This is a genomic window from Novosphingobium profundi (assembly GCF_018491765.1).
GTDB classification, from domain to species: Bacteria; Pseudomonadota; Alphaproteobacteria; order Sphingomonadales; family Sphingomonadaceae; genus Novosphingobium; species Novosphingobium profundi.
Window position 1 is genome coordinate 1 of the sequence record NZ_JABWCU010000019.1, and the last position, 57671, is coordinate 57671.

General features: G+C 67.7%; 42 protein-coding genes (1 of these 42 running past the window's edge). 27 read left to right on the plus strand and 15 right to left on the minus strand.

What is annotated here, in order from left to right; translation table 11 throughout:
* Positions 1-118 precede the first annotated feature (118 nt).
* The gene (locus tag HT136_RS20180; protein ID WP_214201656.1) at positions 119-1561 is read right to left on the minus strand and encodes a mannitol dehydrogenase family protein; all 1443 of its coding nucleotides are present in this window, start codon (positions 1559-1561) and stop codon (positions 119-121) included.
* The gene (gene uxaC / locus HT136_RS20185; RefSeq protein WP_214201657.1) at positions 1558-3006 is read right to left on the minus strand and encodes a glucuronate isomerase; all 1449 of its coding nucleotides are present in this window, start codon (positions 3004-3006) and stop codon (positions 1558-1560) included. Before uxaC ends, HT136_RS20180 begins: the two co-directional genes overlap by 4 nt.
* 91 nt (positions 3007-3097) lie before the next feature.
* On the opposite strand from uxaC, the gene HT136_RS20190 reads away from it, so the two are divergent.
* Entirely contained in the window at positions 3098-4630 is a 1533-nt protein-coding gene (locus HT136_RS20190) for a UxaA family hydrolase (protein ID WP_246543998.1), read from the plus strand.
* 60 nt (positions 4631-4690) lie between these two features.
* Here HT136_RS20190 and HT136_RS20195 read toward each other — a convergent pair whose 3' ends face one another.
* Complete coding sequence (locus HT136_RS20195; RefSeq protein WP_214201659.1) at positions 4691-5701, minus strand: class 1 fructose-bisphosphatase; 1011 nt, start codon at positions 5699-5701, stop codon at positions 4691-4693.
* Positions 5702-5774: 73 nt separating this feature from the next.
* The gene (locus HT136_RS20200) at positions 5775-6653 is read right to left on the minus strand and encodes a shikimate 5-dehydrogenase (protein ID WP_214201660.1); all 879 of its coding nucleotides are present in this window, start codon (positions 6651-6653) and stop codon (positions 5775-5777) included.
* Positions 6654-7110: 457 nt separating this feature from the next.
* Here HT136_RS20200 and HT136_RS20205 point away from each other — a divergent pair, with 457 nt between their 5' ends.
* Positions 7111-9921 carry a glycosyl hydrolase 115 family protein gene (locus HT136_RS20205; RefSeq protein ID WP_214201661.1) on the plus strand — a complete coding sequence of 937 codons (2811 nt, stop codon included), beginning with the start codon at positions 7111-7113 and terminating at the stop codon, positions 9919-9921.
* 60 nt (positions 9922-9981) lie between these two features.
* Here HT136_RS20205 and manD read toward each other — a convergent pair whose 3' ends face one another.
* Both manD and HT136_RS20215 read right to left on the minus strand, forming a co-directional pair.
* The gene (manD, locus tag HT136_RS20210) at positions 9982-11190 is read right to left on the minus strand and encodes a D-mannonate dehydratase ManD (protein WP_214201662.1); all 1209 of its coding nucleotides are present in this window, start codon (positions 11188-11190) and stop codon (positions 9982-9984) included.
* Positions 11191-11358: 168 nt separating this feature from the next.
* The gene (locus tag HT136_RS20215) at positions 11359-11817 is read right to left on the minus strand and encodes an MFS transporter (RefSeq protein WP_214201663.1); all 459 of its coding nucleotides are present in this window, start codon (positions 11815-11817) and stop codon (positions 11359-11361) included.
* Positions 11818-12124: 307 nt separating this feature from the next.
* Between HT136_RS20215 and HT136_RS20220 the strand changes: the two genes are divergently transcribed.
* Together HT136_RS20220 and HT136_RS20225 are read left to right on the plus strand one after the other, a co-directional pair.
* Positions 12125-14509 carry a TonB-dependent receptor gene (locus HT136_RS20220; RefSeq protein ID WP_214201664.1) on the plus strand — a complete coding sequence of 795 codons (2385 nt, stop codon included), beginning with the start codon at positions 12125-12127 and terminating at the stop codon, positions 14507-14509.
* Positions 14509-15672: a glycerophosphodiester phosphodiesterase gene (locus HT136_RS20225; protein ID WP_214201665.1), complete on the plus strand. Its 1164-nt coding sequence runs from the start codon at positions 14509-14511 to the stop codon at positions 15670-15672. Before HT136_RS20220 ends, HT136_RS20225 begins: the two co-directional genes overlap by 1 nt.
* Before the next feature lies 1 nt (position 15673).
* On the opposite strand, the gene HT136_RS20230 is transcribed toward HT136_RS20225, so the two are convergent.
* A complete protein-coding gene (locus HT136_RS20230; RefSeq protein WP_214201666.1) occupies positions 15674-17188 on the minus strand; it encodes an OpgD/OpgG family glucan biosynthesis protein in 1515 nt (504 codons plus the stop codon).
* Positions 17189-17459: 271 nt separating this feature from the next.
* Between HT136_RS20230 and HT136_RS20235 the strand changes: the two genes are divergently transcribed.
* From HT136_RS20235 to HT136_RS20245, 3 genes are all read left to right on the plus strand, one after another.
* The gene (locus HT136_RS20235; protein ID WP_214201667.1) at positions 17460-18299 is read left to right on the plus strand and encodes a hypothetical protein; all 840 of its coding nucleotides are present in this window, start codon (positions 17460-17462) and stop codon (positions 18297-18299) included.
* Entirely contained in the window at positions 18296-21001 is a 2706-nt protein-coding gene (locus HT136_RS20240; RefSeq protein WP_214201668.1) for an SH3 domain-containing protein, read from the plus strand. The genes HT136_RS20235 and HT136_RS20240 overlap by 4 nt, the downstream gene beginning before the upstream one ends.
* A gap of 253 nt (positions 21002-21254) precedes the next feature.
* Positions 21255-22406 carry an alpha/beta fold hydrolase gene (locus HT136_RS20245; protein ID WP_214201669.1) on the plus strand — a complete coding sequence of 384 codons (1152 nt, stop codon included), beginning with the start codon at positions 21255-21257 and terminating at the stop codon, positions 22404-22406.
* A 65-nt stretch (positions 22407-22471) separates the two neighbouring features.
* Here the strand turns inward: HT136_RS20245 and HT136_RS20250 are convergent, their stop codons facing one another.
* Both HT136_RS20250 and HT136_RS20255 read right to left on the minus strand, forming a co-directional pair.
* A complete protein-coding gene (locus tag HT136_RS20250; RefSeq protein WP_214201670.1) occupies positions 22472-22771 on the minus strand; it encodes a hypothetical protein in 300 nt (99 codons plus the stop codon).
* Positions 22772-22836: 65 nt separating this feature from the next.
* Positions 22837-23193 carry a hypothetical protein gene (locus HT136_RS20255; protein WP_214201671.1) on the minus strand — a complete coding sequence of 119 codons (357 nt, stop codon included), beginning with the start codon at positions 23191-23193 and terminating at the stop codon, positions 22837-22839.
* Between the two features lie 152 nt (positions 23194-23345).
* Here HT136_RS20255 and HT136_RS20260 point away from each other — a divergent pair, with 152 nt between their 5' ends.
* Positions 23346-26045, plus strand: coding sequence for a M1 family metallopeptidase (locus HT136_RS20260; RefSeq protein ID WP_214201672.1), 2700 nt, complete (start codon positions 23346-23348; stop codon positions 26043-26045).
* Between the two features lie 19 nt (positions 26046-26064).
* Here HT136_RS20260 and HT136_RS20265 read toward each other — a convergent pair whose 3' ends face one another.
* Entirely contained in the window at positions 26065-27321 is a 1257-nt protein-coding gene (locus HT136_RS20265) for an MFS transporter (protein ID WP_214201673.1), read from the minus strand.
* A 198-nt stretch (positions 27322-27519) separates the two neighbouring features.
* Here HT136_RS20265 and HT136_RS20270 point away from each other — a divergent pair, with 198 nt between their 5' ends.
* Positions 27520-29238, plus strand: a complete 1719-nt coding sequence (locus tag HT136_RS20270) for a thiamine pyrophosphate-binding protein (protein ID WP_214201674.1) — start codon at positions 27520-27522, stop codon at positions 29236-29238.
* Positions 29239-29313: 75 nt separating this feature from the next.
* Positions 29314-31488, plus strand: coding sequence for a TonB-dependent receptor (locus HT136_RS20275; protein WP_214201675.1), 2175 nt, complete (start codon positions 29314-29316; stop codon positions 31486-31488).
* A gap of 42 nt (positions 31489-31530) precedes the next feature.
* Here the strand turns inward: HT136_RS20275 and HT136_RS20280 are convergent, their stop codons facing one another.
* Both HT136_RS20280 and HT136_RS20285 read right to left on the minus strand, forming a co-directional pair.
* Positions 31531-32478, minus strand: coding sequence for a hypothetical protein (locus tag HT136_RS20280; protein ID WP_214201676.1), 948 nt, complete (start codon positions 32476-32478; stop codon positions 31531-31533).
* Between the two features lie 39 nt (positions 32479-32517).
* Positions 32518-33273 carry a hypothetical protein gene (locus HT136_RS20285; RefSeq protein ID WP_214201677.1) on the minus strand — a complete coding sequence of 252 codons (756 nt, stop codon included), beginning with the start codon at positions 33271-33273 and terminating at the stop codon, positions 32518-32520.
* A gap of 428 nt (positions 33274-33701) precedes the next feature.
* Between HT136_RS20285 and HT136_RS20290 the strand changes: the two genes are divergently transcribed.
* The 7 genes from HT136_RS20290 (at position 33702) to HT136_RS20320 (ending at position 42691) form a co-directional block, all read left to right on the plus strand.
* Positions 33702-35120 (plus strand): ethanolamine ammonia-lyase subunit EutB, encoded by a 1419-nt coding sequence (locus HT136_RS20290; protein ID WP_246543999.1) that lies wholly within the window; start codon positions 33702-33704, stop codon positions 35118-35120.
* The gene (eutC, locus tag HT136_RS20295) at positions 35117-35884 is read left to right on the plus strand and encodes an ethanolamine ammonia-lyase subunit EutC (protein ID WP_343222259.1); all 768 of its coding nucleotides are present in this window, start codon (positions 35117-35119) and stop codon (positions 35882-35884) included. Before HT136_RS20290 ends, eutC begins: the two co-directional genes overlap by 4 nt.
* Positions 35885-36149: 265 nt before the next feature.
* Positions 36150-37028 carry a DUF8021 domain-containing protein gene (locus tag HT136_RS20300; protein ID WP_214201680.1) on the plus strand — a complete coding sequence of 293 codons (879 nt, stop codon included), beginning with the start codon at positions 36150-36152 and terminating at the stop codon, positions 37026-37028.
* Between the two features lie 43 nt (positions 37029-37071).
* Positions 37072-39297, plus strand: coding sequence for a TonB-dependent receptor (locus HT136_RS20305; protein ID WP_214201681.1), 2226 nt, complete (start codon positions 37072-37074; stop codon positions 39295-39297).
* A 70-nt stretch (positions 39298-39367) separates the two neighbouring features.
* Positions 39368-40411: a Rieske 2Fe-2S domain-containing protein gene (locus tag HT136_RS20310; RefSeq protein WP_214201682.1), complete on the plus strand. Its 1044-nt coding sequence runs from the start codon at positions 39368-39370 to the stop codon at positions 40409-40411.
* Positions 40412-40446: 35 nt separating this feature from the next.
* The gene (locus HT136_RS20315) at positions 40447-41337 is read left to right on the plus strand and encodes a DUF8021 domain-containing protein (RefSeq protein WP_214201683.1); all 891 of its coding nucleotides are present in this window, start codon (positions 40447-40449) and stop codon (positions 41335-41337) included.
* Positions 41303-42691 carry an MFS transporter gene (locus HT136_RS20320; RefSeq protein ID WP_214201684.1) on the plus strand — a complete coding sequence of 463 codons (1389 nt, stop codon included), beginning with the start codon at positions 41303-41305 and terminating at the stop codon, positions 42689-42691. The genes HT136_RS20315 and HT136_RS20320 overlap by 35 nt, the downstream gene beginning before the upstream one ends.
* On the opposite strand, the gene HT136_RS20325 is transcribed toward HT136_RS20320, so the two are convergent.
* Positions 42678-43220 carry a MarR family winged helix-turn-helix transcriptional regulator gene (locus HT136_RS20325; RefSeq protein WP_214201685.1) on the minus strand — a complete coding sequence of 181 codons (543 nt, stop codon included), beginning with the start codon at positions 43218-43220 and terminating at the stop codon, positions 42678-42680. The genes HT136_RS20320 and HT136_RS20325 overlap by 14 nt on opposite strands.
* A gap of 547 nt (positions 43221-43767) precedes the next feature.
* On the opposite strand from HT136_RS20325, the gene HT136_RS20330 reads away from it, so the two are divergent.
* The 8 genes from HT136_RS20330 (at position 43768) to HT136_RS20365 (ending at position 53378) form a co-directional block, all read left to right on the plus strand.
* On the plus strand, positions 43768-44694 hold the full coding sequence (locus HT136_RS20330; RefSeq protein WP_214201686.1) for a dihydrodipicolinate synthase family protein: 927 nt from the start codon (positions 43768-43770) through the stop codon (positions 44692-44694).
* A 2-nt stretch (positions 44695-44696) separates the two neighbouring features.
* A complete protein-coding gene (locus HT136_RS20335; protein WP_214201744.1) occupies positions 44697-45908 on the plus strand; it encodes an NAD(P)/FAD-dependent oxidoreductase in 1212 nt (403 codons plus the stop codon).
* 26 nt (positions 45909-45934) lie between these two features.
* Positions 45935-46213, plus strand: a complete 279-nt coding sequence (locus HT136_RS20340; protein ID WP_214201687.1) for a 2Fe-2S iron-sulfur cluster-binding protein — start codon at positions 45935-45937, stop codon at positions 46211-46213.
* Positions 46210-47649 carry an FAD-dependent oxidoreductase gene (locus HT136_RS20345; RefSeq protein ID WP_214201688.1) on the plus strand — a complete coding sequence of 480 codons (1440 nt, stop codon included), beginning with the start codon at positions 46210-46212 and terminating at the stop codon, positions 47647-47649. The genes HT136_RS20340 and HT136_RS20345 overlap by 4 nt, the downstream gene beginning before the upstream one ends.
* Before the next feature lie 411 nt (positions 47650-48060).
* Positions 48061-50142 (plus strand): TonB-dependent receptor, encoded by a 2082-nt coding sequence (locus HT136_RS20350; protein WP_343222264.1) that lies wholly within the window; start codon positions 48061-48063, stop codon positions 50140-50142.
* A 73-nt stretch (positions 50143-50215) separates the two neighbouring features.
* Positions 50216-50776: a gluconate 2-dehydrogenase subunit 3 family protein gene (locus HT136_RS20355; protein ID WP_214201690.1), complete on the plus strand. Its 561-nt coding sequence runs from the start codon at positions 50216-50218 to the stop codon at positions 50774-50776.
* On the plus strand, positions 50776-52449 hold the full coding sequence (locus HT136_RS20360; protein WP_214201691.1) for an FAD-dependent oxidoreductase: 1674 nt from the start codon (positions 50776-50778) through the stop codon (positions 52447-52449). Before HT136_RS20355 ends, HT136_RS20360 begins: the two co-directional genes overlap by 1 nt.
* Positions 52449-53378, plus strand: coding sequence for a sugar phosphate isomerase/epimerase family protein (locus tag HT136_RS20365; RefSeq protein ID WP_214201692.1), 930 nt, complete (start codon positions 52449-52451; stop codon positions 53376-53378). Before HT136_RS20360 ends, HT136_RS20365 begins: the two co-directional genes overlap by 1 nt.
* 94 nt (positions 53379-53472) lie before the next feature.
* Here the strand turns inward: HT136_RS20365 and HT136_RS20370 are convergent, their stop codons facing one another.
* Both HT136_RS20370 and HT136_RS20375 read right to left on the minus strand, forming a co-directional pair.
* Entirely contained in the window at positions 53473-53844 is a 372-nt protein-coding gene (locus tag HT136_RS20370) for a nuclear transport factor 2 family protein (RefSeq protein ID WP_214201693.1), read from the minus strand.
* Positions 53841-55178, minus strand: coding sequence for a purine-cytosine permease family protein (locus tag HT136_RS20375; RefSeq protein WP_214201694.1), 1338 nt, complete (start codon positions 55176-55178; stop codon positions 53841-53843). Before HT136_RS20375 ends, HT136_RS20370 begins: the two co-directional genes overlap by 4 nt.
* Positions 55179-55360: 182 nt before the next feature.
* Here HT136_RS20375 and HT136_RS20380 point away from each other — a divergent pair, with 182 nt between their 5' ends.
* A complete protein-coding gene (locus tag HT136_RS20380; RefSeq protein WP_214201695.1) occupies positions 55361-57400 on the plus strand; it encodes a hydantoinase/oxoprolinase family protein in 2040 nt (679 codons plus the stop codon).
* Positions 57397-57671 carry the 5' portion of a hydantoinase B/oxoprolinase family protein gene (locus HT136_RS20385; RefSeq protein ID WP_214201696.1) on the plus strand. The gene runs 1447 nt beyond the window's last position, so 275 of the gene's 1722 nt are visible here — the first part of the coding sequence; it begins with the start codon at positions 57397-57399; its stop codon lies beyond the right edge, outside the window. Before HT136_RS20380 ends, HT136_RS20385 begins: the two co-directional genes overlap by 4 nt.

Here is a 57671-nt window from a genome sequence, read left to right on the forward strand (position 1 = left end):
TGGCGGCGCTGGCGGCCGAGCGGCTCATCGCCCGGATCGAGGAGCGCGCGCCGCCCGAACGCCGCCTGCCCACGATGCGGATCGTGCCCGCCGAATCGACCGGCCCCGCGCCGGTTGCCTAGAGCGCCGCGACCGGCTCGATGCCGCCCGCCTCCAGCGTGCCGAGCGCGCGCTCGAGCGCGCGGGTGAAGCGCGCCTCGCCGGACAATTCGCCGAACACCGGGCGCAGCTCGAGCAGCGCGCGCCAGTCCTGCGCGCGGTCGAGCAGCGTTGCGGCGAGCGGATCGGTGAGGGTCGTACCTTCGCGGGCCGCTCGGGCAAGGAAGCGGATCCAGGCCGCGACGGGGACCGCAAGGCGCGCCGGATCGCGCCCGGCCGCGAGCGCGTCGCGCAACGTATCGAGCAAGCGGTAGGGCAGCTTCTGCGAACCGTCCCAGGCGATCTGCGAAAGGAGGTGGCGCAGCGCGGGATTGGTGAAGCGGGCAAGCACCTGGGTGATGTAGCGATCGAGGTCGAGCCCCGGCGTCGCGCCGACCGAGGGGGCGATGTCCTCGCGCATCAGCCGCTCGACGAAAGCGGCGAGGGGGGCGTGCGCCATCGCTTCGGCCACCGTCTCGAGCCCGAGGCCGAGCCCGACATAGGCGAGTGTCGAATGCGCGCCGTTGAGCAGGCGCAGCTTGGCCTTCTCGAAGGGGCGCACGTCGGTGGTGAAGGTCACCCCGGCAAGATCGAGCGGGGGGCGCTCGCCGCTAAAACGGTCCTCGATCACCCACTGGGTGAAGCTCTCGCGCTGGATCGGCCAGGCGTCCTCGAACCCGGTTTCGGCGCGCACGCGTGCGCGCAGCGCGTCGTCGGTCGCGGGCGTGATCGAATCGACCATCGCGTTGGGGAAAGTCACGTTGTCCGCGATCCAGGCCGCCGTTCCGGGATCGAGCGCGCGGGCGAGCGCGAGCGTCGCGGCCTCGAGCTTGCGGCCGTTGTCGGTGACGTTGTCGCACGAGAGCACGGTCACGCCGGGCAAGCCGGCCGCGCGCCTTGCGGCCAGCCCGCGCACCAGCCAGCCGGTGAACGAGGCGAGCGGCGCGGTGGGCGCGAGGTCACCCGAAAGCGCGGCAAGATCCGCGCGGATCGCGGGGTGTTCGAAATCGAGCGCGCCTTCGCCATCGAGGCAGTAGCCCTTCTCGGTCACGGTCGCGCTGACGATGCGCGTTTCGGGCGCGGCGAGCGCTGCGAGGATGCGGGCGGGATCGTCCCGGGTGAGCACGCCCCCGATCGCGCCGATCACCCGGAACCGGCTTTCGGCATCGAGCAGCGCAAGCGTGTAGAGCCCGTCCTGGGGTCCGAGCGCCTGGGCCACGCTGCGCGAATTCAGGCTGACGCCGGTCACCCCCCAGCGCGGATCGTGCGCGAGGACGGTGTCGAAGGCGGCGGCCTGGTGCGCGCGGTGGAAGGCGCCCGGGCCGAAGTGGACGACGCCGGGCACGACCTGCGCGCGGTCGTAGCCGGGCCGGGCAACATGCTCGGGCAGGGCGGCGAGCGCGGCGTTGGAAAGCCGGGTCATGCGCCCGCTCCCGGGCTCGGCAGGCGATAGGCCTTGCGTACGAGGCCGACAGTCAGCTCGTGCGCGAGTTCGGCCGCTTCCCAGTCCGCCATGCGGTGCTCGGCGACGAGGCGGGCGAGGAAGCCGCAGTCGATACGCCGCGCGACGTCGTGGCGCGCGGGGATCGACAGGAACGCGCGGGTGTCGTCGTTGAAGCCCACCGTGTTGTAGAACCCGGCGGTCTCGGTGGTCATCTCGCGGAAACGGCGCATGCCCTCGGGGCTGTCGTGGAACCACCAGGCAGGGCCGAGGCGTAGGCATGGATAGTGCCCGGCGAGCGGGGCCAGTTCGCGCGCGTAGGTCGTCTCGTCGAGCGTGAAGAGGATCACGGTGAGTGTGGGTTCGTTGCCCAGCAGGTCGAGCATCGGGCGCAGCGCCTCGACGTATTCGGTGGCGCGCGGGATGTCGGCGCCCTTGTCGCGGCCGTGGCTGGCGAAGAGCTTGGCGTTGTGGTTGCGCGTGGCGCCGGGGTGGATCTGCATGGTCATGCCGTCCTCCACGCTCATGCGCGCCATCTCGGTGAGCATCTGTGCGCGGAACAGCTCGGCTTCCTCTGCGGTGACCACGCCCGTGCCTTCGAAGCAGGCCCGCACCTTGGCGTAGAGCGCCTCGCACTCGGTGCGCGACAAGTTGGCGGTGCGCGCGGTGAGGAAACCGTGGTCGGTCGCGGTCGCGCCCAGGGCCCGGAAATCGGCGCGGCGGCGGCGGTGTGCGGCGAGATAGCCCTGCCACGAGGAGAGGTCTTCGCCCGAAAGCTCGGCAAAGCGCGCCATGTCGCGCGCGAAGCTGTCGTGCTCGGGATCGATCACCGAATCGGGGCGGTAGGTGGTGACGACATTGCCCTTCCAGCCCGAGGCGCGGATCGCCTTGTGGTGTTCGAGCGTGTCGGCCGCGCCCTCGGTGGTCGCCAGGAGCTCGATGTTGAAGCGCTCGAACAGCGCGCGCGGGGTGAAGGCCGGGCTGGCGAGAGCCTCGGCGATGGTGTCATAGTACCGGTCCGCGCTGCCCGCATCGAGCGCCTCGTCGATGCCGAAGACCTCGGCAAAGACGTGGCCCAGCCACATCGCCGAGGGCGTGCCCCGGAACAGGTGCCAATTCGCCGCGAAGAGGCGCCAGGCTGCGCGCGGATCGGTTTCGGGCCGTACCCCGCCCTTGCGCGGCACGGCCAGCGCGTCGAGGTCCACGCCTTGCGAATAGAGCATGCGAAAGAGGTAATGGTCGGGTGCGAGCAGCAGCTCGGTGGCGTTCGACCAGGGCGCGTTGCCGGCGAACCATTCGGGATCGGTGTGGCCGTGGGGGCTGATGATCGGCAGATCCGCGACACCGGCGTAGAGTTCGCGCGCGATCGCGCGGGTGGTGGGATCTGCGGGCAGCAGGCGGTCGGGATGCAGGCTGAGGCGGGCCATGGTGCGTCGGGTCTCCGGTCCATTTTCGCGGCAATGTCTGGCTAGCGAGTACCTAGTTGTGCCAGCGTTGGCAATGCTGTATTTCCGCGCCATGACCACGGCTGAAACGACTCTTCTTCCCGCTGCCCCCGACGCCATCCGCATTGGGGTTGAGGACCATGTGGCGATTGCGCTGCGCCCGCTCGAGGCGGGCGAGGAGGTGCTCGTCGCAGGTGCCCGCGTGCGCTTGCGCGATGCGGTGCCGAGCGGGCACAAGTTCGCGCTCGTGGACATTGCGCAAGGCGCGCCGGTCTATCGCTACCGCGCGCCGATCGGGCTGGCGACGCGCGCGATCGCGCCGGGCGAACACGTCCACAGCCACAACCTGCACACCGCGCTCGGCGGCGAGCGGAGCTACAGCTATTCCGGCGCAGGCGTTCGGGCGCCCGCGGCGCCCGGTTCGCGCGAACACACCTTCCAAGGCTACCGACGCGCCGATGGTGCGGTGGGCACGCGCAACGAGCTCTGGATCCTGCCGACGGTCGGTTGCGTCGGGCGGCTGGGCGAGCGGCTGGCCGCAAGCGCCAATCAACGCCTGGCTGCGCTGGCGCCCGAAGGCGTCGACGGGGCCCATGCCTTCAACCACCCCTTTGGCTGTTCGCAGCTTGGCGCGGACCTCGAGGGGACCGCGGCGGTGATCGCTGCGCTCGCGCTCAACCCCAATGCGGGCGGCGTGCTGCTGCTCGGGCTGGGCTGCGAATCAAACCAGCTCGACGCGCTGCTCGAGCGCATTCCCGCCGACCGCCGCGCACGCCTGCGCGTGCTGCGCGCGCAATCCGAAAGCGACGAGTTCGCCGCGGGCGAAGCGTTGATCGACGAGCTGCTGGCACTCATGGCACGGGACCGGCGCGAGGAAGTCCCGCTTTCGGCGCTGCGCCTGGGCGTCAAGTGCGGCGGCTCGGACGCGATGAGCGGACTGACCGCCAATCCCCTGATCGGGCTCATGGCCGACGCGGTCACCGAGGCGGGCGGTTCGGCAATCCTGACCGAAATTCCCGAGATCTTCGGGGCCGAGACGCTGCTGATGGAGCGCGCGGTGGACGAGGGCGTGTTCGACAAGCTCTGTACGCTCGTCAACGGCTTCAAGCGCTACTTCCTCGAGAACGGCGAGCCGGTTTCGGAAAACCCCAGCCCGGGCAATATCGCAGGCGGGATCACCACGCTGGAGGAAAAGTCGCTCGGTGCGGTGCAGAAGGGCGGCCTGGCCCCGGTCTGCGACGTGATCGGCTATGGCGAACGGCTTTCGCGCAGCGGCCTGACGGTGCTCGAGGCGCCGGGCAACGACGCGGTCTCGACGACCGCGCTGGCGGCCGCTGGGGCGACGATCACCCTGTTCTCGACCGGGCGCGGCACACCGCTCGGCAGCCCGGTGCCCACGCTCAAGATCGCCTCGAACCACGCCTTGGCGCAGCGCAAGGCGAACTGGACCGATTTCGATGCCGCGCGCGTGCTCGAGGAGGGGATGGACGGCGCAGCGCAGGCGCTGCTCGCGCGCATCCTCGCCATCGCCAGCGGCGCGCGCGCGCGCAACGAGATCAACGAGGAGCGCGCCATCGGCATCTGGAAACGCGGCGTGACCTTGTAGGCACGCCGCGTGCCGCCCCCCGATCCGCGCGCGGCGCGGGCCGGGGGCGCGAAGCCGGCCTCAGGCCGTAACGGCGATGTCCTGCAGCGTGCGGATCTCGGCCGCGTCGCCCAGGATCAGGCCGACACGCTGGTGCAGGCTGGCGGGCTGGATGTCGAGCACGCGGCCCGCGCCGTCGATCGCCGCGCCGCCGGCCTGCTCGATCAGCAGGCCCATCGGGTTGGCCTCGTAAAGCAGGCGCAGGCGGGCCTTGCCCGGCGTGCGGCTGTCGGAGGGGTAGAGGAAGATCCCGCCACGCTTGAGGATGCGGTGGACGTCGGCGACCATCGAGCCGGTCCAGCGCATGTTGTAGGCACGCCCGCACGGCGCCTTCTCGTTGGTCAGGCGCTCGTTGATGTAGTGGGTGATCTCGCTCGACCACTGGGGGCGGCGGGCCATGTTGATGGCGATCTCGCAATTGCCCTCGGGAATGCGGATCGGGCCGTCGGTCATGATCCAGGCGCCCAGTTCGCGGTCGAGCGTGAACTCGTAGACGCCGGTGCCCAGCGTGAGCACCAGCAGCGTCTGGGGGCCGTAGATCGCATAGCCCGACGCGGCCTGTTCGGTGCCGGGCTGGAGGAAGTCGTCCTCGCACACCTCACGGCCCGCGCAGGCGGCCGGCGCGCGCAGGACCGAGAAGATCGTGCCGACCGACAAGTCGACGTCGACGTTGCTCGACCCGTCGATCGGATCGTAGACCAGCAGGTATTCGCCGCGGGGGAAGCGGTTGGGGATGGGATGGATGGTGTCCATTTCCTCGGACGCCATGCCCGCCAGGTGCCCGCCCCATTCGTTGGCGTCGACCAGCAGGTCGTTGGCGAGCACGTCGAGCTTCTTCTGGACTTCGCCCTGGACGTTCTCGGATTCCAGGCTGCCCAGCACGTCGCCGAGCGCACCCTTGGAGATCGCGTGGTTGATCGCCTTGCAGGCGCGCGCGACGGTTTCGATGAGGAGGCGCAGTTCGGCCGGGCAGGTCGAATCGGGCCGCCGCTGCTGCTCGAGGAGGAAGCGGGTGAGAGTGACGGGTTTCATGATGGCCTGCGTGCTCCTTCCAAACGAACTTTGTCCCGCTCGGTAACAGCGATGGTGGCTGGCGTCGAGCGCCTCACAGCGCATTTCCGACGAGGCGGGCGACCTCGTCGCCATGGACGAAGGCGACCGCGCGTTCGATCGCGCGCGCGTCGGGCGCGATGCCGGTGTAGAGCACGAATTGCTCGAGCGCCTGGAGCACGATCACTTCGGCGCCCGTGATCACCGGTTTCCCGGCATCCTCGGCGGCTTTCACGAAGAGCGTGCGCGCGGGCTGGGCGACGACGTCGAAAGCGACTTGGCAGCCCGCGACATGTTCGGCGGGGAACGCCAGCACTTCGGCGTCGGCGCCCTCCATGCCGAGCGGGGTGACGTTGACGAGCAGCCCCGCGCCGGGTTCGGGCAGGGTCTCGCTCCAGGCAAAGCCGTATTGGGCGGCGAGCGCGGGGCCGGTCTCGGGATTGCGGGCGACGATCGTTCCCGCGCGAAAGCCGCAGTCGCGAAGTGCCGCCGTGACCGCCTTGGCCATGCCGCCGCTGCCGCGCAGCACGAAGGGCGTCGCGGGATCGATCGCGCGGCGCTCGACCAGCCGGCGCACGGCCGAATAATCGGTGTTGTACCCGGTCAGCCGGCCCTCGTCGTTGACGATGGTGTTGACGCTGTCGATCGCGCGGGCCGAGGCCTCGAGGCCGTCGAGCAGGGGGATCACCGCCTCCTTGAAGGGCATCGAGATCGCGCAGCCGCGCACGCCCAGCGCGCGCAGGCCCGCGATCGCGCCCGCGATGTCGGCGGTCGGGAACGACTTGTAGACATAGTCGAGCCCGAGCAGGCCGTAGAGCGTGTTGTGCAGCCGCGAGCCCGCATTGCCGGGGCGCGCGGAAAGCGACATGCACAGCCGCGTATCGCGCCCGATGGTCTGCTTGTTGAGGAAGGGCAGGTCGGAAAATTCGGTCATCTGGGACGCAATCCTCGTTGAAGCAGGTCGGGCCGGCGAGCGCGATGTCGCCGGGCATGTGTGCGCCCCGCCAGCGGCGCAACTATGCAACAGCTGTCCGCGCTCTCGCAAGCCCGCGCGCCAGCCGGCCTTTTGCGCGAGCGGAGCCTCTGCGCACGTCGAGCAGGCTCACCGATCGCGTGGGCAAGGCCAGCGTGACGCCTTGGCCCTTGCCACTGCGGGCCGAAAATTGGACTGTCCATGTCCCGAAATTGGTATGGGCACTTGTCTGAGAGACAAATCCGTGCCCTAAATTCGCCGACAACGACAGGCGCCGAAGCGCGGATAGGGAGATGGACCGATGGAAAGGGCAGCGTGAACATCGCGCAGATGGTCAAGGGCCTGCCGGTGGTGAGCGCTCCGGCGACGGTCGATGCGGTGCTTCTGGCGCCGTTCGCCACGCCGGACGTGCGCTGAGATGCGCGTTTTCAAGCGGTTGAAGCCCTCGAGCCTCCTTGTCGCGAGCGGCCTGCTGGCTGGCCTGCCGACGGCATCGCCCGCCGCCCCGCCAGCCCCGGCGCCTGCAACCGGGCCCTGGCTGATCGCGCAAGGCACCCGGCCCGCCGCGATCATTCACGAGGACAGCCACCCGCTCACGCTGGCAGCGGACATGCTGGCCCGCGACCTCGCCGCCCTGAGCGGGGGCCAGCCGGTCGTGTCGGCGCGCCTCGAAGAGTGCGGCCAGGTCTGCATCGTGCTGGCCGGGCCGGGCTCGGACCTGCTTGCGGCGGTGGCGCGCGATACGGGATTTGCCGCCGGGGAACTGGACGGCCAGTGGGAATGCTACGTGCGCCAGGGCCTGGCCTCGCGCTCGGTTGCGGGGCGGCGCTATCTGGTGATCGCGGGTTCGGACGTGCGCGGCACGATCTGGGGGGCGGTCGACCTGACCCGCGAACTGGGGGTCTCGGCATGGGAATGGTGGGCCGACGTCACCCCGCGACAGGTCGCACGGATCGGCGTCGATCCCGCGCGCAAGGTTTCCGCGTCCCCCTCGGTGCGCTACCGGGGCATATTTCTCAACGACGAGGACTGGGGGCTGCAGCCCTGGGCGGCGCACACCTTCGAACCCGAAGTGGGCGACATCGGCCCGCGCACGTACGCGCGCATCTTCGAACTGATGTGGCGCCTCAAGGCGAACCTGATCTGGCCCGCGATGCACGACAGCACGGCGGCGTTCTACAGCGTGCCGGGCAATGCCGAGGCGGCGCGCGACCATGCGATCGTGGTCGGGACCTCGCACGCCGAGCCGATGATGCGCAACAACGTGCGCGAATGGCACGAGGCGAGCGACGGGCCGTTCAACTTCTTCGTCAACCGCCCGAAGATGGAGCGCTACTGGCAGCAGCGGATCGAGGACGTTGCCGGTTTCGAGAACGTCTACACCGTGGGCCTGCGCGGGGTGCACGATTCGGCCATGGAAGGCGCCTCCAGCCCCGAGGCGGCGCGCGATGCGCTGCAGGAGGCCATCACCTTGCAGCGCGGCCTGCTGGAGGGGGCCTTGCACCGGCCCGCCGACCAGGTTCCGCAGGCGCTGACGCTCTACAAGGAAGTGCTCGAGACCTACCGGATGGGCCTTCGCGTGCCCGATGACGTGACGCTGGTCTGGCCCGAGGACAACTACGGCTACATCAACCAGCTGCCCGACGCCAGGGAGCAGGCCCGCGCAGGCGGTTCGGGCGTCTATTACCACGTGTCCTACTGGGGGCGGCCCCACGACTACCTGTGGCTGGCGACCACGCATCCCGCTCTGGTGCGCGAGCAGATGGAGCGCGCCGCGCATGTCGGCGCGGATCGCATCTGGGTGCTCAACGTCGGCGACATCAAGCCGGCCGAGTACCTGATGGACTATTTCCTCGACATGGCCTTCGATCACGCGGCGATCGCGCGCAGTCCGCACATGGCGCTGACCCGATGGGCCGCGCGCCAGTTCGGCCCCGGCGCGGCGGACGAGGTCGCCGGCATCATGACCGAGTACTACGATCTCGCCTTCGAACGCCGGCCCGAATTCATGGGCTTCAGCCAGGTCGAGCCGATCACCCCGGTTCGTATCGGCGACTACGTGCGCTCGGGCGGCGGGGAGGCCTGGCGCCGGATCGATCGCTACGCCGCGCTGGTTCGCCGCGCCGAGGCCCTTGCGGAGCGGATGCCGGCCGATCGGCGCGATGCCTTCCTGGAACTGGTGCTCTATCCCCTGCGCGGGGCGGCGAGCCTGAACGCGCGCAATCTCAAGCTCGATCTCGCCGCGCTCTATGCCCGGCAGGGGCGACCGGTCGCGAACCTGCTGGCCGACCAGGCCCGCGCCGCCCACGCCCGAATCGTCGCCGACACGGCGACCTACAACGCGCTGGCCGGGGGCAAGTGGCGGGGGATCATGGACATGGCCCCACGCCGCCTGCCGGTCTTCGCCGAGCCGGTCTATCCCCACGCGGAATATCCCGCGCGCGAAGGCTGCACGGCCGACACGGGTGAACTCACTTTCGTTGCCGGGCGGGCGGCCAGCCACGTGCTGACGGTCGAGAGCCGGGGCAAGGCGGCGGACTGGCAGTTGTCGGGTCTCAAGGGGCTGACTGCGGCCCGCCTGCAGGGGCACCTCGATGCGGCGAACGGCTACATGCAGCGCATCGCCATCACCTATGACGGGCAAGACCGCGCCCCGGCCCTGGGCCCGCTCGTCTGCGGCGCAGCGCCGATCGCGGCTTCGGCACGCGTGGTCGCCTCGACCCGCGCGGATCAGGCGGTGGAGATCGATCACATCGTTTCCATGCCCGCCGCGATCGCCGCGCTCGAGGGTCGGGATTGGGAACGCGTGCCCGAACTGGGCTCTTCAGGGCTGGTCTTGCGCAGTCGGCTTGACCTGCCCAGCAGGGCGGAGGGGCGCGGGAACGGCCTCGCGCGCTTCGAATTCGACACGTCCGACAAGGGCGATGCCGCGTTGCAGATTGTCGCGCTTCCGGTGCACCCGCTCACCTTGCAGAACCACGTGCGGATCGCGGTTCGGATCGATGAGGGGGAACCTCGGATTCTCGACTTCGAAACCCACGGGCGCAGCGACGAATGGAAGGCCAACGTGCTGAGCAACACCGCCCGGCGCGAGATCCGGCTGCCGCAGCTGGAGGGCGGCCACCACACGGTCCGCGTCGAGGCGCTCGACCCGGGCTTCCTGCTCGACCGGCTCGAACTGCATCGCGACGGGGCACCGGCCTATTATGGTGTGGCGCCGACGCGGTAAGCGCAGCGCTTGCGCAGGTCAGGGCAGGTAGGTCAGGGCCGCTGCGTGCCGCGCCTCGCCTTACCAGTTCCACATCGTCCCGTCCTCGAGGCGGGCAACGGGAAGATAGGCCGGCTTGTACGGGTACCTGGCGGCCAGCGCCTCGTCGATGTCAACGCCATGGCCCGGGGTTTCGCCGCAGAACAGCTCGCCCTTTTCGAAGCGGTAATCGTGCGGGAACACCGCATCGGTCTCCTCGGTGTGGCGCATGTATTCCTGGATGCCGAAATTGGGTACCCAGGTGTCGAAGTGCAGCGCGGTTCCCATCGTCACCGGCGAGAGGTCGGTCGCGCCGTGGCAACCGGTGCGCACCTGGTAGAGCGCGGCGAGGTCGGCGATGCGGCGCAAGTGGGTGACCCCGCCCGCGCTCACGATGGTGCAGCGGATATAGTCGATCAGCTGGTTCTCGATCAGGTCCTTGGCGTCCCAGATCGAACTGAAGACCTCGCCCACGGCAAGCGGCGTGGTGGTGTGGTGGCGCACCAGCCGGAAGGCGTCCTGGTTTTCCGCCGGGGTGCAGTCCTCCAGCCAGAACAGCTGGTAGGGTTCGAGCATCTTGCCCAGGTTCGCGGCCTCCTGTGGGGTGTAGCGATGGTGCCCGTCGTGCAGCAGGTGGTGGTCGAAGCCGTAGGTTTCGCGCAGCTTCTCGAACAGCCGGGGCACGTAGTTGAGTGCCTTGCGGGTATCCCACCCGGTGACCGAGGGCAGCGCGGCGTCGGCCGGTTCGTAGTAGAGCTTGCCGCGGCCCACGCCGTAGGCGTCCTTGATACCGGGCACGCCGGTCTGGGCGCGGATCGCCTTGTAGCCCAGGTCGATGTAGTGGCCGACGGCCTCGACGGTCTCGGCGATGTCCGCGCCATTGGCATGGCCATAGACCATGACCCCCTCGCGGCTGCGCCCGCCCAGCAGCTGGTACAGCGGCATGCCCGCCATCTTGGCCTTGATGTCCCACAAGGCGACGTCGACCGCGGCAATCGCGCGCATCGTCACCGGGCCGCGGCGCCAGTAGGCCCCGCGATAGAGGTACTGCCAGATGTCCTCGATCCGGCGCGGGTCCATTCCGATCAGGCAGGGGATCACATGCTCTTCGAGATAGGCGACGGCGGCCTTTTCGCGTCCGTTGATGGTCGCATCGCCAATGCCGTGGACGCCTTGGTCGGTTTCGATCTTGAGAGTAACGAAATTGCGTCCAGGGCAAGTCACGATGACTTTGGCCGAAGTGATCTTCACGGCAATGTCTCCGAAGGATGGGCGCCTGATGCCCGAAAGAATCCTTGCATATTGGCCTTACAATGAATTTGCAATAGGTCATGCCTCTTGGGTGGGTGGACCCAGGCGCCCGGTGGCGTCGCTGCGGCCATCGCATACCGGGCCCGCTTCGGGTGGCACGCGCCGGGTTCAGTCTTTCGGAGGGGCTGCGCTGCGCAGCAGCGTCCACAAGATGGCCATGCCGCTGGCGGTCCCGACCATGCGGCTGTCGAAGATGACCGAACACCGGGTGATGAGGGCGCCGTTCAGCACCTGGTAGGCCAATCCTACGAAGCTGAACAAGGCGGTCGCCACACCCGGCGAGCCCGCAAGCCCGATGCAGGCCGGGCCCACCATGCTCTGCGCCCCGAACGACATCGTGATCGTGCGCGAGGCGATGACCCCCGCGCCGCGCCGCATCGGCAGCGGGGGCCGCAAGCCGGCGTAGAGCGAGCCGAGATCGGCCGCGACGAAGGGCATCCAGGCCCAGAGTGCGACGCCCTTGAGGTCGAGCCCCCAGACCGAGACACGTCGGGCCTTGCCTGTTCGCGCGCTGCGCGGGGTTCGCCCGTCCTGGCGGGAAGGCGGGCGAATGGCGAGGGCGGGCACGTCGATCTAATGCAAGTCTGTTTGCACCGCTTGCACGTGTTGCGCAGGCCTGTACGGCGCGGCGCTCGTCCTGCAATCGATCGCGTGCGGCCCGATGGGGCGAAAACGTGCGCAATCTGCCTGGATCCGTGCCGATTGGTAAATTCGTTGTTTATAAACAATCAGTTACATCTTAATGCAAAGATGACTTTCGTGTGACGGCTGGTGGTCGGTGCTGTCATCGAAGCATCGTGGAACCGTCATCGTCCCGGCCTATCCGACCGCCGAACGGGGCCTGTGTGGCCTCGCAAGGTTCAGGATGATGACGATGACGCATTCCCTTCGTTTGCACGCAACGCTTTCCCTTGGTGCGCTGGCATTCGCCTCGTTGGCGACGCCCTCGTTCGCCGCCGATGCGGCCGACAGCGCCGCCGCGACCGAAAGCGCCGCCGCGGCGCCGAGCGGCGCGATCGTGGTGACCGCGGCCAAGACCACACGCACCGCGACCGAACTGACCGGAGTCGAGATCCAGAAGATCCTGCCCGGTGTCGCGGCCTTTCGCGCGATCCAGACGATGCCCGGCGTGATGTACCAGACCGGCGATCCCTGGGGCAACAACGAGCAGAACATGTCGCTCTACATCCACGGCTTCGCGATCAACCAGCTGGGCTATACGCTCGACGGGCTGCCGCTGGGCGACTTGTCCTACGGCAACATCACCGGGATCTCGCCGCAGCGTGCGGTCATTTCCGAAAACATCGGCAGCGTCGTCGTCTCCACCGGCGCGGGTGAGCTGGGCATTCCCTCGCTCAACAACCTGGGCGGTGCGATCGAGCTGACTTCGGCCGATCCCAAGGCGGACATGGGCCTCGACTTCAACCAGACGATCGGCTCCTACCAGGCCTCGCGCACCTACTTGCGCCTCGACACCGGGGCCTTCGGCGCGGACGGTTCTAACAGCGCCTACATCGCCGCCGCCCGCCAGAATGCGCGCGCCTGGGACTACGACGGGCGCCAGAAGGGCTGGCAGGTCAACGCCAAGTACGTCCACGACAACGACGCGGGCAAGCTGACCGCCTACTTCGATTTCTCGGACAAGCAGGAGCCCAACGAGGACGCGACGACGACCTACGTCAATCCGACCACGGCGGCGCAGGCCTATACCCCCTACACCCGCCCGTTCACTTATCCCAATTTCCGGGCCGCGCTCGACTACGTCGATGCCGATGGCAACACGCCGACTGCGGAAGGCAGCAACTACCGCAACTACTTCTCGGCCGCGCTTCGCACCGACTATCTGGGCTACCTCAAGTACGACGCGAACATCAGCGACGCCGTGACCTGGTCGAACCAGGTCTACTACCACCACAACCAGGGCCAGGGCGTGGTCGCCGGGCCGCTCGGCCAGTCGCTCTCGGTGGTCAAGGCCTATTACCCCGACTACGATATCGGCGAGCTGGTCGACGTGACCGGAGGCAGCGGTTACGTCACGCGCGTCACCCAGTACCGCATCGACCGCGAGGGGCTGGTCTCGACGCTCCAGGCGACGCTGGGCAACCACACGCTCGAGCTGGGCGGCTGGTACGAGCACAACAGCGGCCAGAACTGGCGCCGCTGGTACGCGCTCGACGTCGACAATCCGACAGACCCCTATCACTGGCAAAAGAACGCGCTTTTCACCCAGTACGTGTTCCAGTACCGCACCGACGCCGTGCAGCTTCACCTGCAGGACAAGTGGGAGGCCAACGACCGCCTGACCGTCGAGGGCGGCGTCAAGTCGAGCCTCGTCTTCGCCAAGGGCTGGTACCCGGTGCAGCCGGTCGCGGGATCCTATTCGGGCATGGTCGACGGCCTGCCCTCGGGCAAGATCAGCACCAAGGAATGGTTCCTGCCCGCACTTGGCGCGAAGTACGACCTCAACGGCTCCGAGCAGCTCTATTTCAACATCCAGAAGAACATGCGCAACTACGGCACCGCGCCGTGGAGCCAGGGCAGCCAGGAGGCCTTCGACTACTTCAAAGAGACCGGCAAGCCCGAGACCTCGTGGACTTATGAGGCGGGCCTGCGCAGCCACCGCAGCTTCCCGGGCTTCTTCCTTTCCGCGCTCGACCTCCAGCTCAACTACTACCATGTCGATTTCTCGAACCGCCTGCTGGCCGTCAGCACGACCGTGGGCGGCCTTGGCGGCAGCTCGATCACGGGCGGCACGACCGCGCTGTTCAACGTGGGCGGGGTGACCACCGACGGTGCCGACGCCGCGCTGACGCTTTCGTTCGGGCCGCACTTCTCGATATACAACGGCGTCTCGTTCAACAGCTCGAAGTACGACGACGACTACACCAACGGCACGACGACCTACGCGACCTCGGGCAAGCAGGTTCCGGGCAGCCCCAAGTGGATGAACAAGACGGTGGTCTCGGCCAACGCCGGGCCGCTCGACCTCCAGCTTACCGGCGAATACGTGGGCAAGCGCTATGCGACGTACACCAACGACGGTTCGGTCGGTTCCTACTTCCTGGCGAGCGGGCGGCTGGCCTTCGAGATGCCGACATTGGACTCGCTGGCGAAGAAGGCGACGCTTTCGCTCAACGTCACCAACATCTTCGACGAGAAGGGCGCCTCGACGATCTCGGTCAGCCAGCCCAGCTCGGTCTACGCGGTCTACCCGCTGGCACCGCGCCAGTGGTTCCTCACCTTCTCGGGCTCGTTCTGATGGCGGCCTGGACCCTCGATGCCGTCTCGCGCCGTCGCCTGCTGGCGACGGGTGCGGGGCTCGGCACCGCTTTCGCGCTCGTCCCCGCCTTGGCGGACGCGCTCTCGCCCGCTTCCAACGCAGCGGGCCGGGCCAGGCCGCTGGTGATCGGGCACCGGGGCTGTTCGGCGCTGCGGCCCGAGCACACGCTCGCCTCTTACGCCAAGGCGATCGAGCAGGGCGCCGACTTCGTCGAGCCCGACCTCGTCGCGACGAAGGACGGCGTGCTCGTCGCCCGTCATGAGAACGACATTGCCGAGACCACCAACGTCGCCGACCATCCCGAGTTCGCCGGGCGGCGCACGACCAAAGTCGTCGACGGCCAGACGATCACCGGCTGGTTTACCGAGGACTTCACGCTTGCCGAGCTCAAGACCTTGCGGGCGGTCGAGCGGCTGGGCGCGAAGCGGCCCGAGAGCAACGGCTATTCGGGCCAGTTCCAGCTGCTGACGCTGGAGGAGATCGCCGACTTCGTGGCCGCCGAATCCGCCGCGCGCGGGCGCACGATCGGGCTCATCCCCGAGCTTAAGCATTCGACCTACTTCAAGGGGATCGGGCTCGAGCTCGAGCCGCGTTTCCTCGATCGCGTCGCGGCGAGCCATTACCTGCAGACCGCCCCCGTCATCGTCCAGAGCTTCGAGGTCTGCAACCTGAAATGGTTGCGCCCGCGGATTTCCGCCTATGCGCGCATGCAGCTGCTGCAACTGACGGTGCCGCTCGACATGCGCCCGGCCGACGTCGCCGCGCAGGGCGGCACGCTCACCTACAACCAGATGCACACGCCCGCTGGGCTGGCTGAAATGAAGAGCTACGCGGACTGGGTCTCGCCGGTGTTGCAAGGGATCATTCCTTTCGGCACGGCGAGCGGCGGGCCGGGGCCGCTGCGCGCGCCGACCAGCCTCGTGCGCGATGCCCATGCGGCGGGTCTCCTCGTCTCGTGCTGGACCTTCCGCCCCGAAAACGTGTTCCTGCCAAGCGACCTGCAGGACAAGGGCGACGACTATGCGCGCAACGACAAGGCCTGCATCGAACTGATGCGCCGCTTCATCGCGCTGGGGATCGACAGCTTCTTCACCGATGATCCCGCGCTCGGCCGGATCGCGGTGGACGGCATGGCGGGCTGATTCAGGCGCGCAGCATTGCGATCACCGTCTCGCTGAGCGCAGAGGCACCCTTGCGCAAGCTCAGCCGGAATTCGGGGCGCGGGGCCTTCTCGGCGTGGAGTTCGAGCATGACGCGCCAAGTGTCCTCGCGCCCCACCACCGGATAGACGGCCAGCGTGGCGATGGCTTCGCGGGGCAGGTCGGTCTCGGCCGTCACGCCCGAGCTTCGCGTCTCGCCGGCAAGAACGGGTCCGGTGAAATCGAAGACGTACTTGCGCCGGGCCTGCTCCGGCGGGCTGCCGGGGCGACCGGCGGGGCCCTCGAAGCGGTTGGTGCAACGTGCCTGCGTGCCGGCAAGGGGTTCCTCGCTGGTCCAGTGCAGGCGATAGGCGAGGTCGCGCCGCTCCCCGGCTTGGGTGGGGGTGTCGCTGACCCAGAAGGCGACGACGTTGTCCTGTGTCTCGCTGGCGGTCGGCATCTCGTAGAGCATGACCTCGCCTGCGCCCCAGTCGCCTTCGGGTTCGACCCAGAGCGAGGGGCGCTTGTCGTAGAAGGCGCCGTCGTCCTGGTAATGCGCGAAGTCGCGGTCGCGCTGGAGCAGGCCGAAGCCCTTGACGTGGTCGGCACGAAAGCTGGTGGTGCGTGCGTGGGGCGCGTTCTCGAGCGGACGCCAGATCCGCTCGCCATTGCCCGCGAGCACGGCAAGGCCGTCGCTGTCGTGGATCTCGGGGCGCCAGTCGGCGCGCGGGCCACTCTGGTCGTACCAGAACATGCTGGTCAGCGGGGCAAGCCCGAGGCGGGTGACGCCATGGCGCAGGAACAGCGCGAGGCGCACGTCCTGGTGGACGCCGTCCGTGCCCTTGCGGCAGTCGAACGAGCAGGCTCCGGCAAGCGCGGGCCCGTCGAGCAGCGCGAGGATGCGCACGTGGTCACGGCCCAGTTCCTCGATCCAGAAGGCGGTGAAGGCGGGGAATTCCTCCGGCGTGGCGAGCCCGGTGTCGATGGCGATGGCCCGCGCGGAGAGGCCGTACTGGTCCTGCTGGCCCGCCGAGCGGAAATAGCAACCGCCCAGATAGGCCAGCCAGTCGCCCTTGGTGTCGAGGCCAGGCGCGTTCATCACGCGAAATCCGGCCGGGGTGGCGACCTTGTCGTGCGCGAACATGCCTTTGGCATCGATCAGGCGGCGGGCCTGTCCCTGCGACAGGACGTGGATGTCGACCCCGCGCTCGGCGATGGCGTGGGTCGCCGGGAACAGCCGCAGGTCATTCCCGAGCCGCGCGGCCTGACCATAGGCGAGGCGCCCGAAGCCGTCGAAGTCGGGCGCAGCGTCGGGTGCCGGCGGACGCTGGGCGAAGGGCCGCGCGGCGAGATCGCGCGCCCGTTCGATCAGGATGTCCCACGAGAACGCCTCGGGCGCGCCGTAGCGGGTATCGCCTTGCGCGCGCAGCGCGCCGGGCGCCAGCAGGAATCCCAGGGCCAGCGCCGGGAGGGCACCTGCCACCTGCCGACGCGTCGCGCGAAGATTCTCGTGCGCCATGGGAAACCTGCCCTTTGTCCTGCCTCTCGCCAATGCCCTGCTAAGCGCTTGGCGCGCGGGCAAGGTTCCCCGGGCCCCGTTGGGGGCCGCGAAAATCGCAGGCGATGGTCTGTCGGATCCGCACATGGGCCAAGGTATTACTAATTCCGTTAGAGGTGCCGTTTGCGCTTCGCCTTGTTGAAACACATTACTTGAGGAATTAAGAATTCAGTTCGAGAGTCGGGAGGGCGATATGACCAACCGGGCAATTCGTAAGCCGATTTTACTTTCCTTGAATGAAAACCGCAGCCTGGCGATGGGCCTTTTGACGGTGCTCATTGCGGGCATGGCCTGGCTCAACTGGGCACAGCCCTTGCCGCCGCGCTGGACCTGGTGCTGGACCGCGGTACTGCTGCTCGGCGCGATCATGGTCATGGGCGGCGCGGTCAACGGGCGGCTCAACGGCGTGCTGATCGACAGCCGCAACCGGGTGAGCCTCTCCAAGTTCCAGATGCTGGTGTGGACCGTGCTGGTGCTCTCGGCGCTCTGCGTGGGGGCGGCCTGGAACATCAAGCACGGCCTCGTTCCGATCGGGCCGGACCGCAAGCCGGGCGGGGGCGCGCTCGATATCGCGATCCCGGTGCAACTGCTGTTTGCGATGGGCATTTCCGCAGGCTCGTTTGTCGCCGTCCCCTCGCTCTTGCAGCTCAAGGCCAACCAGGCGACGAGCGAGCAGGCCCTGGCGAGCGCCGAAGCGCGACTGGATCTGCGTCCGGGCGAGGCCGATCCGACCGGCCGGGTGTTCAAGTTCGCCAAGCCCGAGCTTGCCTCGTGGACCGACATTTTCTTGGGTGACGACGTCGGCAACGCCGGAGCAGCGGACCTCAGCAAGGTCCAGCAATTTGCAATCACCGTGCTGATCGTGGGCATCTACGTCGGCAGTATCTGGGCCATGCTTGGCGCCTTGGGGCCGCGCGACGCCTTCTCCAGCCTGCCGCCGCTTTCGGAAGGCTTCGTCTCGCTCATGGCGATCAGCCACGCCTCCTACCTCGCCTACAAGGTGGTGCCGCAGGAGGCGGGGGAGGGGGATGCGACGCGCGTGCACGATCCCCGACTGGACGCGGTCGGATGAGCGCGGGCGGCCACTACACGGTTACCGCCAACCGGTTGAACCTGCGCTCCGAGCCCGGCATCGATTCGCGGGTCCTTGCGGTCATTGCAGGCGGCACGGCAGTGGTCCCCGACGGCGATCTCGCCGCCGAGTGGTGGCACGTCGCCACGCAGGATGCGCGTCTCGCGGGCTATGTCGCGCGGCGCTACCTCGCCCCCGTCAGCAGCGCGCTGCCGCACGTCGAAAACGACGCGGTCGAGGTGCTCTGGGCCCTGACCGAACGCTGCGCCGGGCGCGTTTCCTATGAGCTTGGCGCCAAGCTCAGCGCGCAAGGGCGGATCGACTGCTCGGGCTGGGTCTGCGAACTGACGCAAGCGGCCTTCAGCGCGATCAACGCCGCCGCAGCGCCCGAAGTGGTGTTCGAGCGCAGCGACTTCGCCGCGCTGGTGACCCATTCGGACGGCATCGTCAGCGGCATCGAGCGGCGCACCGGTTTCGTTCTCCACGGAGCCCAGGTGACCGCCGCCGCGCTGCGCCCGGGCATGCTCATCGGCATGGACTATGGCGCGCACACCTGGGAGCTGGGCCATCCGCCGCGCGTCTACGGCATCGACCATATCGTCCAGGTCGTGGCCGAGCCGGGCTCGGGGCGCCTGTACATCTCGCAAAGTTCGTCTTGGGAAAATGGTGTCAACCGCGTGCCGCTGGCCGACTGGCTGGGCGCGGCCGCGCAAGCTAAGCTGCGCGCGCAGAACCGGATGCACGCGGTCGACCCGTTCCTGATGGCCGATCGCAACACCGCCTTCGTGGGGCTGACGTCGGCGGTGAAGGCGCTCGAGGTCCCGGTCGCCCCAGTGGCGCCGCCGTCCGCTCCGGCGCTCGCCGTCGCGACCAACGCCGCGCTGGCGATCTCGGCGGCGGCGAGCGACCTCGTCGTCGGCTTCGAGGTCGGCAGCCGCGCCTATTACGAGCGCGCGCTGATCCACCCGATCTGGCCGCAGGCGGGGTCGGGCATCACCATCGGCATCGGCCACGACCTGGGCTACACCACCAAGGAGGCCTTCGCGCGCAACTGGGCGGGGCTGTCCGCATCCGACCGCGCGCGGCTGAGCGGGGCGATCGGCAAGCGCGGCGCGGCGGCCAAGGCGCTGCTGGGCTCGCTTCGGGACATTCGCGTGCCCTGGACGCTGGCCGAGGGCGTCTACCGCAAGGTCGACATTCCCGAGATGATCGCGACGACCACGCGCGTCCTGCCCAATTGCGAGCGGCTCGCGCCCGATTGCCTCGGCGCGCTCGTCTCGCTCAGCTTCAACCGTGGGGCCTCCTATGCCACGGCGCGCAAGGCCACCGACACGATCGACCGCTACCGCGAGATGCGCGCGATCCGCGCGCTAATGGCGGCCGGGCAGTTCAGCCTGGTCTCCGCGCAGATCCGCGCGATGAAACGGATCTGGCGCGGCACCACAATCGAGGGCGGGATGAACCGGCGCCGCGATGCCGAGGCGGACCTGTTCGACGCGGGCATCAAGGCGATGGAAGCGGCCGAGGCCATCCGCGCTGCCGCCGCGTCCGCTGGCAAGGACGAACTGATCCCCGAAGTCCTGCCCGGCGTGCACGCGGAGAAAGCGTTTCCCGACGAGGGCGAGGAGGAGGCCGTCGCGGCGGCGAGGGCGGCGCCACCCGCGCTGGCGCTCGACCAGGCGGACCTCGTCGCGCGCGCGCGGGTGGTCTGGGCGAGCGACGACAAGGCCATCGATTACGCCCACTTGCGCAGCCTGCCGCCGCCCGGAACGCGCTTCACGCTGCGCGCCGAGGACCTCGCCCGGCTCCACGCCCTCAACCACTTTCCCGCCGATTTCGGGGGCGGTCCGGCGGTCCTGTTCGGCCTGCGCGGCTGCGGGATCGTGCAAGGTGGGGGGGGCTTGCTCGAGGAGGCGGTGCTGGTCGACCAGCGCCCCGACCACGCCAGCGCGCGCTGCGTGATGGGGGTATGGGACCGCGCGCAGGGGCGCATCGCGGTATTCCCGGCCTCGACCGTGCCCAACGCCAAGGCGGTGACCGGCTGGCAGGCGACCCGCAAGTCGGGCAACCTGCTGCCCACCGGCTTCTACGGCTACATAACCGGCACCCACAACGAAAAGCCCGGCTGCCTGCTCTTGCGCAAGAGCCTGGGCGAGCCGCGCGTGGTGGTGGTGCGCCGCTCCTCGAACGACTTGCGCTACGAGCGCGCCGACATCGCGGACCCATGCGCGCCGGGGGACAACATCCACCCCAGCTTCTACGCGACGAGCGAGGCGGGGTTCAGTTCGTTCGGCTGTCAGGTGGTGGTCGGCAAAGCGGACCGGGCGGGCAACCATACCGGGCCCTGGGCGAAATTCCGTGAGGCGATGGGCCTGCCCGCGCACGGTGCGCGCGATGGACAGGGCTTTGGCTACATGCTCCTGACCGGCGCGGAGGCGAACCTCGCCTCCGCGCTGCGTCGCTCGGGTGTGGCCGGGGATGCGGGGGATTGGGCGAGCCTGCACCGCCTGCGGTTCGGATCGCAGGGTGACGAAGTGCGGCGCCTGCAGGCGGTGCTCGGCCTGCCGGACCCGGACGGCGATTTCGGGCGCAACACCTCGGACCGCTTTCACGCGCGCCAGCGCGAACTGCTCGAGGGGAACTGCGACGGCATCTGCTCGCCCGAACTGGCCAAGGCGGCAGGTTGGTCGATCTTTACCTGACGCGCGGCGGAGTCCGTCCGGAGCCCGAAGACCTGCTAGAGAATCCTGAGCCCGCGCGCCGTAGGCGTTCCGAACGTCGCCTGCGAGCTGCGCCTTTTCCTGAAATTTCTATTTTTTAACCAACATCTTGGCTGTGTCGTCGGAGGGCGGGACCGCTCGTTCCGGAAAAGCGAGTACCCGGCCGGGGCGGGCGGAAATAGGATCGATCACGCCCGAAAATCCGTGAAAGCAACGGGTTGTTGCAACAAGAGCGATGTCGCACGTGAACATGATCCTCTCGCGCCCGAAGGCGCCCGTCACGCAACCTGCCGCCGGACCCGCGGCACACTCGCGCGGAACGACGCGCGGCCTGCTGGCCCGCTTCGCGCCGCTGACGGGCGCTTTGGCGCTGTGGTCCAGCGCTGTCTTTGCCGCCGCGGGGCCGGCGCCTGGGGGCGACCCCTACCACGCGCGCGTCGCGGAGGCGGGCTACGGGCACAAGTTCGCCGAGGTCAACGGGGTCAGGCTGAGCTACTGGGAAGGGCCCGACAATGGCCCGCCGCTGGTCCTGCTCCACGCCCAGTTGCTCGACTGGTACGCCTACAGCCGCGTGCTGCCGGGCCTTGCGGGCAAGTTCCATGTCTACGACATCGATTACCCCGGCCATGGCGAGACGGTCACGCCCGCTGACTACCCGATGACCGCGAATCGGATCGGGGCGGACCTGGGCGACTTCATCGCGGCGCGGATCGGCCAGCCGGTCTTCGTCACCGGCAATTCCTCGGGCGGGTTGCTGGCGACCTGGCTGGCGGCGAACCGGCCCGAATGGGTGCGAAAGGCGCTGCTCGAGGATCCGCCGCTGTTCGCTTCGCAATATCCGGCGATCAGGCAGACCGTCGCCTACAAGGCCTTCGCCACCAGCGAAACGGCGGTGCGCACCGATCATCCGGACGATTTCCTGCTTTACTGGATCGCGCAAAGCAAGCCGTTCTTCCGCAGACACGCGGGGCCGGGCGTTGCCTTCGTCCTGACGCGCGCGGTCACGGCTTACGAGCGCAACCACCCCGGCGAACCGGTCGAACTGCCGCGCCTTGCCGCAAGGAACGCGACCGTGTTCATGATGATCCGCGGGCTCAGCCAGTATGACCCGCGCTTCGGCGCGGCGTTCTACGACGGCACCTGGAACGCGGGCTTCGACCATGGTGCGGCGCTGGCGCGAATTCGCTGTCCGGTGCTGCTGATGCAGGCGAACTGGTCAGTCGGTGCGGACGGCATGCTCGAGGGGGCGATGACCCGGGAGATGGCCGATGCGGCAATGGCGCGCCTCAGGCACGGCGAATATGTGCGCGTCGACGCCGGGCACGTCGTCAATCTCGACAAGCCCGCGCTCTGGCTGGCAACGGTCGAGCGCTTCTTCCTCGGTTGAGCCTGCCCGGCGAAGCGGGGACCGGCCGCGCGCCTTGGCGGGCGTGGCCGGTCCCCCGGTCCGGCTCAGGGCATGGCGACGTAGATCGCGCCCAGCACCGCCACGATTACGCTCAGGAAAATGCCTGCGTGGACGAAGTCGCGCGCAGCGAAGCGGTCGTGATGGTCCGCGCGGTATGCGCGGTAGTGCGCTGCCACGCGCGGATCGGAGGCGAGGGTGCCCAGGTCGAGCGGAGTGGCGACGCGGCGGAACCAGCGGTGGATTGCCTCGAGCTCCTCATCCGAGAGCTGGGGATAGCGCACGAGCAGTTCGGCCACGTGCGCACGTTCGTCGTCGGCGACGACGCCGGCGTTCTTGGGGTTCATAAGTGGATAGGTCCTGAAGATACGGGAAACGGGGCCTGCACGGGGCAGGCCGGCGTCGGTGTTCTTCAGGCGCGGGGCGGGGCCGTGGCGTCGGGTGGAGAGCCGGGGCGGCCGCGCGGAGGTGGCGCGCGGATCGGGGCGTGCGCGAAGGCGGGCGCGGGGCGGACCGCTTGCGCGAGCGGGCGAGGATGCGCAGCTGGCTCGAGCCTTGCCTGCGGCGGCGCAGACCGGGAGACCACCGGCTTGGCGGCCTGCTCGCGTTGGGAGACCAGCGCGAGGTCGAGCGTGGCCGCGCTGAAGGCGGAGCCCTGCGTGCGTTCGAGCGGGGCGCGGATCGGCTCCAGGGCCTGCACGCCGATGGCGCAGAGCAGCGCCAGCGCGAAAAGGCGCAAACTGGCGAGGCAGGGGAGCTTGAAGGTCACCCGCACCGATCTAGTGTGGCGCAAGCGCACCGGCAAGGGCGCTGTGCGCGCGCAGGGGGTGAAGGGGGCTGGCGGGACGCGCAAAAGAAGGTTACTCCCGCTCGACCGATTATTACTCCCTTTCCTAAAATGCATACCAGGAGACCTAACAAATGCGTCGCACACTCCTCGCGGGCGCCTCGAGCGCGGCAGCGGCTTTCGCGTTCCTGCTCAGCCCGAACGCGCAGGGCGCCGAAGTGGCGATGCCGGTGATTTCGGCTGAGAACGCGGCGGTAACCCCGCTCCCCGAGAGCGTGCCGAGCAACCTGCCGCGCACTGCGCGTCCGGTGCACTACGCGATCCAGATCCAGCCCGACGCCAAGGCGCTGACCTTCGGCGCGAGCGCGGCGATCGATCTTCAGGTCTTCCAGGCGAGCAAGACCCTCGTCCTCAACGGCAACGAGCTGACCGTGACGCGCGCGCGGCTGGTTCCCGCAGGTGGCGGCAAGGCGCTCGACCTCCAGGTGGCCGCCGACGCGGAAGCGCAGACGCTCACCTTCACCGCACCCAGCGCCATCGCCAAGGGCCGCTACCGGCTCGAGCTGGCCTATACCGGCGTGATCGGTCGCCAGGCGGCCGGGCTCTTCGCGCTCGACTATCCCGATCCGGCCACCGGCAAGGACGTGCGCGGGCTGTTCACCCAGTTCGAGGCGCCCGACGCGCGCCGCTTCGTGCCCAGCTTCGACGAGCCGGCCTACAAGGCGACCTTCGACCTTTCCGCGGTGGTTCCCGCCGACCAGATGGCGATCGGCAACATGCCCATCACCAAGACCGAGGACCTTGGCAACGGGACCAAGCGCGTCACCTTCGCGACCACGCCGCGCATGAGCAGCTACCTCCTCTTCTTCGCCACCGGCGAATTCGAGCGCGCGGCGATGAAGGCCGCCGACGGCGTCGAGACGGGCATCGTCGGCCCCAAGGGCACGGGCGCGCAGATGGGCTATGCGCGCGATGCGATGGCCGAGGTGCTACCCTACTACGACGACTACTTCGGCGTGCGCTTCCCGCTGCCCAAGCTCGACAACGTTGCCGCACCGGGCGCCTCGCAGTTCTTCAGCGCGATGGAGAACTGGGGCGCGATCATGACCTTCCAGCGCCTGCTCCTGCTCGATCCCAAGCTGACCAGCCCGTCGATCAAGCAGGGCATCTATTCGGTCCAGGCGCACGAGATGGCGCACCAGTGGTTCGGCGACCTCGTCACCATGGCCTGGTGGGACGACATCTGGCTCAACGAAGGCTTCGCGAGCTGGATGGCGGCCAAGGCGACCGCGCACTTCAATCCCGACTGGAACTGGCTGCTCGGCCAGATCGACGGGCGCGAGGGCGCGATGGCGCAGGATGCGTTGCCCACCACGCACCCGGTCGTCCAGCACGTGCGCACCACTTCGGAGATGGAGCAGGCCTTCGACGGGATCACCTACGAGAAGGGCCAGGCGGTCATCACCATGCTCGAGCACTACGTGGGCGAGGACACCTGGCGCGCGGGCCTGCGCGGCTACATGAAGACCCACGCCTTCGCCAACACCCAGAGCAAGGACTTGTGGTCGGCGATCGAGCAGGCGGGCGGCAAGGACGTCAACCGCATCGCACAGGCCTTCACCACCCAGCCCGGCGTGCCGCTGGTGCGCGTGGAGAGCGTTTCGTGCCAGGGCGGCAAGACCACGCTCCAGCTTTCGCAGGGCGAGTTCTCGACGCGCAACACCACCGGCGAGACGCAGAGCCTCTGGCCGATCCCGCTGCTGCTGAGCGCGCAGGAAAGCAAGGACGGCGACGTCCAGCACCTGATGACCGCGCGCCGCGAGACGGTGACGCTCGAGGGTTGCGGACCGGTGCTCGTCAACGCAGGCCAGCTCGGTTACTACCGCACGCTCTATTCGAAGGAGGCGCTGGCCGCGCTGGTCAAGGACTTCGCGGGGCTCTCGTCGATCAACCAGTACGGCCTCATCCGCGACAACATCGCGCTGGCCTCCTCGGGTTACCAGGACATGGGCGCCGGGCTCGACCTCATGGCCGCGGTTCCTGCCAAGGTCGATCCGGTCATGGCGGGTAACCTCGCGGGGCTCTGGGCGAGCTTCTACGACGTGCTCGAGGCCCCGGCCGACAAGGCGGCGCTGGCCACCTTCGCCTCGGCCCGCTTCGCGCCGCGCCTGAAGGCGCTCGGCTACGATCCGGTGGCGGGCGAGCCGCTGGTCGACACTGCGCTGCGCGGCGATCTCATCCGGCGCCTGGGCGCCATGGGCGATCCCGAAGTGGTCGCCGAGGCGCGCCGCCGCTTCCGCCTGCTGGCCAGCGACCCCCACGCGCTCGACGGCCCGCTCAAGGCGACCTGGCTGGCGGTGGCGGCCAAGAATGCAAGCGCGCAGGACTGGGCCTTGATGAAGCAGCTCGCCGTCGGGGCGGGCTCGATCGTCGAGCGCCAGATGTACTACGCGGCGATGGGTTCGGCGAAGGACGAGGCGCTGGCCAAGCAGACGCTCGAGCTTGCCATTTCGGGCACGCCCGATGCCACCAGCGGCTCGCAGATGATCGTCGCGGTGGCGGGCGATCATCCCGACCTCGCCTGGGAGTTCGTGCGTGCGCATGGCAAGGAGACCGACGCGCTGATCTCGAGTTCGGGCCGTCCGCGCTTCCAGGCCGCGCTGGTGCGCAATTCGAGCGACCCGGCAATGGCCACGAAGCTCGAGGCCTTCGCCGCGACGCTGCCCGAGGACCAGGCCAAGCCGATCAACCAGGCGCTCTCGCGCCTTGAGGAGCGGCTCAAGAACCGTCCGCGCATTCGCGCGCAGATCGCGGCCTGGCTGGCCCAGCGCTGAGGCGGCAGGAGCGCGCGGCTCAATCCCGCTCGGCTTCGCCTTCAGGGGTGAAGCCGAGCGGGTAGCGGCCAAGCGCGAAGAGGATCGCCACCGCGAAGAGCAGGAGCACGCTCGAGAGGTAGATCTCGGGCGCGTATGTGCCGAAGTGGTCGAAGATCGCGCCGTAGATCGCCGGCGCGAACCCGGCGCCGAGGCCGAAGATCGCGTACTGGATCGCATAGAGCTCGCTGAAGTGGGCCTGCCCGAAGTAGCGCGCGGTCATGAAGGCGACGAGGTCGAACTCGGCGCCCGCGACGAGGCCCAGCGTGACCACCGCGCCGATCATGATCGAGGGTGTCAGCACCGGCGAGGCGAGCAGGGCGAGCGCGCCGATCGCGGGCACCACCAGGATCGCGCAGACCAGCGGCGCCCAGATCCGGTCGAGCAGCAGCCCCGAGACGATGCGCCCCGCGGTCACGCTGATCGCGAGCCCGGCGAGCGCGGTGGCCGCCGTCGCGGGCGAAACCTCGCGGGCAAGGAGCAGCGGGTAGAGGTTGGGCAGCAGCCCGCTCACCGCGAAGGCAAGCGCCATCGAGCCCGCGGCGAGGATCCAGAAGCGCACGCCGCGCAGCGCCTCGCGCACGGGCATGCCGCTTGCGGGAAGGGCCTTGGCGCGGCCTGCCGCGCGCGGGGCGGGCATGCGCAGCCAGAGCCAGAGCACCGGAATGGCAAGCACGATCGGCAGCGCGCCCAGCACCAGGTAGCCCCCGCGCCAGCCCATCGCCGCGATCGCGCTGGTGAGGAGGAAGGGCATCAGCGCGCCGGTCAGGCCCGTCGCCGCGAGCGCGAGGCCGAGCGCGATGCCGCGCGTCTCGACGAACCAGGCGTTGATCACTTTGGCATAAGTCATCGGCAGCGTGCCGAGCGAGACCACCGCCAGCACCGCCCAGGCCAGGTAGAAGGCAATCAGGTTCGAGCCGATCGCGGCGATCAGCCACTGCGCGAGGCCCAGCCCCAGCGTCGAGGTCAAGGCCACCTTGCGCGGGCCCACCTTGTCGACGAGCCGGCCGACGTGGCGCCCGAGCAGCACCAGTCCGATCGGGGCGAGCATCAAGGTGCCCAGTATGTCCGCGCGCGACCAGCCCAGCGCGGCCTCCAGCGCATTGGCCATGATCCCGGCGGTATAGGGCGCGATCGGCGAGAGACCGAGGCCCAGGCCAAAGGCGCAGGCAAGAAGCGGGCGCCAGCCCTCGCGGAATTCGTCGCGGCCGCGGCGGCTCGGGGGGGATCGGGTCATGCTTTCGGGGGGGCCTTTGCAAGTGGGATCGGCGGCGTGCGCGCAGTGCCTTTACGGTGTGTTAGCGCGCCTGCCATCCGAGACAAGGCGTAGCGACGGGACGCGGACAGGCGAGGGCGGGGCGAGCGAACCTCCGCATCCCGGATAGTTGAACCGCGCACAATCGACCTGGAGCCCGGGTCAAGTCAGCCTCGGGACATGACACGGCCTCCCGAATCATCGCCAACCGCTCCGGTCGAGACGACGTGCGCGGACTATCTCGCGCAGACCATCGTCGAGACCGGTTGTGGCACCGTCTTCGCGCTGGCCGGGGCGACGCATGCGCCGCTGCTCTTTGCGCTCGAGGACCGGGGTGCCACGATCGTGGGTGGGCGGCACGAAAGCGGCACGGTGGGCGCTGCCGACGGTTATGCCCGGCGCACCGGGCGCACCGGCTTTGCGCTCATCGTTGCCGAACAGGGCCTTGCCAATGCGATGACCGCGCTGATGACCGCCGCACAGGGCGAGACCCCGCTCGTCGTCATCGCCACCCGCTTTCCCGACAGCTGGGTCGAGCCGGCGGCGCAATACGCGGTCGACCGGCACGAGCTGACCGCGCCCTTCCTCAAGTTCAGCCGCACAGTCCCTTCGCCCGACCGCATCGGCGAATACGTCCACGCCGCGATCAAGGCCGCCAACGAAGGCGTGCCGGGGCCTGCGCTGCTGATCCTGCCGCTCGACTTCATGGGCAAGGTGACGCAGAGCCTGCCGCGCCCGACGGCGCCCGTGCTGGCCTTGCCGGGCGCCGAGGCGGGGGCGATCGCGGCGATGGCCGCGCTGCTCGAAGGCGCCGCGCGCCCGATCATCGTCACCGACAACCGCGCCGCCCAGTCGGACACCGCAGGCGCGCTGACGGCGCTTTCGCGCATGGGCATTGCGGTGCTGGGCAATGGGCTGGGACGCGGGCTCGCGCCCGAAGTCGCGCCGCATGGCTATCCCTGGCCTTACGCGCAAAGGGCCGCCGCCGAGGCCGACCTCGTGCTGGTCGTGGGCGCGCGCATGAACCTGTGGTTCGGCTATGGCCTTTCGCCGCGCTTTGCCAAAGGCGCGCGCTTCATCCATCTCGACAGCAGCGCCGAGGCGATCGGGCGCAACACCGATGTCGAGCTGGCGGTCGTCGCCGATCCGGGGCGCAGCCTCGACGCGCTCGCCGCGCGGCTTGGCGAGCAGGGCTTCGCGCGCGATCCGGCCTGGATCGAAGAGGCGCTCGCCCCGCGTGCGCAGTGCATCGAGGCCTTGCTCGGCGAATATGGCGAGAACCTGCACCCGGTCGCGATCGGCGCCGAACTCGACCGGCATCTGCCCGAAGAGCGTGTGCTGGTGTGCGACGGGGCGGATTCGGCGAACTTCACCCACGCGCGCATGCGGGTGAACACGCCGCGGGCCTACTCGGACCTGCTGCCCTTCGGCGCGATGGGCGCAGGCTTTCCGATTGCGGTCGGCATGGCCGCGGGCGAGGCGGAGGACGCGCGCCGGCAAGGGCGCGCGCCGGTGCCGGTGGTGCTGGTGACCGGCGACGGTTCGCTGGGCTTCTTCCTCGCCGAACTCGACACGCTGGCGCGCGGGGCCATCCCGCTCACCATCGTTGTCTCCAACGACGGCAAGTGGGGCACCGAATACCACGGACAGGCCCTTGCCTACGGGCGCACCTCGAATACCGAGCTGGGCCAGTCGGACTACGCCGCTATCGCGCGCGCCTTCGGCATGTCCGGGGTGGTGGTCTCGACCCGCTCGCAGCTGTCCGACGCGGTGCGCGCGAGCGTTGGCGTCGAAGGGCCCATGCTCATCGACGCGCGCGTCGACACCGACAGCGGCCGTATCCGCAAGACCGAACCCTTGCTCGGCATGATCCTCTTCGAGGACATCCCGAGCCACTGATCCCTTTGCGCCTCAATGAAAACAAGACCTGCCTGTGGAGAGGCACCAGAACACAACACATCACGGGGAAAGCACATGACCAAGATTTCCGGTTGGCTTCTTGCCGGCACTGCGCTTGTCGCGGCGGCCCCGGCACTGGCCCAGACGACGTCCGATACCGCTGAGGCCCCGGCCGCAGGTGGCTACGGGGGCGACATCGTGGTGACCGCCGAGCGCCGCGAGACGACCCTCCAGAAGACGCCGATCTCGGTGACCGCGCTCGACGACAAGGCGCTGGGCGACCTCCAGATCAGCCGCACCGCCGACCTCCAGCGGGTGACGCCCAGTCTCTCGGTGACGCAGGGCACCGTCGATCCCACCACGCTCACCATCTTCATGCGCGGCGCGGGGCAGAACGCGGGGACCTGGGTGGGCTACGAATCCGCCGTCGGCCTCTACATCGACGACATGTACTTCGCGAGCCTGACCGGCGCGAACCTCGATCTCGCCGACCTCGAGCGGATCGAGGTCCTGCGCGGCCCGCAGGGCACGCTCTACGGGCGCAACACGCTGACCGGCGCGATCAAGTACGTGACCAAGAAGCCCTCGGACACGCCTTATGGCGATTTCGAGGCCGAAGCGGGCGCCTACAACATGAAGCGCCTCAAGGGCACGGTCTCGACCCCGCTCTCGGACGATTGGGCGCTGCTGGTGAGCGGCAACTACTACGACCGCGACGGCTACTACGACGCCCCCGCGCTCGGCCGCGACGACTACGGCTATTCCAAGGAATATGGTGCGCGCGCCGCGCTCAAGTACATCGGCGCGGGCCCCTTCGGGCTCTACGCCACCGCGTTCTACTCGCGCGCCAAGAACGACGGCTCGGTCGGCCTTGCCACCAATCCGACCACGCTCGCGCCCGCCGCCTCGGATCCCTACACCTATCTCAGCCCGCTCGACGGCTACGGCGATGCCGAGACCTATGGCGGCGACCTGACGCTGAGCTATGATCTGGGCGGGGCGACCATCAAGTCGGTCACCGGCGTGATCCACACCAGCGAGGACTTCCTCGCCGACACCACCGCCGGGCGCCCGACAAACACCGTCGAGGGGCCCTACGACCTCGGTTTCGACCGGCTCGAGTCCGCCGCCGCACGCACGCAGATCTCGCAGGAACTGCAGATCCTGGGCGATACCCTTGGCGACAAGCTGCATTACATCGGCGGTCTCTACTACTTTCAGGAGAAGGGCCATCAGGGCCGCGACGACTACCTGCTGGGCGTCTACGACCTGCTCCCGCAGATGGTGCACATGAAGACGCAGAGCTACGCCGCCTACGGCCAGCTCACCTACGACCTGACGCCCACCCTCTCGGCGGTCGCGGGCCTGCGCTACACGCATGAGAAGAAGTCGGTCGACGGATACCAGCAGAACAACCTGACGACCGTTCTGGCAGACCGTACCTACGGCCTGATCGACGCGAGCCGCAGCGCCAATGCCTGGACCCCCAAGTTCGGCCTGAACTGGCAGGCGACCCCCGACGTGCTGGCCTACGCCAGCGTCTCGCGGGGCTTCCAGGGTGGCGGGTTCAACTACCTCGCGCTGGTCAGCCCGACCAACTACGAGAACGGCTTCGACCCGCAGACGGTGTGGGCCTACGAGCTGGGCCTCAAGACCACCTTCCTCGACGGCCGCGCGCGCCTGAACCTTGCCGCCTACCGTAACGACTTCTCCGACATTCAGACCAACGTCGTCGTCAACGGTTCGGCGCTGACCCAGAATGCGGGCACCGCGCGCGTCCAGGGCCTGGAGGGCGAGTTCTCCTACGTGCCGGTGCGCGGCTGGACGCTGTTTACCACGGGGGCCTACAACGACGACAAGTACCTCGACATCGACCCGGCCAGCTCGGCGGCGGCGGCGGGCGCGACGCGCCTGCCCAACGTGCCGCACTGGCAGGCGAGCGCGGGCTTCAGCGGGCGTGTTCCCGACGAGAAGCTGGGCGCGCTGCTGGTTGGCGGCGACTGGTCCTACCAGGGCGGCAAGTACCTGGGCGGCACCAATGCGCCGATCACCTACATGCCCGGCTACCAGATCGTGAACGCCTACGTCGGCTGGGCGCCGCCGGTGGCAAGCGACGTGGAAGTGCGCTTCTCGGTCGCCAACCTCCTGAAGGAGCAGTACTACGTCTACGGCAACGTGCTGGGCGCCTACGGTATCCGCAGCCCGGGCGAGCCGCGTACCTGGAAGGTCTCGGTCAAGTTCAGCTACTGATCGCACCGGCTGCACGGCAGGGCCGCGCGGGCGCGAGTTTCCTCAGGAAACTTCGAGACCCGGCGCGGCCTCGTGCATTTCAAGGTTCGCGGGTGCGCTTTCCTTGCCGGTGCGCGGGTTGTCGCGCAAGAGCGTGTCCTTGATGCTGGCGTCGGGCTGGGCTTCGAGCGAGCCGTAGGCCAGCACGAAGATCCGCCGCTTCGCGGACTCAAGCAGGGCGCGGCGCTCCTCGGGCCCGGAAGCTTCGGCTTCGGCGCGGTCGAATCCGGCGATGGCACCGATGCGCAGGCGCGTCATCGTGTTCGCCTCGCGCGCGGCGCGCACCGTCGCCTGCGCCGAAAGCAGTCCGGTCTGCGCCATCGCGAGGCGGGTACGGTGGGCATCCATCAACCAGGCGCCGCGATCGCGGCCCTTGGGCCCCGGCAGGAATTCGGCGACGTCCTCGGCAAGCCGCGCCTCGACGGCAAGGTTGGGCAGGTCGAGCAGGGCATTGGTCAGCGCGCGCGCGTTGAATTCGGCGATACGCCCGTGCGAGAGGAAGGCGTGGACGTGGTGGGTGATCTCGCGCGCCTTGTCCTTGACCACGTCCTCGATGCTGGTCGTGGCCTTGGGGTTGAAGGTCCGGGTGCGCATTTCGGCGACCGCCTCGCCCAGCGCCTGCGCGTTCACCGCGCGCGCCAGTTCGGCCTCGTTCACCTCGGCAAGGCGCTTGGTGACGAGTTCCTTGCCGTATTCGCGCCCGATCCGCGCGGCGGCTTCCCAACGCAATTGCGGCGCGGCGGGCCAGGCGACGTTCGAATCGCGGATGATCTTCGACTGCGCGCGGGCCTCTCTGGCGTCGAGGTGGTGAACGAAGTCGCCGAAGGCGGCGCCGAAGCGGTCGCACGGGTCGGACGAGCGGTGCATGGCGTCCCGGCTCGCGAGCATTTGCGCGATGTCCTGCTCGGTGGCAATGCCGGCAATGCGGCGCAGGCGATCGAAAAGGGCCATTCACTGTCTCCGGGTTTCCCCGGGGACATAGTGAATGGTTTACAGTGCGTTAAGTACGTTCTCGGGGGCGTGCCAGAAAGGGGCGGTTTGCGAAGGCGCGCGCGGTGCGAAGAAGCGCGCAGACGTCCTGCCCGCGCTGCGCCGATGTGCGCGCAGGGTCCAGCGGGCACGCAGCGACGCGCCGATGTGGCGGGTTGCTTGGCCATCGGCCCTGAGCTGCGCGAGCGCGCTGGCAAGTTCGCCGCGCCCATAGGGCGAACGCGGCCAGACGCCAGCGGGAACGCCTTCGAATTGCCGCATCTGGGCCATGCCCGCCGTAATGGCGGCACGATCATCCGCCAGTCTTGCCAGCATCTCGGTTTCGCTCAAGGGGGCGCCCGCGTCCGCGAAAAGCCGGAGCAACGTGGCTTCGAGGCTTTCGGCATGCAGGGCGAGGAGGGCCTCCTCGAGGTGCAGCGCGATGTCGAGCAGGCGATGGCGCAGCGCCGCGGTGCGCGCCTCGATGGCGGCCGCGGTCGACGCCATGCGGGTCACGGCCGGGCGCACGTCGGGGTGCAACTCGTCTTCGCCCGGACGGCCGATCGCACGGCGCACGTGCGCGCATTCGCCCGCCAGCGCGCCGAGGTGGCCGCGCAGCACGGCGAGGCTCTCGCCACGCCGCGCGAGTTCGGCGGGGCTCGCCTGGTCAAGGTGGAATGCAAGGGTTTCGAGCTCGAGCTCCCAGCGGCACACGTCCTCTTCCTCGCGGTCGAGCGTGACGGCGGCGGCGATGAGGCTCTCGATGTCGATCTTCATGAAATTCACCAGTGACGCCCGGATCGTGCCCCGGACGACAACCGAACTAGGTGAAAATCCTTTAAGACTGGTTGCTTGGCACGATTGATCACGGCGCGATCGGGAAAGGGGGGAGACCCCCGTCCGAGCGGTCCGGCTTGCCAGAGGTGTTTCCCGCAAGGCGGCAGTTCAAGATATCGCGCCAGCACGAGAGGTGACGGATGTAGTCGGAACACTGGCCCGAAAGTCCGCACCGGGTTGCAGATAGCCGGATTGCTGCAGAGCGATGCTTTGGTTGGTTGCCGCCCGAAAAGGCGATATTCTTGCTGCAAATGGTGCAGCCAAGTGCGCAGCGACGGGCCGTGCGGCTCCCGCGATTGGCATTCTGCGCTTGACAAGTCCCACTTGGGACCATTTACTGACGCTCTCTGGAGGCTGGCCCGGATGTCATGGCCCCGCCGCATGTCGAGGTAAGTGTGCAATACAGAACCGACATTTCCGGCACGCGCCACACATTCCGTTCGCTCGGGCACGTTCTCGCGTGCGCTTCCCCGCTCCGCTCAGGTGACGTTCTGGCGGGTCTGGCGGCCGAGAATGCGGAGCAACGCGTTGCCGCGCGCTGGGTTTTGGCGGATCTTCCCCTGACGGTCTTTCTGGAAGACCTGCTGATCCCCGCCGAGCGCGACGAGGTCACCCGGCTGATCCTGGAGCGGCACGACGCCAGGGCGTTCGCACCCATTCGCCACCTGACCGTGGGTGGCTTGCGGGAATGGCTGCTCGACGAGACCACGCAAAGCGATGCGCTGCGTTCGGTCGCCAGGGGAATAACACCCGAGATGGCCGCGGCGGTCTCCAAGGTCATGCGCAACCAGGATCTTGTGGCGGTTTCGCGCAAGGTCGAGGTCACGACCTCGTTTCGCAACACGATCGGTTTGTCCGGGCGCTTGTCGACCCGGCTTCAGCCCAATGATCCCACCGACAGCCCGCGCGGGATTGCCGCCGCGATCCTCGACGGCCTGCTCCTGGGATCGGGCGATGCGGTCATCGGCATCAACCCGGCGACCGATGATGTCGCGAACATCGGTGTCTTGCTGCACATGCTCGACGAGATTCGCGAGGCGCTGGCGATCCCGACGCAGAGCTGTGTCCTGACCCACGTGACGAACACGCTCGAACTGATCCGCAAGGGCGCGCCGGTCGACTTGTGCTTCCAGTCGATCGCGGGAACGCAAGCCGCGAACGAGGGCTTCGGCATCTCGCTGTCCCTGTTGCGCGAAGCCTGGGACGCGACGCTGGCGCTGAACCGCGGGACGCTTGGCCGTAACGTGATGTATTTCGAGACCGGACAGGGATCGTGCCTGTCCTCCGATGCGCATCACGGGATCGACCAGCAAACGCTCGAATGCCGTGCCTATGAAGTGGCGCGCAGCTTCGATCCGCTGCTGGTCAATTCGGTGGTCGGTTTCATCGGCCCGGAATACCTCTACGACGGCAAGCAGATCCTGCGCGCGGCGCTGGAAGACCACTTCTGCGGAAAGCTGCTCGGCCTGCCGATGGGGCTCGACATCTGCTACACCAACCATGCCGAAGCGGACCAGGACGATATGGATGTGATCGCGACGGTCCTGGGGGTGGCAGGCGTGAGCTTCATCATGGGTATTCCCGGCGCCGACGACGTGATGCTGGGCTATCAGTCCACCAGTTTCCACGATGCGCTTTATCTGCGGGACGTATTGGGATTGCGGCCCGCACCCGAATTCGAGGATTGGCTCACGTCTATCGGCATTTTCGATCCGGCCGGTCGCCTGGCCGCCACGCCGCGCCTCCCGCAACTGGCCTCCTCGCCCGCACTGGCCGCACTGCTGTGAGTGACGAGCGCAAGCTCGCCCCTGAGGCACCGCCTACACTGGCGGAACGCATGCGCGCGGCGACCAGCGCACGGGTCGCCATCGGACGCATCGGCAGTTCCATTCCGACCCGTGCCGCACTCGACTTTCAGCTGGCGCACGCGCGCGCGCGCGACGCCGTGCATGCGCAGTTGGACGCGGGCGCCTATGGCAGCACGCTCCACGGCCATCCCGTTCTCGAAGTCTGCAGCCAGGCGGCCGATCGGGGGCAATATCTCATGCGGCCCGATCTTGGCCGCAGGCTCGCGCCCGGCATGGCCGAGCGCCTGTCCCCGCACCGTTCGGACCTTGCGATCATTCTGGCGGACGGTCTTTCCGCGACGGCGGTGCGCGCGCATGCCGCAAACCTCGTCGGCGCGATCCTCGCGCGGGCGCAGGATTGGCAGGTGGGCCCGATCATCGTCGCGCACCAGGCGCGCGTCGCGCTGGCGGACGAGATCGGCGAGGCGCTGAAGGCGAAGATTTCGGTCATCCTGATCGGGGAGCGCCCGGGCCTCAGCGCTGCGGACAGCCTGAGCGCCTACATCACCTGGCAACCGCGCAAGGGGCGGCTCGACAGCGAACGCAACTGCATTTCCAATATCCGCCCTCCGCATGGGTGGCGCATCGAGGATGCCGCCGGGGAGGTGCTGCGCATAGCGCGAGCAGCGCGTCGGATCGGCTGCACGGGCGTCGGGATGATCGCCGAACAATCCGCTCACCAGGGACCCGTTCTCGAGGGCTGACAGCGGCCTCCCGGTCCTGCACCAAGGCCCCGTGATGCGTGCATGAAATTACGCGAATACAATGAATTGATGGGGCTGCTTGCGAGGGCCTTCAAATAGTTGAATTGACCATTGACACAGTCCCATATGGGCTCAATAGTCGTCCCATATTGTACTAAATAAGATTCGCTGCAGAGCTGGAACGATCTCTGTGGTCGCGCGACATGTGTCTCGCGGCAACGGGCCCGTCTGGTCTGGCAAGCGATACAAAACAGGGAAGAAGCGGATGGATCATTCCACCAGGCGCGACCGGTTGATCGGTTTTGCGCAAGCCTATTTGCAGGCGCTGATCAGGCACGATTTTCGCGGTCTCAAGATTGCCCCCAACTTGCGCAACACCGAGAATTGCATCCCCTTGCCTTTGGGCTGCGGTGCGGCACGTACGGCGGTGGGCTTGCGGGAAGGCGGGCAGTTCTTCGTCGATATCGAGGCAGGACAGGTCGAATATTGGGGGGTGCTCGACCAGATCGGCGGGGAAGTGATCTATGGCGTGCGCCTCAAGATCGAAGGCCTGCTGATCAGCGAGATCGAGACGATCCTCGTGGGCAACACCGATCCTTATTACTTTCCGGAAGTGATCCAGGCCCAGGATGCCGGGTTCCACGAGGTTGTGCCCGAGGACAAGCGGGCGACACGCGCCGAGTTGATCGAGATAGCGAACCGCTATTTCGACGGGATCGAACAGAACGACGGCCAACTTGTCCCGGTCGAGGGCGATTGCCTGCGTCTCGTCAACGGTGCGGAGGATACCGTTGCCGACGTCTCCGAACTGGGCGCCTCGGAAGCGCACCGCGCGCTTGGCGTGCAGGTTCAGATGAGCGAGGGCCACTACGCCTACATCGAAGCCCTGCGTGGGCGCCGCTTCCCGATCGTCGACACCGAGCGCGGGCTGGTGCTCGCGCACGTCCTCTTCGACCACCCCGGCGACATCGTCAAACCCGATGGCTCGGTGCCGTTCGGCAAGCCGAACACGATGCTCGCCTTCGAGGTGTTCAAGGTGGTCGACCGGCAGGTCCGGGCGGTCTGGGCGATCTGTTACTCGGTTGGTTACGGCATCGCGAGTGGATGGGGCGAGGGAGAGCGACGGATCTCGATCGCAATCTGATTTCAGGTGGACATCGCCGCACAGTCATTTTTGGGGTTTGTATATGCTTGAGCGTCCTGATTTTTCGATCGATCGTACCGGTACGACCCGTAAGGCCCTGGCCTTTGGAACTTGCCTCGCCGCTCTGGTTCTTCCGCTTGCCGCGCAGGCGCAGGAGAACGCGCAAGGCGGTGACATCATCGTCACGGCCCAGCGCGATCCCACGCTGGCCTCCAAGACTCCGATCGCGATCACCGCGATTGGCGGCGATGCCCTGCTCAACAAGGGCGTGACCAACGTGGTCCAGCTGGCGAGCGAGGTTCCCAGCCTTGAGATCAACCGTTACTTCGGCCTCCAGATCACCATTCGCGGCGTGTCGAATTCCGACACCACCGCCAAGGGCGACCCTTCGGCCGCATTCCTGCTGAACGGCGTCTATGTCGCGCGGCCCCAGGCGCAGGAAGTCAGCTTCTTCGACCTCGACCGCGTCGAAGTGCTGCGCGGCCCGCAAGGGACACTGTACGGCCGCAACTCGACCGCGGGCGTGATCAATGTCATCAGTCGGCGGCCGGGCGACGTGTTCGAGGTGACCGGCAACATCGGCTATGGCAACTACGACAACCGGCAGGCCGACCTGGCCGTGAACCTGCCGATCGGCGACACCGCCGCCATTCGCGTGGCAGGCTCCTACGACCGGCGCGACAGCTACTACAGCAACGCGCCGGGCGACACCTACAGCGCCGACCCGTTCAAGGACAACAAGTCGCTGCGCATTTCGGGCCGGTGGGACATCACTCCCGATCTCCAGGTGCTGGTGATCGGCGACTACACCTCGCTCAAGGGCATCCCCGAACTCTTCGTCGAGGGCAGCAGCTTCTACGCGACCGGCGCCGATGGCGACACCGACAACCGCGTCTACGTGGCCTCCTCAAGCACCTCGGACCGTCTCCAGCGCGGCTATTCGCAGACGCTGGACCCCTATGCCGATGACCACAGCTATGGCCTGCACGGGGAACTGGCCTGGAACATGGGGCCGGTGACCGCGACCTACATCGGTTCCTACCGCCGTTTCACCATGGACGAGGCCTATACCGACCTTCTCGGCCAGGTCGCCCCGACCTACACCAATCAGGAGTACGATCAGTACTCGCACGAGCTGCGCTTTTCGCTCAACGATGTGCGGGGCCTCAAGCTCCAGGTCGGCGGCATGTACTTCAACGAGAAATCCTACCAGTACTTCGACCAGCCCGATTACTACGGCTTTGACCACTTCATCCTCGACTATGGTCCGACCAAGTCCAAGTCCTACGCCGTGTTCGGCCAGGCCACGTACAGCCTGACCGACACCTTCCGCCTGACCGGGGGCCTGCGCTACACCCGCGACGAGAAGTCGCAATTCGGGTTGGTGATCCTCGACATCGGGGGCGTCGAGATCCCTTCGGCCGGTGGCGCTTCGGTGTCGTTCTCGAAGGCGACCTGGCGCGTGGGCCTGGACTATGACCTGTCGCCCACCAACCTGCTCTACGCGACTGTCTCGACCGGCTACAAGGCGGGCGGCTTCAACGACGGTTGCCTGGCCGGCTCCACCCCCGGCGGGCAGGACTGCGGCACCCCGCTTTCGGCCCAGCAGCTGTTCTACGAACCCGAAACCATCACTGCCTACGAGGCCGGGCTCAAGGGCCGCACCACCGATGGCAGCTTCCGCTATGCACTGACGGGGTTCTATTACGATTATCGCGACCTTCAACTGAGCACGACGACGTATTTCCAGGGCGCCGCGGCACAGCTGATCCAGAACGCGGGCAAGGCGCGGATCTACGGTCTCGAACTCGAGGCGACGCTGCGGCCTTCGCCGCGCAACACGCTGTCGATCTTCGCCAGCCTGCTGGATGCGAAGTACACCGAATACCTGCCGCTGGGCGCCGATGGTCCGGACTATGCGGGTCGCCCGCTCGACCGCTCGCCCAAGAGCGCGATCACCGCGAGCTACACGTATTCGCTTCCCTTTGCCTCCGGTGCCTCGCTCGATCTCGACCTGCGCAGCAAGATGAGCGCATCCTATGTGCTGGGCAGTTCGAGCACGGTGCAGATGCTGCGCCAGCCTTCGTTCACCCGCACCGAGGCGTCCGCGACGTACAATGCGCCGGGTGGCCGTTGGTACCTGCAGGGCTATGTCCGCAACATCGAAAACGACATCCAGATGAGCGCGACCACCAACATCTCGGGCGTGCTGGCCATCGTCCCCACCGATCCGCGTACTTACGGCGCGCGCCTCGGCTTCCACTTCTGATCGCTCCGGCGAACCTTCGATCAATCATCCCGGCCCTTCGTGGTCGCAACCATACCGGGAAGTCAGACACATGTACCCGTTCAAACCCGGCAACTTCGCACCGCGCAACGGTTGGTACGTCGCCGCGTTCATCCACGAGATCGGCGAAGAACTTGTCGAGCGCTGGATCCTGAACCAGCCGGTCGTGCTCTATCGCAAACACGATGGGGAGGCGGTCGCGGTCAGTGGCCGCTGCCCGCATCGGCACTTCCCGCTCGGCAAGAGCCGCCGCGTGGGCGATGCGATCGAGTGCGGCTACCATGGCATTACCTTCGATGCGCGCGGCAAGTGCACCTTCGTGCCGAGCCAGACGAGCATTCCCGGCGTCTACAGCATCCCGGCCTTTCCGCTCGTCGAACGCGGGCTCTGGGCCTGGATCTGGATGGGCGATCCGGACAAGGCCGACGAAGCGCTGATCCCGACGCTCGAGGAGATCGACTTCGAGGTGCCCGGCCTGATCCCCCACGCCTTCTTCGCGTTCGAGATCGACGGGCGCTACCAGCTGCTCAACGACAACCTGCTCGACCTCTCGCACCTCAGCTACCTTCACGGCACCTCGATCGGCACCAAGACCGATGCCGAGACACCCGAGGTGCGCGATGTCAACGACCGCCGCCTGTCGAGCCGGCGCATCATGAACAACACCGAGATGACGCCGATATTGATGGAGCTGACCGACTATCGCGGTCCGATCGATCGCGTTTCGGGCATGGATTTCTTCTTTCCCGGATTTCATTCCGGCATCGGCGATTTCAGGATTTCCGAAGGGCAGCCGGGGGCGGGCGACTATCTCAGCAAGGGGCGCGTGTGGCATGCCGTGACCCCGGCCACGCGCAATAAATCGCACTACTTCTTCGCCATGACCATCAGCGACCCGCAGGAGATCGAGCGGACCAAGGCGGTCATTCAAAAGGTTCTCGACGAGGACATCCTGGCTACCGTCGAGATCGAACGGATCGTTGGCCAACTCGACGAGATCCCGCAGGAACTCATGCTCAAGAGCGACACCACCGCAGTGATGGGCCGACGCATTCTCCAGGCGATGATGGACGCCGAGAACGCCGACGCGGTCTGATTGCCTGGCTTGCCGAAATGAACGGAATGAATTCGATGACTGCATTTGACGCCGAGCGTGAACGCAACCGCCTGATTGCGGTGCTCGACACATACCTGGCTGCGCTCGTGAGCCGCGACTACAGCGGCGTTCGCCTGTCGCCCGACTTGCGCCACACCGAGAATACCTGCGAAATTCCGATCGGAACCGGCTTTGCCCGCTCGATCCGCGAATGGTGGGACAAGCGCCACTACTTCACGGATGTCGAAACGGGGCAGGTCGTCGTGTGGGCTGCGGCCGAGGAAAACACGCGCCAGACCATCGTCGGCATCCGCGCACGCGTGGAAGGCAACATGATCTGCGAGATCGAAACCCTGTGCTCGCGCGGGGAAGGCGAGTTCTTCCAGCCCGAAGTGGTTGTGAGCGGACCGGACGGCCTGCACGACGTGATCGCTCCCGAGGCACGTTCGTCGCGCGCGGCGATGGAAGCGATCATCCACCGCTACTTCGACGGGATCGAGCGCACCGACGGGGAGATGGTCCCGGCGACGCAAGCTTGCGTGCGCCTGGTCAACGGCGGCGTTGACGCCAACGCCGACGCCACCGGATGGGACGAGTCCAAGCAATATCGCGGATATTCGATCCAGCGCCAGATCGCCGAGGGCTATTACGCGTACATCGAGGCCCTTCGCAACCGGCGGGTGGTCGTGGTGGACGAGGCGAGGGGGTTGATCGTCGTGCACCTCCTTTTCGATCACCCCGCCGATCCGCGTCGGCCTTATTCGCCGGTCTATTTCCCCGATCCCAGCACGGTTCTTGCTTTCGAGGTCTTCAAGATCCGCGATGGGCTGATCGAGATGGTGACCGCGATCGGGGCGCTGTTCCCCTATGGGATCCGTTCGGGCTGGGGCGATGGCGAAGCCCGTCGCCTTGCAGCGTGGGCGTGACGTGACCGCGATGGCGAGGTCCAACCCGACACACGATGACGTGCAGATGCCATCCGGCCCGGCCCGGTCCGCCCGCTTCTATGGCTGGAAGCTCGCGTTCCTGCTGTTCCTGGGCATGGCGATCAATACCGCGCTGCCGATATACGCGCTGGGCCTCCTCAACGTGCACATGGCCGACGAATTTCAGCTCAACCGCGCGACACTGGGAACCGCCTTTGCGATCTACATGCTGATGACGGGGCTGCCCGGACCGTTGACGGCCCGGCTCATCGAGGCGGTTGGCATCCGCTGGACGCTGGTGATCGGCAACGCCATGCTGCTGGCCGGTTCGCTGGCGATGGGGCTGCTGGTCACGGGGCCGATCGGGCTTGTCCTTGCGGGCGGCATTCTGCTGGGCGGGGCGAGCGCCGTCGCCGGGCCGATTCCGGTCCAGACCCTCGTCACGCGCTGGTTTTCGCGCAGGCGCGCGCTGGCGATGGGGCTCGTCCTGGCCGGAGGGGGGGTGACCGGCATGGTGTTCCCTCCGCTGCTCGAGCAGGCCGTCGCGACGAGCGGATGGCGCTCGGGCTGGTGGTACGTGGCGCTTCTCGCGGCCTTCATCACGCTGGCAAACCTCCTGTTCGTGCGCGAGAGCCCCGAGGATCTCGGCCAATGCCCCGACGGGGGCGAGGCGGCCGTGCGCGGTGGCAGGAAGTCCCGGCGCGAAACGGCCGCGCGCGTCTACCAGACGAGCGAGCAATGGGTCATGCGTGACGTCATGCGTTCGCGCACCTTCTGGCTGCTCCTGATGTGCTCCACCGGGGTCAGCGCGGTCTACACGATCTTCTACGCCCAGGCCGTGCTCCAGATCCGCGATCTTGGCTACTCGACCCAGACGGCGGCCTATCTCGTCTCGCTTTCGGTCGGGGCCGGTTTTGCCGCGCACATGCTGATCAGCTTCGTCGGGGACCGGATCGATCCCAAGTCGATCTGGGCGGCAAGTCTGTTCCTGCAGGGGGTGGGTATCGGGCTTTTCGCCGGCGGCGCCACGCCGTGGCAGCTCTACGCCGCGATCGCGTGTCTTGGCATCGGCAACTCGGGGGCGATTCTGAGCCTGATCATGACCTTCAGCAACTGGTTCGGCGTGCACGCTGCGCCGTTCGTGTTCGGCTTTGGTTCGGCATTCTCCGCCGCGTGCGGAGCGCTGGCACCTGTCGCTTCGGGCTACAGCTATGACCAGAGCGGCAGTTTCGCCCCGGTATTCTACGCCATTTCGGTCTTCTGCATCGGGGCTGCGATCATCTTGTGGTTCACCCGGCCGCCGCACCTCGCACAGCCTGCATCCCGTCGAACCCCAAAGCTCAATACTCCGTGACGTAGCGATCCAAGCCAAGCGAGAGGCGTGTCTGCCAGTTCTGGAGCAACTTGCGCAGGATCGTGTCGAGCGTGGTCTTCTCCGCCTTCGTCAGGCAGCCGAACATCTCTTCCTCGCGGTCTCGGAACACCGCAGCCGCCTTCTCGTAGGTCGTGGTGCCAAGGTCCTGGATCGTCAGGACCGATCGCCGCCGGTCGGTCTCGTCGACGCAGCTCGATACCAGGCCATCGCGAACGAGGCGGATCACGCCGCGGCTGATGCTGTTCTTCGGGCGCCCGGTAAGCGCGCAAATCACGTTCGCGCTGAGCCCACCCCAATAGTGAAGGCTGGCCAGGATGCTCATCTCGTCGCGCGATATTCCCAGTTCATTCGCCACGAGCGCGGATGGTGTACTGGAGTAGAAATTGCCCAGCACGATCATGCGAAAGCCGTACCACACGTCGCTTTGGGCAAACATCGTGTCGCGAATTCGCGAAATTTCCTCGGCCTCGACTTGCGCGAGAGACTGGCGTTTCGATCGAGCTACCATTCCATCCATTCTTCCGTTGGCCCGGCGGGGCGAACACTCGGCTTGAGATCATCGCATGCAGGCTTGCTCTTGCTCGGGCATTCCTGCAGGATGACACCTCCTGCCAGGGCCGATCTTTAATCCCAATCCACGAGTTATCAAGTCCCATTCGGGACTATTTTCGTGTGATCTCCTGACCCGACATCTCACCGTTTTCCCGGCGCATCATGAAGTGTGGCCCGAATGTCGTACGGGCGCGAGGAAGGGTGGATTTCAAGGGACAGCGCCGGCGCGGAGGGTCCTGTCCGGCATCGAAGCCGCTGCGCCAGTTACCCCTGGCGCTGCTCCCGGGCCTAAAATCCAAATGTCTTGGACTTCTGCTTATCCGGGTCACCCCGGTGTGCAGCGGCGCGCGTGGCGTTGCGCAAGTCGCAACGATTTCATCTGGCCAGGGTCATTGTTGGCAAGGTGCCGGGCTGGCAATTCCGGGGCTCGTGAAAGGCGCGCCAGGCAATCGGCGGGATCGCCCCTCGGCGATCGCCTTGGAGGCAGTAACAAGGACGAGACAATGGATTTGAGCAAGCGCTCGCGGGTGAGTTGGCGGGGCTATATCCCGGCGATCACGACGCCCTTCATCGACGAGAACCAGCTCGACGAGAAGGGACTCGGCCTCCTCCTCGAATGGCTCGTCGATCAGGGCATGCATGGATTGGTGCTGGCGGGTACGACCGGCGAATGGACCGCGATGCGCCCCGAGGAGCGCATGCGTCTCTTCACGCTCGCGGGGCAGCAGGTCGGCCGCAAGGTACCGCTGATCGCGGGTTGCACCAGCTTCACCGCGCGCGAGAGCATCGCCTACGCGCGCCACGCCAAGGACGCCGGCTGCGATGGGATCCTGCTGACGCCAACACCTTACGTGCGCCCGCAGGCCGACGAGATAGTCGCTTTCTACGAAGAAGTCGGCGCGGCGATCGACTTGCCGATCTGCGTCTACAACTGGCCGCCGGGCACGGGCATCGACATGGACCCCGCGCTGCTCGCGCGCCTCGCCGAGATCGATGCGGTGGTCGCGATCAAGCAGTCCACGCCGGATTTCACACGCTTCGCCGAGACCTTCTTCGCGCTCAAGGACAAAGTGCGCGTGTTCGGCTTCCCGATGAACGAACTTGGCCTCAGCCTGCTGCGCGTCCACGAAGGTGACGGCACGATGGGCGCGGGCGGTGTGCTCGGGCGCAACCAGAGCGGCTTCTACGACAAGCTCTGGGCGGGCGACATCGAGGGCGCGCGCGCCTGCGGCCTGAAGGACCGCGTGCTCATGCGTGACTGGTACACCCCCGATCTCATCGGCCGCTTCGGCTCGGGGCCGGCGATCCTCAAGGCCGCGCTCGATGCCATGGGCCTGCCCGGCGGCCCTGTGCGCGGCCCGCTCAGGCCGGTTGGCGGGGCCGACCGCGAACGTATTGCGGAGACCTTGCGAAACCTCGATATGCTGTGACGATGACGCCCGGCAGTTCTCATCCCGATATCCTGATCGTTGGTGGCGGCCTGCTGGGCTGCGCGAGTGCCTGGCACCTCGCGCGGCGGGGGCTGCGTGTGGCGCTGGTCGAGCAAAGCCAGGTCAACGCGGGGGCATCGGGGCAGAACGCGGGATCGTTGCATTTCCAGATCGAGCGGCGCTTTCTCGAGCAGGGCGAGGAGGCGGCGTCCGACGCGGCGCGGATCGTTTCGCTCAACCGTCTTGCCATCGCCGAGTGGCAGGGGCTCGAGGACATGTTGGGACGCGGTCTCGACATTGCCATGCACGGCGGGTTGATGGTGGCCGAGACCGAGGCCGAGATGGCGCTCCTGGCCTTCAAGGTGGCGCGCGAGAACGCGCTGGGGCTGCCCACTCGCCTGCTCGACGCGGATGAACTGCGCGCGCGCGCGCCGTGCCTTTCGCCGCATCTCGCCGGGGCGGCCTGGCTCGCCGAGGAAGGCCATGCCAATCCGCGGATCCTTGCCGGGGCCTTCGCGCAGCAAGCCGCGCGCGAGGGCGCGGTGATCGCCTGCGGGGCCCGGCTCACCGGGCTCGCGATGCAGGCCGATGGCCAGTACCGCGCGACGATCGAGGGCCTCGATGGCTTGGGTGAAGTGACCACCCCGCGTGTCCTTCTGGCCAGCGGGCACTGGTCGGCACGGTTGGCGGGCCTGCTCGGGCTGAACCTGCCGCTGTACCCGGTCCCGCTGATGATGAATGTCACCGAACGTGGCGAGCAGGTGCTGCCCTTTCTTGTCCAGCATGTGGGTCAGCGTCTGTCGATGAAGCAGTCCGAGGACGGCAATTTCCTGATCGGCGGGGGCTGGCCCTCGCGTTTCCGGCGCAGGGCCGATGGCTTGCCCGACCTCGACCGTCCGGGCGAGATCGTCGAGGCGAACCTTCTCGGCAATCTCGCGGTGGCCGCGCGCGTGATGCCGGGCCTTGCCGCGCGCAGCCTTCTGCGCAGCTGGACGGGCACCACCTGCATCTCGGCCGACCAGTTGCCGCTGGTGGGCGAGGTCGGCAAGGCGCCGGGGCTTTTCGTCGCGGCGGGCGGTTCGCTCTTCACGCTGGGGCCGGTGCTCGCGCGCCTGCTGGCGCAGACGATCGTCGATGGTCGCCCGGCGGATGAGCTCGCGCTGTTCCTGCCCGACCGCTTCGCCCACCTCAACGCTTTCGCGGTGCTGCCGTGAGCGGCGCGCGGCGGATCGAGGAGGGGGTGCGACGCCCCGATCGCGTCACGCTGAGGCTTGATGGCGCCGACCTTGCCGCCTGTCCCGGCGAGAGCGTGCTGGCGGCCCTGGTCGCAAGCGGCGCGCGGCGTCTGCGCGACGACCGCGAGGGCACCGCGCGCGGGGCGTTCTGCAACATGGGTACCTGCTCGGAATGCACGGTCTGGGTCCGCAAGGGCGCCGCAGCCTGGGTGCGCCGCCGCGCCTGCCTGGTCCCGGTCGAAGCGGATCTTTGCGTGCTTACGCACGCTCCGGAGGCGACATGAACGCATCCATGTCTTACGACGTCGCCATCGTCGGCGGCGGGCCTGCCGGCATGGCGGCGGCCGAACGAACGATCGGCGCGGGTCTCTCGACCTGCCTCATCGACGAGCAACCGCGCCTTGGCGGGCAGATCCTGCGCCAGCCGCCCCCGGGCTTTGCAGTGACCGGCTGGCAATCGGGGCGGCTCTACCGCGCGGCACGCGCGCTGCTGGCGCGGGTCGAGCGGCTTGACGCGTTCGACTTTCGGGCCGGTCACGCGGTGCTCGGGGTTGGTGCCGGGCACGCCGAGGAGGGGGGCTTCGCGCTCAGCGTGCAACCCCTGGCCACGGGCGGGGTGGAGCGTATCGACGCGCGCCGCGTGATCGTGGCGGGCGGGTGCTACGACATGCCGGTGGCGTTTCCCGGCTGGACCCTGCCCGGAGTGATGAGCGCGGGCGCGGTGCAGACCTTGCTCAAGAGCCCGCAAGTCCTGCCGGGCGGGCGCATCGCGCTTTTCGGCACGCATCCGCTGATGATCGTGCTCGCCGAACAGATTCTGGCGGCGGGCGGCGAGGTTGCCGGGGTCCACTTTGCGCAGCCGCGCCGCGCAATGCTGGCCGCGCTGGGGCCGAGGTTGCCGGGGGTCCTGCGCGCCTGGCGGCCCTTGCTCGAGGGCGCGCGCGGACTGGCGAACCTGCGGCAGGCGGGCGTTCCGGTTCATTTCGGGAGCGCGATCGTGCGCGCCGAGGGGGGCGATGCGCTCGAGGCGATCACGCTTTTGCGGGCCGGGGGGCGCGAACGCGTCGCCTGTGACGTCGCTGCGATGTGCTATGGCTTCCTGCCGCAATCGGACCTCGTGCGCCAGGTGGGGGCGGCGGTGCGCTGGGCGCCTGGTCCGGGCGGGTGGGAAACGCTTTGCGACGAAGGGATGCGCAGTTCGCTCCCCGGGCTCTATGTCGCGGGCGAGACGGCCGGTGTGGCCGGGAGCGACGTCGCCATGCTGCGCGGGGCTCTCGCCGGGGTGACGCTTGCCTGCGATGCCGGAGCGCTGGATGAGGTCGAAGGCGCGCGCGTCGCGGCGGCGCTGCGCGCGCGTATCGCGCGGCTCGCACCGTTCACCGCCATGTTGCGCGAGCTTGCCGATCCGCAGGCCTATCTGCCCGAGCCCGAGCTCGAGACGCTTGTGTGCCGCTGCGAGGATGTCTCCGCGCGCGCCCTCGACGCGGCGATCGCGGCGTGTGCCGAGGGCGACGACGGGTTCGGCGCGAGCGCGGTCAAGCTGCGGTGCCGCGCCGGGATGGGGCTGTGCCAGGGGCGTTCGTGCGAGCATGCGGTGATCCGCCGGATCGCCCGGGCAAGCGGGCGGGAGGCGGCGCAGGTTGCCGGCTTTACCGCGCGTTTCCCCGCCCGCGCGGTACCGATCGCCGAACTTCTGGAGCGCGACGCACCGGCCCGGTGAACGTGCGTCGTGACCGTTCGTCGTGACCGGGCGTCGTGACCGGGCCGCGCGAGCAGCGTCTTTTTCGCAAGCCGATCTTCGCGCAAGTCCACCTAGCCAGAACATGGGGTGCGCAAGCCGCGCTAGTTTGCGCGCGCGACAATGAAACAGGATGACGACCACATTGAACGCAGACCTCGCTCCTGAGACGATCAGGACCGCGACGAAAGCAGACTAAAGAATACGTGCAGCGCCCAGGCCAGCGCCAGTTCCGGTTGCTGGGGTGCAACGACAACAAGGATCGCCAGTCGGACGATCCGCGCGAAGTTTCAGGGATTTGGAACCAGCAATTCATCTCGTGCCCGGCATTCGCGCGGGCGCGCTGTCCAACATGTCGATGAGGGTTGATAGATCAAGATGCGAAATTTGACCGTGTTTTCCACCAGGGCACTCGTTTCGGCCGCGATCCTGTGTGCGGTTGCCGGCGGCGCCGCCTTCTCGGCACCGGCCATGGCACAGGCGAACGACGAAGCCGACGCGACACCCAACGAGATCACCGTGACCGCGCGCAAGCGCAACGAGACCGCGCAGACCGTCGCCGATCCGATCAGCGTGGTCACCAGTGCCAAGATCGCCAACGCCGACTTGCGCACGCTGCAGGACGCGGTGCGCCTGACCCCCAACCTCGTCGTCCTCGACGGCCTCTATCCGGGCTACAAGACGATTTCGTTCCGCGGCTTCACCACGCTGGGGCGTGACGGCGAGTTTCCCTTCGCGACGATCGTCGACGGCGTCGTCCAGCCCGGGCAGATGTTCTTCCAGCAGGACCTCGTCAACGTCCAGCAGATCGAGATCCTGCGCGGGCCCCAGGGCACGCTTTACGGCGGCGGCGCGATTGCGGGCGCGATCAACATCGTCACCAAGAAGCCCACGAACGAATATACCGGCAACGCCTCGTTCCAGTACCTCAACGGCGACGAGAAGCGCGCGCTGGTCGGGCTGTCGGGGCCGATCGTCAAGGACAAGCTCTATTTCTCGACCGGCGCCAGCGCCTACAAGACCGACGGCCTCGTCGACAACCTTGCCAACGCGAAGAACGCCGACTTCGGCAAGGGCCTGACCACGCGCAGCTCGCTGATCTTCACGCCGACCCAGGACCTGACTTTCGCGCTCAGCGCCTCGACCACCGACAGCAAGACCGGTGGCCTGTGGCTGGCCGCGGTCGACAACGACGAGTTCAAGGACGTGACGCCGCTGCCCAGCGAGAACCAGGCGGGGATCGTGCGCAGCAAGCTGCGTGCCTACTCGTTCAAGTCCGACTGGTCGCTTCCCGGCTTCGCCACGCTGACCGCAGTGACCGCCTATTCGCGCGGCCGCGAAGCCACCACGGCGGACGCGGACTACACGGCCGAGGACAACGCCTCGCAGACCGTGCACTTCGTCGACACCACCTGGTCGCAGGAACTGCGCCTGACCTCCGATGGTTCAGGGCCGCTCAAGTGGAACGTGGGCGGCTACTACCAGGACGAGAAGCGCGATTACCAGAGCAGCTACGATCCGGTCGGCGGTACCTCGAGCTACAACGACAACTTGCGCCATTACGAGACTTTCGCGCTGTTCGGCCAGGTCTCCTATGATCTGACCGACCGGCTCGAGGCGACCGGCGGCTTCCGCTACGACTGGGAGGACCAGTCCTACTTCGACCGCCTGACCGGCCAGATTCTCAAGCAGAAGTTCAGCGAGCCGCAGGGCAAGGCATCGCTCTCGTACAAGGTGAGCCCCGACTTCTTCACCTACCTCACTTACTCGCGCGGCTATCGCAAGGGCGGGTTCAATCCCAGCAGCAGCGCCGAATCGCTGCTCTATTACAACCCGGAAACCGCCGACAACTTCGAGTGGGGTTTCAAGAGCGACTTCCTGGGCAACATGGTGACCCTGAACGGCGCGCTGTTCTACACCAACTTCAAGAACCAGCAGTTCTCCACCTCGCGCGTGGTCGAGAACGTGGGCATCTTCACCGCGATCTCGAACGTCGGCAAGACCCAGGTCATGGGTGCGGAAGCCGAGCTTTCGGTGCGCCCGATGCGCGGCCTCAGCCTCAGCGGCTCGGTCGGCTATTCCGACGTCAAGATCAAGGACTACCTCCCCGAGGATCCCGACGGCTACCACGACAACGTGATCCCGCAGATCTACCGCTTCACCGCGCAGGCAGGGATCGACTACGAGGCGGACCTGACCGACGCGCTCAAGTTCGTGGCGCACGGAGACATGTCGCATCGCGGCAACGTCTACTGGGACGTGGCGAATTCACTCGAGACCGGCCCCAAGACCTTCTTCAACGCCAAGGTCGGCCTGGAATACGGCCAGTATTCGCTGGCCTTCATCGGCCGCAACCTCAGCAACGAGCGCACGCCGATGGCGGTGGGCGCGGGGGCCCTCAACGACGGCGCGACGACGCTGGCGAGCTACAACTCGCCGCGCCAGTACGGCGTCGAGGTTGGCCTCAAGTTCTGATGTAGTTAAGGCCGGCGGCGAGGATGTCGCCGCCGGCCTTCGCGCTTTCGCCCAATTGCAAGAGTACCCAGCGTTGCATCGCAGAGATATTCTCCAGTGGATCGCGGCCGCGGCCTTCGCCGGCCCGGCCATGGCGCAGGACATGACCGGCATGGCCGGCCATGCGATGGCGAGCCGCGACAGCGTTCCCCCGCCACCGCCCCACACGCCCTTCGCTCCAGCCCGCCACGCGGCGCTCGAGCGGCTCGTCCAACTGGTCATTCCGGCCGACGACACCCCGGGCGCCCGCGAGGCCGGGGTCCCCGCCTTCATCGAGATGATGCACCAGCACTGGATGAACGAGGAGGAGCGCCGCCGCTGCGACGCCGAACTCGACCTCGTCATGGCCGCTTTCGCCTCGGGCGCGGCGATCCCCGCAGCGCTCTACGAAGGTGCGCGCTTCAAGGCACCGACCCTGCGCAAGCTGACGATCTATGGCTACTACACCAGCGAAGTGGGGGCGAGCGAGGAGCTGACCCTCAACCTCGTGCCCGGCGCCTACGACGCCTGCGCGCAAGTCGGGGCACAAGATCGCGCGCCTTCGCTCAATTCCTGGGGCATTGCGCTGAGCCTCGCCAATCCGGGAGCCTTGTGATGGATGCGGACGTCATTGTCGTGGGTTCGGGGATATCGGGCGGCTGGGCCGCCAAGGAACTGACCGAACGCGGGTTCTCGGTGCTCCTGCTCGAGCGCGGGCGCCACATCGAGCCGGGCACCGACTACGTGACCGAGCACCTGGCGCCTTATGAAATGCCCTATCGCGGCTTCGGCGATCGCCAGCGCTACGCACGCGACTTCAAGGTCCAGTCGCACCTTGCAGGGCTCTCGGACGCGAACGATCACTGGTTCGTCAACGACACCGAGAATCCCTACCAGACCCGCCCCGAGGCCGAATTCACCTGGATCCGAGGCTACCACCTGGGCGGCCGCTCGATCACCTGGGGGCGCGCCTCGTTTCGCCTCAGCGATCTCAACTTCTCCGAGGCCGGCAGCGACGGGCACGGCATCCGCTGGCCGATCGGCTACGCCGACCTCGAACCCTGGTATTCCCACGTCGAGCGCTTCATCGGGGTCAACGGCGATCGTGACGGCATTCCTTCGTTGCCCGACGGCGAATTCATGCCGCCCCACGGGATGAATTGCGCCGAGGAGCATGTGAAGCAGGCCATCGCCGCGCGCTTCGACGGCCGGCCGATGATCAACGAGCGCAGTGCGGTGCTGACGAAGGCCATCGGCGATCGCGCGCCCTGCCACTATTGCGGCCCGTGCATCCGGGGCTGCTCGACCGGCTCCTACTTCAGCAGCGAGAGTTCGACCCTGCCCGCCGCGCGCGCGACGGGCCGCTTGAAGGTGATGACCGACGTGGTGGTCGATGCGCTCGTCCACGACCAGGCCAGCGGGCGCGTCACCGGGGTGCGGGTGATCGATGCGAAGAGCCGAAAGCGCAGCACGCTGGCGGCGCGCGTGGTGTTTCTCAACGCCTCGACGCTCGGCTCGACGCAGATCCTGCTCAATTCGATCGACGCCGAGACCGGACGCAGCTTCGCCAACCGTTCGGACGCGCTCGGGCGCTACCTCATGGATCACGTGATGGGGCCCTTCGGCACCGCGACGATCCCGGGCTATCTCGACCGCGAACCGCTCGGCAACCGGCCGAGCGGCATCTACATCCCGCGTTTCCAGAATCTGGCGGGGCAGGACAAGCCCTTCCGGCGCGGCTATGGCTACCAGGGCAGCGCCGCGCGCGCGATGTGGACGCGTGGCAGCAGCGGCGAGGACATCGGCCTTGCGCTCAAGCAGCGCCTGCGCCAGCCCGGCCCCTGGCAGATGTTCATCGGAGCGATGGGCGAATGCATGCCCTATGCCGACAATCGTGTGACACTGTCTGACAAGGTCGACGCCTGGGGTCGGCCCCAGCTCGACGTCGCGTTCCACTGGCACGCCAACGAACTGGCCATGGCCAGGGACATGGCGAGCGAGGCGCGCGCGATGCTCGAGGCGGCCGGGGGAACCGACGTCGTTACCGGCGACGCGCTCGGCCCGGGTGGCCTCGCGATCCACGAGATGGGCACCGCACGCATGGGCCACGATCCCGCCGAGGCGGTTCTCAACGCGCACAACCAGTGCCACGATGCCCTCAACGTCTTCGTCACCGACGGGGCCTGCATGACCGCCTCGGCGGCGCAGAACCCCTCGCTGACCTATATGGCGCTGACCGCGCGTGCGGCTGCCTTCGCGGCGGACCAGATGAAGCAAGGAACGCTGTGATGACTGATTTCGACCTTTCGCGCCGCAGGCTCCTCGGTGCGGGCGTGGCGCTGGCGGCTGGCGCGACGCTGGGGGCAGGCCCAGCCTTCGCCAGGACTCCCCGCCGCCCGCTCGGCATCCAGCTCTACACGCTGATGACGTTGCTCGACGCCGATTTCGAGGGCACCGTCGCGAAAGTGGCGAAGATGGGCTACACCGAGGTGGAGACGCTGGGCAGTTTCGGGCGCAATCCCACCTACGTCCACGAGGTTTTCCAGCGTTACGGGCTTCGCTCGCCCTCGCAGCACATCATGCCTCCGGGGCTCTACGAGGTCTTCGACGACGGCGTGGCCGGGCGGATCGACCGCGCGACGTTCGAGCGCAAGTTCATCGAGGCCTTCGATTTCGACCATGTCGAAGGTCTGATCGAGGCCTGCGCGCTCCAGGCCGCGGTGATGGAGCAGAAATACATCGTGTGGCAGATCAGCTGGCCCTCGCAGCTCCAGTCGCGCGAACAGATCGACACGCTCATCGCGGCGCTCAACCGTGCCGCCAGGGCCGCGCACGATCGCGGCTTCCAGCTCGCCTACCACAACCACGACCAGGAATTCAAAAAGGTCGGCACCGACGTGCCCTACGACCTGATCCTGCAGGGTACCGACCCTGAGCTGCTCAAGTTCGAGATGGACCTGGCCTGGGCGACCAAGGCGGGGATCGATCCGCTCGCCTACTTCAAGGCTTACCCGAACCGCTTCCGCATGCTGCACATGAAGGACGTCGCCGCCGACGGCAGCGTGCGCGATCCGGGCGCGGGCCTGGTCGATTTCAAGCGCATCATCCCGGCGGCCGAAAAGGCGGGCGTGGAACATTTCTTCGTCGAGTACGACGTGCCGACCGACCCGCTGCGCACCTCGGGCGATGCCTATAAGTACCTAGCGCCGATGCTCTGAGTATCGCCACCGCCAAGCCTAGCGAGACATGCAAAAAGAAAGGGCCCGGCCGCTGCGTGCGACCGGGCCCTTTTCGTGTCGGGAGCCGCCGGTGTCAGGCGTTTTCGGGGCGTCCGATCACCTCGAAGCGGGCGATCTTGCCCTCGCGGAAGTCGGCACGGGCCATGCACACTTCCGAGCCGCTCTTCTCGCCCGCTGTGAACGTGCAGCGGTACTGGACGAAGCCCTGCTCGGCATCGCTCAGCGTGGCGATGACCGGGGTGACGAGCGCGACATGGTCGCACTTGGCGCGGATCCGCTCGAAATGGGCGCTGATGCCTTCGGGTCCGGTGCCGCGCACGCCGCCATCGACGATGAAATCGGCATCGTGGGTGAAATGTCCGGCGAAGCCCTCGGGGGTGAAGCCTTCGCCTTCGAAGGCGCCGTTCCACCAGTCGAACATGCGGGTGATGGGGTTCTGGCTCATGTAATCTCCGTTGTCTCGAGAAGCCGGGCGTTGCCGCGCGTGGCGGCGGCGCGTTCGGCGAGGAAGAGGAAGACCATCGCGGCGAGGAGCGCATCGACGGTGGGGGCGTGGGTCAGCTCGACGAGGCCGAGCCCGAAGTTCGCGCGCGGAAGCGTGGCGATGCCGACGGCGATGCCGAAGATCCACGCGCCGAGCGGCGCCAGCCGGAACGCCGGGATCGCGGCCGCGTGATCGGTGTAGCGCGCGCGGCCCATCAGGAAGTCGGCGACATAGGCGCCCGACATCGGCGCGATCAGGAGACCCATGAAGGTCAGCCAGACGATGAAGTGGCCCAGGATGTCCGCAGCCGCGAGGCAGGTGCCCAGCACGCCCGCGACGACCGCGAGCTGCCAGCGCTCGCGCCCCGGGAACAGCGCCGAGAGCGCGAGCGCGGAGGCGTAGAGGTTCTTGTCGTTGCTGGTCCAGGTGGCGAGGATGATGATCAGCGTGCCGGGCAGCGCTATCCCGGCCGCCAGCATCGTCGCGACGAGGTCCGCGTTGCCGTAGAGCGTGCCGAGCGCGGCGGCGAGGATCAGCAGCAGCGGGAAGGCGACGGCGTAGTTGATCGTCATCGCCACCGCGTTGTCGCCGGAGGTCTTGAGGAAGCGGCTGAGGTCGGGGTTGATCGAGCAGCCGAACACTTCGGCGCCCACCACCACCGAGACGATCATGCCAAGGCCCATCGGCTCCGTGATCGCGCGCGCGGCGAACAGCCCGGCCACGCCGTGCCGGTCAAGCCCGATGCCGAGCGGCACGAGCGTCGCGAGCAGCAGCAGCGGCACGCTGACGAAGGCGATCTTGCCCATCGCCTTGACCCCGATCACCGCGGTCGAGGCAATCAGCGTACCGACCAGCACGATGCCCAGGCGCTCGTCGAGTTCGTAGCCCAGCTGCGTGCGCAGGATCGCGGCCACGCTCTTGACGAGGATCTGCGTCTGCAAGCCGAACCAGCAGAACGAGGTCAGCACCATCATCGCCACGATCGCGAGCGAGCCGCGTCGCCCGAAGGTGCGCTGGATGATCATTGCGGTGGGCAGGCGCGCGACGAGGCCCACGTGGCCCGTCAGCACCCCCCACAGGCCGAGCAGCACGCTGCCCAGGATCACGCCCGCCACCACCGTCGGGAAATCGGCGTGCTGGCCCAGCTGCCCCCCGAAGGCGAAGAAGGGAACCGAGATCGAGACGCCGACCAGTACCATGGTGAGAAAGGGCCAGCGGCGCAGCTCGCTGGTTTCGGGTGGTCGCTCCGGATTGCGCTCGATGAGCCCCGCGACCTTGCGCATCAGGTTCTTCAAAAATCAGTCTCCAGCCCGCATGCGGGTCAACGTGTTGGCCCTGATCGTGGCACACGTGGCCCCACTCGCAAGGGGTGAGCACGGGTTTTGCGCGAGGTGCAATGACTTCGCGAATTCTTGGGCCGTTGTTCGCATATCATCCTCGCCAACCAGGTTGCGAAACAGATCCGGGAATGCGTTGAATGAAGAGATACCGCGTCGCCGTCGACATCGGCGGCACCTTTGTGGATTCGATCCTGTTCGATTCCGAGACCGGAACGACCCGCCTTGCCAAGGCCTCGACGACGCCCGATGAGCCCGTGCGCGGCGTGCTGGCCGCGCTCGACCGGCTGGGCGTCTCGCTGGCGGACACCGAGTTGTTCGTCCACGGCACCACGCTGGGGCTCAACGCCGTGATCGAGCGGCGCGGGGTGGAAACCGGCATCATCACCAACGCGGGCTTTCGCGATATCTTCGAGATCGGCCGCGCCGACGTGCCCGCCGCCTCGATGTACGATTACCGCTACCAGCGCGAGCAGCCGATCGTGAAACGGCGCAACCGCTTCGGCGTGGGCGGGCGCATGGACGCCCGGGGCAACGAAGTCGAGCCGCTCGACGAGGCGGCGGTGCTGGCGGCGGCGGGTACGCTGGTCGAGGCGGGGATCCGCTCGGTCGCGATCTGCTTCCTGCACTCCTACCGCAACCCCGCGCACGAGGAACGCGCGGCGCAGATCATCCGCGAGGCCTATCCCCAGCTCGCCGTTTCGGCCTCGAGCGCGATCACCCGCGAATACCGTGAGTACGAGCGCACCGCGACCGCGGTGGTCGATGCCTACATCAACCCGATCTTCAACGACTACGTCGGACGTCTCGAGAACGGTCTGGTCGATGCGGGCTTTGCCGGAAAGCTGCTGATCATGCGCTCGGCCGGCGGCGCGATGACCGCCGAGACCGCGCGCCAGGCGCCGATCTACACCGTCCTTTCGGGACCGGCGGGCGGCCTCATCGGCGCGGGGCAACTGGCCAAGGCGATCGGGCGCGACCGGGTGCTGACGCTCGACTACGGCGGCACCAGCCTCGATGCCGCGGTGATCGAGGACGGCAACCCGCTCGTTATGCACGAGGCGCCGCTTGCCGACCTGCCCGCGCTGATCCCGATCTTCGACATCCGCTGCATCGGCGCGGGTGGCGGCTCGATCGGCTGGGTGCAGGAAGGCCTGCTCCAGGTCGGCCCGCAGAGCGCGGGATCGCAGCCCGGTCCCATCGCCTACGGCAAGGGCGGCACCGAGCCGACGACTACCGATGCCGCGCTGATCCTGGGCTTCCTCGATCCCGCGACGTTCCTGGGCGGCACCGTCGACCTCGATGTTCCCGCCGCGCGCGAGGGCATGAAGACGCGCGTCGCCGATCCGCTGGGCATCGACATCGACCGTGCGGCGGCGGGCATATTCGACGTGCTGGTGGCCCGCACGGCAGGTGCCATCCGCGAGATAACGGTCGAGCGCGGGCGCGACCCGCGCGACTTCTCGATGCTCGCGTTCGGCGGCGCGGGGCCGCTGATCGCGCCGCTGATCGCGCGCGAAGTCAACAACTTCGAGATGATCGTGCCCAATTCGCCGGCGGTGTTCTCGGCCTGGGGCATGCTCATGTCGGACATCGTCACCGACATCGCGCTGACCCAGTTGCGCTTGCTCGAACCCGGCGCGCAGGAACCGGTCGAGACGGCCTTCGCGGCGCTCGTCGAGCAGGCCCGCGAGGAGCTCGAGGGCCAGAGCACGCCCGGCACCGAGCACCGTTTCCTCAAGCTCGTGGAATGCCGCTATGCCGGGCAGGAGCACGCGCTCGAGATCGAGATGGAGGAGGGCGAGGATCTTGCCGCCCTGCGCCAGCGCTTCGACGCGCTCCACCGCGAGCGTTATGGCCATGCCATCGACGGCCCGGTCCAGATCGTCACGCTGCGCGTTCGCGCGAGCGCGGTCATGGCCAAGCCCACGCTGCCGGTCCTTTCGCCTGCGAGAGGCCCGGTCAGCGAGGCCGAGGTCGGATCGCGCGAGGCGTTCTGCTTCGCGCTGCGTGCACGCACCCCCTTTGCGGTCTACGATCGTACGAAGCTGGGCGCCGGCCACGCCTTCGAGGGCCCGGCCATCGTCGAGGAAGGCACCACCACCACCGTCGTCCACTCCGACCAGAGCGTCACCGTCGACGAACACGGCCATCTCATCATCCGCAGGAAGTCCGCATGAGCACCCAGACCCAGCTTGACGGGGCGACCGTCGAGGTCATTCGCAGCTATCTCGTCTCGGCCGCCGAAGAAATGCGCCGTACCCTGATCCGCACCGCCTTCAACCCGGTGATCTACGAGGTGCTCGACTTCGGCATCTCGATCTACGACGCCGACCTCGAACTGATCGCGGATGCGCCGGGCCTGGCCTTCTTCCTGGGCGCCAACGACTACGCGATCCGCAAGGGCGTGGAGTTCGCGGGCGCCGAGACGATGCGCCCGGGCGACATCTT

Bases quoted from the DNA above. Each gene is read 5' to 3' on its own strand.
- HT136_RS20380 (WP_214201695.1), top strand. From the start codon at position 55,361: ATGAAGAGATACCGCGTCGCCGTCGACATCGGCGGCACCTTTGTGGAT.
- HT136_RS20230 (WP_214201666.1), bottom strand. From the start codon at position 17,188: ATGGCGCACGAGAATCTTCGCGCGACGCGTCGGCAGGTGGCAGGTGCC.
- HT136_RS20225 (WP_214201665.1), top strand. From the start codon at position 14,509: ATGGCGGCCTGGACCCTCGATGCCGTCTCGCGCCGTCGCCTGCTGGCG.
- HT136_RS20245 (WP_214201669.1), top strand. From the start codon at position 21,255: ATGTCGCACGTGAACATGATCCTCTCGCGCCCGAAGGCGCCCGTCACG.
- HT136_RS20260 (WP_214201672.1), top strand. From the start codon at position 23,346: ATGCGTCGCACACTCCTCGCGGGCGCCTCGAGCGCGGCAGCGGCTTTC.
- HT136_RS20275 (WP_214201675.1), top strand. From the start codon at position 29,314: ATGACCAAGATTTCCGGTTGGCTTCTTGCCGGCACTGCGCTTGTCGCG.
- HT136_RS20360 (WP_214201691.1), top strand. From the start codon at position 50,776: ATGGATGCGGACGTCATTGTCGTGGGTTCGGGGATATCGGGCGGCTGG.
- HT136_RS20270 (WP_214201674.1), top strand. From the start codon at position 27,520: ATGACACGGCCTCCCGAATCATCGCCAACCGCTCCGGTCGAGACGACG.
- HT136_RS20190 (WP_246543998.1), top strand. From the start codon at position 3,098: ATGACCACGGCTGAAACGACTCTTCTTCCCGCTGCCCCCGACGCCATC.
- HT136_RS20180 (WP_214201656.1), bottom strand. From the start codon at position 1,561: ATGACCCGGCTTTCCAACGCCGCGCTCGCCGCCCTGCCCGAGCATGTT.
- HT136_RS20325 (WP_214201685.1), bottom strand. From the start codon at position 43,220: ATGGTAGCTCGATCGAAACGCCAGTCTCTCGCGCAAGTCGAGGCCGAG.
- HT136_RS20220 (WP_214201664.1), top strand. From the start codon at position 12,125: ATGACGCATTCCCTTCGTTTGCACGCAACGCTTTCCCTTGGTGCGCTG.
- HT136_RS20240 (WP_214201668.1), top strand. From the start codon at position 18,296: ATGAGCGCGGGCGGCCACTACACGGTTACCGCCAACCGGTTGAACCTG.
- HT136_RS20315 (WP_214201683.1), top strand. From the start codon at position 40,447: ATGACTGCATTTGACGCCGAGCGTGAACGCAACCGCCTGATTGCGGTG.
- HT136_RS20195 (WP_214201659.1), bottom strand. From the start codon at position 5,701: ATGAAACCCGTCACTCTCACCCGCTTCCTCCTCGAGCAGCAGCGGCGG.
- HT136_RS20290 (WP_246543999.1), top strand. From the start codon at position 33,702: ATGGCCCCGCCGCATGTCGAGGTAAGTGTGCAATACAGAACCGACATT.
- HT136_RS20285 (WP_214201677.1), bottom strand. From the start codon at position 33,273: ATGAAGATCGACATCGAGAGCCTCATCGCCGCCGCCGTCACGCTCGAC.
- HT136_RS20370 (WP_214201693.1), bottom strand. From the start codon at position 53,844: ATGAGCCAGAACCCCATCACCCGCATGTTCGACTGGTGGAACGGCGCC.
- HT136_RS20330 (WP_214201686.1), top strand. From the start codon at position 43,768: ATGGATTTGAGCAAGCGCTCGCGGGTGAGTTGGCGGGGCTATATCCCG.
- HT136_RS20300 (WP_214201680.1), top strand. From the start codon at position 36,150: ATGGATCATTCCACCAGGCGCGACCGGTTGATCGGTTTTGCGCAAGCC.
- HT136_RS20365 (WP_214201692.1), top strand. From the start codon at position 52,449: ATGACTGATTTCGACCTTTCGCGCCGCAGGCTCCTCGGTGCGGGCGTG.
- HT136_RS20305 (WP_214201681.1), top strand. From the start codon at position 37,072: ATGCTTGAGCGTCCTGATTTTTCGATCGATCGTACCGGTACGACCCGT.
- HT136_RS20265 (WP_214201673.1), bottom strand. From the start codon at position 27,321: ATGACCCGATCCCCCCCGAGCCGCCGCGGCCGCGACGAATTCCGCGAG.
- HT136_RS20345 (WP_214201688.1), top strand. From the start codon at position 46,210: ATGAACGCATCCATGTCTTACGACGTCGCCATCGTCGGCGGCGGGCCT.
- uxaC (WP_214201657.1), bottom strand. From the start codon at position 3,006: ATGGCCCGCCTCAGCCTGCATCCCGACCGCCTGCTGCCCGCAGATCCC.
- HT136_RS20200 (WP_214201660.1), bottom strand. From the start codon at position 6,653: ATGACCGAATTTTCCGACCTGCCCTTCCTCAACAAGCAGACCATCGGG.
- HT136_RS20205 (WP_214201661.1), top strand. From the start codon at position 7,111: ATGCGCGTTTTCAAGCGGTTGAAGCCCTCGAGCCTCCTTGTCGCGAGC.
- HT136_RS20335 (WP_214201744.1), top strand. From the start codon at position 44,697: ATGACGCCCGGCAGTTCTCATCCCGATATCCTGATCGTTGGTGGCGGC.
- HT136_RS20250 (WP_214201670.1), bottom strand. From the start codon at position 22,771: ATGAACCCCAAGAACGCCGGCGTCGTCGCCGACGACGAACGTGCGCAC.
- HT136_RS20310 (WP_214201682.1), top strand. From the start codon at position 39,368: ATGTACCCGTTCAAACCCGGCAACTTCGCACCGCGCAACGGTTGGTAC.
- HT136_RS20320 (WP_214201684.1), top strand. From the start codon at position 41,303: ATGGCGAAGCCCGTCGCCTTGCAGCGTGGGCGTGACGTGACCGCGATG.
- HT136_RS20280 (WP_214201676.1), bottom strand. From the start codon at position 32,478: ATGGCCCTTTTCGATCGCCTGCGCCGCATTGCCGGCATTGCCACCGAG.